The organism is Vibrio sp. DNB22_10_4 (genome assembly GCF_052879755.1).
In genome coordinates this window covers 1-54832 of the sequence record NZ_JBNNXW010000017.1, presented here as the reverse complement: position 1 = coordinate 54832, position 54832 = coordinate 1, and the positions used below count along the sequence as shown (strand labels likewise).

67 protein-coding genes (1 of these 67 cut by a window edge) are annotated in these 54832 nt (G+C 46.7%); 51 read left to right on the top strand and 16 right to left on the bottom strand.

What is annotated here, in order from left to right:
* The 26 genes from rplD to rplQ all read left to right on the top strand — a co-directional run.
* Nucleotides 1-215, top strand: the 3' end of a protein-coding gene (gene rplD, locus ACVA6Q_RS22345) for a 50S ribosomal protein L4 (RefSeq protein WP_042478663.1). The gene continues 388 nt to the left of window position 1, outside the view; the window shows 215 of its 603 coding nt (coding positions 389-603); its start codon lies beyond the left edge, outside the window; its stop codon occupies nt 213-215.
* Nucleotides 212-514: a 50S ribosomal protein L23 gene (gene rplW, locus ACVA6Q_RS22340; RefSeq protein WP_353497268.1), complete on the top strand. Its 303-nt coding sequence runs from the start codon at nt 212-214 to the stop codon at nt 512-514. Before rplD ends, rplW begins: the two co-directional genes overlap by 4 nt.
* Nucleotides 515-529: 15 nt before the next feature.
* Complete coding sequence (gene rplB / locus ACVA6Q_RS22335; protein WP_042478666.1) at nt 530-1354, top strand: 50S ribosomal protein L2; 825 nt, start codon at nt 530-532, stop codon at nt 1352-1354.
* A gap of 19 nt (nt 1355-1373) precedes the next feature.
* Nucleotides 1374-1652, top strand: a complete 279-nt coding sequence (rpsS, locus tag ACVA6Q_RS22330; RefSeq protein WP_031495622.1) for a 30S ribosomal protein S19 — start codon at nt 1374-1376, stop codon at nt 1650-1652.
* A gap of 10 nt (nt 1653-1662) precedes the next feature.
* Nucleotides 1663-1995 carry a 50S ribosomal protein L22 gene (rplV, locus tag ACVA6Q_RS22325; RefSeq protein ID WP_042478670.1) on the top strand — a complete coding sequence of 111 codons (333 nt, stop codon included), beginning with the start codon at nt 1663-1665 and terminating at the stop codon, nt 1993-1995.
* A 16-nt stretch (nt 1996-2011) separates the two neighbouring features.
* Nucleotides 2012-2710: a 30S ribosomal protein S3 gene (rpsC, locus tag ACVA6Q_RS22320; RefSeq protein WP_112481252.1), complete on the top strand. Its 699-nt coding sequence runs from the start codon at nt 2012-2014 to the stop codon at nt 2708-2710.
* Between the two features lie 11 nt (nt 2711-2721).
* Nucleotides 2722-3132, top strand: coding sequence for a 50S ribosomal protein L16 (gene rplP / locus ACVA6Q_RS22315; RefSeq protein WP_006075723.1), 411 nt, complete (start codon nt 2722-2724; stop codon nt 3130-3132).
* On the top strand, nt 3132-3323 hold the full coding sequence (gene rpmC, locus ACVA6Q_RS22310) for a 50S ribosomal protein L29 (protein WP_004736737.1): 192 nt from the start codon (nt 3132-3134) through the stop codon (nt 3321-3323). Before rplP ends, rpmC begins: the two co-directional genes overlap by 1 nt.
* Nucleotides 3323-3577: a 30S ribosomal protein S17 gene (gene rpsQ / locus ACVA6Q_RS22305; RefSeq protein WP_042478674.1), complete on the top strand. Its 255-nt coding sequence runs from the start codon at nt 3323-3325 to the stop codon at nt 3575-3577. The genes rpmC and rpsQ overlap by 1 nt, the downstream gene beginning before the upstream one ends.
* Nucleotides 3578-3737: 160 nt before the next feature.
* The gene (gene rplN / locus ACVA6Q_RS22300; RefSeq protein WP_006075569.1) at nt 3738-4109 is read left to right on the top strand and encodes a 50S ribosomal protein L14; all 372 of its coding nucleotides are present in this window, start codon (nt 3738-3740) and stop codon (nt 4107-4109) included.
* Nucleotides 4110-4120: 11 nt separating this feature from the next.
* Nucleotides 4121-4438: a 50S ribosomal protein L24 gene (rplX, locus tag ACVA6Q_RS22295; protein ID WP_042478676.1), complete on the top strand. Its 318-nt coding sequence runs from the start codon at nt 4121-4123 to the stop codon at nt 4436-4438.
* Nucleotides 4439-4462: 24 nt separating this feature from the next.
* A complete protein-coding gene (gene rplE / locus ACVA6Q_RS22290) occupies nt 4463-5002 on the top strand; it encodes a 50S ribosomal protein L5 (RefSeq protein ID WP_006075572.1) in 540 nt (179 codons plus the stop codon).
* Nucleotides 5003-5019: 17 nt separating this feature from the next.
* On the top strand, nt 5020-5325 hold the full coding sequence (gene rpsN, locus ACVA6Q_RS22285) for a 30S ribosomal protein S14 (protein ID WP_042502755.1): 306 nt from the start codon (nt 5020-5022) through the stop codon (nt 5323-5325).
* Nucleotides 5326-5354: 29 nt separating this feature from the next.
* On the top strand, nt 5355-5747 hold the full coding sequence (gene rpsH / locus ACVA6Q_RS22280; RefSeq protein WP_042502757.1) for a 30S ribosomal protein S8: 393 nt from the start codon (nt 5355-5357) through the stop codon (nt 5745-5747).
* Nucleotides 5748-5759: 12 nt separating this feature from the next.
* Entirely contained in the window at nt 5760-6293 is a 534-nt protein-coding gene (gene rplF / locus ACVA6Q_RS22275) for a 50S ribosomal protein L6 (protein ID WP_042502759.1), read from the top strand.
* A gap of 9 nt (nt 6294-6302) precedes the next feature.
* Nucleotides 6303-6656, top strand: coding sequence for a 50S ribosomal protein L18 (rplR, locus tag ACVA6Q_RS22270; protein ID WP_038228845.1), 354 nt, complete (start codon nt 6303-6305; stop codon nt 6654-6656).
* A gap of 14 nt (nt 6657-6670) precedes the next feature.
* Nucleotides 6671-7171: a 30S ribosomal protein S5 gene (rpsE, locus tag ACVA6Q_RS22265; protein WP_042478682.1), complete on the top strand. Its 501-nt coding sequence runs from the start codon at nt 6671-6673 to the stop codon at nt 7169-7171.
* A 7-nt stretch (nt 7172-7178) separates the two neighbouring features.
* Nucleotides 7179-7355 carry a 50S ribosomal protein L30 gene (gene rpmD, locus ACVA6Q_RS22260; protein WP_053438826.1) on the top strand — a complete coding sequence of 59 codons (177 nt, stop codon included), beginning with the start codon at nt 7179-7181 and terminating at the stop codon, nt 7353-7355.
* A gap of 5 nt (nt 7356-7360) precedes the next feature.
* Nucleotides 7361-7795, top strand: a complete 435-nt coding sequence (gene rplO, locus ACVA6Q_RS22255) for a 50S ribosomal protein L15 (protein ID WP_112460405.1) — start codon at nt 7361-7363, stop codon at nt 7793-7795.
* A 20-nt stretch (nt 7796-7815) separates the two neighbouring features.
* Nucleotides 7816-9150 carry a preprotein translocase subunit SecY gene (secY, locus tag ACVA6Q_RS22250; protein WP_338163374.1) on the top strand — a complete coding sequence of 445 codons (1335 nt, stop codon included), beginning with the start codon at nt 7816-7818 and terminating at the stop codon, nt 9148-9150.
* A gap of 39 nt (nt 9151-9189) precedes the next feature.
* The gene (rpmJ, locus tag ACVA6Q_RS22245; protein WP_042478686.1) at nt 9190-9306 is read left to right on the top strand and encodes a 50S ribosomal protein L36; all 117 of its coding nucleotides are present in this window, start codon (nt 9190-9192) and stop codon (nt 9304-9306) included.
* Between the two features lie 148 nt (nt 9307-9454).
* Nucleotides 9455-9811: a 30S ribosomal protein S13 gene (rpsM, locus tag ACVA6Q_RS22240; RefSeq protein WP_005450559.1), complete on the top strand. Its 357-nt coding sequence runs from the start codon at nt 9455-9457 to the stop codon at nt 9809-9811.
* Nucleotides 9812-9829: 18 nt separating this feature from the next.
* Nucleotides 9830-10219: a 30S ribosomal protein S11 gene (gene rpsK, locus ACVA6Q_RS22235; RefSeq protein WP_001118870.1), complete on the top strand. Its 390-nt coding sequence runs from the start codon at nt 9830-9832 to the stop codon at nt 10217-10219.
* A gap of 27 nt (nt 10220-10246) precedes the next feature.
* Complete coding sequence (gene rpsD / locus ACVA6Q_RS22230) at nt 10247-10867, top strand: 30S ribosomal protein S4 (RefSeq protein ID WP_042478689.1); 621 nt, start codon at nt 10247-10249, stop codon at nt 10865-10867.
* A gap of 24 nt (nt 10868-10891) precedes the next feature.
* Nucleotides 10892-11884, top strand: a complete 993-nt coding sequence (locus ACVA6Q_RS22225) for a DNA-directed RNA polymerase subunit alpha (protein WP_042478691.1) — start codon at nt 10892-10894, stop codon at nt 11882-11884.
* A 26-nt stretch (nt 11885-11910) separates the two neighbouring features.
* On the top strand, nt 11911-12297 hold the full coding sequence (gene rplQ / locus ACVA6Q_RS22220; protein ID WP_031493230.1) for a 50S ribosomal protein L17: 387 nt from the start codon (nt 11911-11913) through the stop codon (nt 12295-12297).
* Nucleotides 12298-12398: 101 nt separating this feature from the next.
* On the opposite strand, the gene ACVA6Q_RS22215 is transcribed toward rplQ, so the two are convergent.
* Nucleotides 12399-12866 carry a DUF2780 domain-containing protein gene (locus ACVA6Q_RS22215; protein ID WP_446648963.1) on the bottom strand — a complete coding sequence of 156 codons (468 nt, stop codon included), beginning with the start codon at nt 12864-12866 and terminating at the stop codon, nt 12399-12401.
* 95 nt (nt 12867-12961) lie between these two features.
* On the bottom strand, nt 12962-13585 hold the full coding sequence (locus tag ACVA6Q_RS22210) for an FKBP-type peptidyl-prolyl cis-trans isomerase (RefSeq protein ID WP_042502775.1): 624 nt from the start codon (nt 13583-13585) through the stop codon (nt 12962-12964).
* A gap of 211 nt (nt 13586-13796) precedes the next feature.
* Here ACVA6Q_RS22210 and ACVA6Q_RS22205 point away from each other — a divergent pair, with 211 nt between their 5' ends.
* Entirely contained in the window at nt 13797-14393 is a 597-nt protein-coding gene (locus ACVA6Q_RS22205) for a LysM-like peptidoglycan-binding domain-containing protein (protein ID WP_353498737.1), read from the top strand.
* 64 nt (nt 14394-14457) lie between these two features.
* Here the strand turns inward: ACVA6Q_RS22205 and ACVA6Q_RS22200 are convergent, their stop codons facing one another.
* Both ACVA6Q_RS22200 and cpdB read right to left on the bottom strand, forming a co-directional pair.
* On the bottom strand, nt 14458-14910 hold the full coding sequence (locus ACVA6Q_RS22200) for a GNAT family N-acetyltransferase (RefSeq protein ID WP_353497266.1): 453 nt from the start codon (nt 14908-14910) through the stop codon (nt 14458-14460).
* 120 nt (nt 14911-15030) lie between these two features.
* Complete coding sequence (cpdB, locus tag ACVA6Q_RS22195; protein ID WP_446648962.1) at nt 15031-16992, bottom strand: 2',3'-cyclic-nucleotide 2'-phosphodiesterase; 1962 nt, start codon at nt 16990-16992, stop codon at nt 15031-15033.
* A 319-nt stretch (nt 16993-17311) separates the two neighbouring features.
* On the opposite strand from cpdB, the gene cobA reads away from it, so the two are divergent.
* The 5 genes from cobA to cysC all read left to right on the top strand — a co-directional run bounded on the left by cobA (nt 17312) and on the right by cysC (nt 23078).
* Nucleotides 17312-18187 carry a uroporphyrinogen-III C-methyltransferase gene (gene cobA, locus ACVA6Q_RS22190; protein ID WP_446648961.1) on the top strand — a complete coding sequence of 292 codons (876 nt, stop codon included), beginning with the start codon at nt 17312-17314 and terminating at the stop codon, nt 18185-18187.
* Nucleotides 18188-18271: 84 nt separating this feature from the next.
* The gene (gene cysD / locus ACVA6Q_RS22185) at nt 18272-19180 is read left to right on the top strand and encodes a sulfate adenylyltransferase subunit CysD (protein WP_042502781.1); all 909 of its coding nucleotides are present in this window, start codon (nt 18272-18274) and stop codon (nt 19178-19180) included.
* Nucleotides 19181-19198: 18 nt separating this feature from the next.
* Nucleotides 19199-20611, top strand: coding sequence for a sulfate adenylyltransferase subunit CysN (cysN, locus tag ACVA6Q_RS22180; RefSeq protein WP_446648960.1), 1413 nt, complete (start codon nt 19199-19201; stop codon nt 20609-20611).
* A gap of 87 nt (nt 20612-20698) precedes the next feature.
* On the top strand, nt 20699-22423 hold the full coding sequence (locus ACVA6Q_RS22175; RefSeq protein WP_446648967.1) for an SLC13 family permease: 1725 nt from the start codon (nt 20699-20701) through the stop codon (nt 22421-22423).
* 22 nt (nt 22424-22445) lie between these two features.
* Nucleotides 22446-23078: an adenylyl-sulfate kinase gene (gene cysC / locus ACVA6Q_RS22170; RefSeq protein ID WP_353497262.1), complete on the top strand. Its 633-nt coding sequence runs from the start codon at nt 22446-22448 to the stop codon at nt 23076-23078.
* Nucleotides 23079-23090: 12 nt separating this feature from the next.
* Here the strand turns inward: cysC and ACVA6Q_RS22165 are convergent, their stop codons facing one another.
* Nucleotides 23091-23993, bottom strand: coding sequence for a TIGR03899 family protein (locus tag ACVA6Q_RS22165; protein WP_353497261.1), 903 nt, complete (start codon nt 23991-23993; stop codon nt 23091-23093).
* 198 nt (nt 23994-24191) lie between these two features.
* Here ACVA6Q_RS22165 and ACVA6Q_RS22160 point away from each other — a divergent pair, with 198 nt between their 5' ends.
* Entirely contained in the window at nt 24192-24326 is a 135-nt protein-coding gene (locus tag ACVA6Q_RS22160) for a hypothetical protein (RefSeq protein ID WP_353497260.1), read from the top strand.
* A gap of 43 nt (nt 24327-24369) precedes the next feature.
* On the opposite strand, the gene ACVA6Q_RS22155 is transcribed toward ACVA6Q_RS22160, so the two are convergent.
* From ACVA6Q_RS22155 to ACVA6Q_RS22135, 5 genes are all read right to left on the bottom strand, one after another.
* A complete protein-coding gene (locus ACVA6Q_RS22155; RefSeq protein WP_418642300.1) occupies nt 24370-24831 on the bottom strand; it encodes a DUF3299 domain-containing protein in 462 nt (153 codons plus the stop codon).
* Nucleotides 24832-24910: 79 nt separating this feature from the next.
* Nucleotides 24911-26170 (bottom strand): ABC transporter permease, encoded by a 1260-nt coding sequence (locus tag ACVA6Q_RS22150; RefSeq protein ID WP_446648959.1) that lies wholly within the window; start codon nt 26168-26170, stop codon nt 24911-24913.
* Nucleotides 26167-26856: an ABC transporter ATP-binding protein gene (locus ACVA6Q_RS22145; protein ID WP_446648958.1), complete on the bottom strand. Its 690-nt coding sequence runs from the start codon at nt 26854-26856 to the stop codon at nt 26167-26169. Before ACVA6Q_RS22145 ends, ACVA6Q_RS22150 begins: the two co-directional genes overlap by 4 nt.
* Before the next feature lie 55 nt (nt 26857-26911).
* Nucleotides 26912-27637 (bottom strand): zinc uptake protein ZrgA, encoded by a 726-nt coding sequence (zrgA, locus tag ACVA6Q_RS22140; RefSeq protein ID WP_446648957.1) that lies wholly within the window; start codon nt 27635-27637, stop codon nt 26912-26914.
* A 243-nt stretch (nt 27638-27880) separates the two neighbouring features.
* Nucleotides 27881-28432 (bottom strand): YtfJ family protein, encoded by a 552-nt coding sequence (locus ACVA6Q_RS22135; protein WP_353497256.1) that lies wholly within the window; start codon nt 28430-28432, stop codon nt 27881-27883.
* Nucleotides 28433-28711: 279 nt separating this feature from the next.
* Between ACVA6Q_RS22135 and ACVA6Q_RS22130 the strand changes: the two genes are divergently transcribed.
* Nucleotides 28712-28912, top strand: a complete 201-nt coding sequence (locus tag ACVA6Q_RS22130) for a DUF1107 domain-containing protein (protein WP_112460392.1) — start codon at nt 28712-28714, stop codon at nt 28910-28912.
* Between the two features lie 59 nt (nt 28913-28971).
* Here ACVA6Q_RS22130 and msrA read toward each other — a convergent pair whose 3' ends face one another.
* A complete protein-coding gene (gene msrA, locus ACVA6Q_RS22125) occupies nt 28972-29595 on the bottom strand; it encodes a peptide-methionine (S)-S-oxide reductase MsrA (protein WP_446648956.1) in 624 nt (207 codons plus the stop codon).
* A gap of 164 nt (nt 29596-29759) precedes the next feature.
* Between msrA and tamA the strand changes: the two genes are divergently transcribed.
* From tamA to ACVA6Q_RS22105, 4 genes are read left to right on the top strand one after another with little or no spacing between them, the layout of a single operon-like run.
* Nucleotides 29760-31475: an autotransporter assembly complex protein TamA gene (tamA, locus tag ACVA6Q_RS22120; RefSeq protein WP_446648955.1), complete on the top strand. Its 1716-nt coding sequence runs from the start codon at nt 29760-29762 to the stop codon at nt 31473-31475.
* Nucleotides 31472-35239, top strand: a complete 3768-nt coding sequence (gene tamB, locus ACVA6Q_RS22115; protein ID WP_446648954.1) for an autotransporter assembly complex protein TamB — start codon at nt 31472-31474, stop codon at nt 35237-35239. Before tamA ends, tamB begins: the two co-directional genes overlap by 4 nt.
* A 58-nt stretch (nt 35240-35297) precedes the next feature.
* The gene (locus ACVA6Q_RS22110; protein ID WP_446648953.1) at nt 35298-35651 is read left to right on the top strand and encodes a DUF2799 domain-containing protein; all 354 of its coding nucleotides are present in this window, start codon (nt 35298-35300) and stop codon (nt 35649-35651) included.
* A 48-nt stretch (nt 35652-35699) separates the two neighbouring features.
* The gene (locus ACVA6Q_RS22105) at nt 35700-36053 is read left to right on the top strand and encodes a DUF2799 domain-containing protein (protein WP_446648952.1); all 354 of its coding nucleotides are present in this window, start codon (nt 35700-35702) and stop codon (nt 36051-36053) included.
* A gap of 114 nt (nt 36054-36167) precedes the next feature.
* On the opposite strand, the gene ppa is transcribed toward ACVA6Q_RS22105, so the two are convergent.
* Together ppa and fbp are read right to left on the bottom strand one after the other, a co-directional pair.
* Nucleotides 36168-36698: an inorganic diphosphatase gene (gene ppa / locus ACVA6Q_RS22100; protein WP_353497250.1), complete on the bottom strand. Its 531-nt coding sequence runs from the start codon at nt 36696-36698 to the stop codon at nt 36168-36170.
* A 136-nt stretch (nt 36699-36834) separates the two neighbouring features.
* Nucleotides 36835-37845, bottom strand: a complete 1011-nt coding sequence (fbp, locus tag ACVA6Q_RS22095; RefSeq protein WP_446648951.1) for a class 1 fructose-bisphosphatase — start codon at nt 37843-37845, stop codon at nt 36835-36837.
* Between the two features lie 282 nt (nt 37846-38127).
* Here fbp and mpl point away from each other — a divergent pair, with 282 nt between their 5' ends.
* From mpl to thiQ, 5 genes are all read left to right on the top strand, one after another.
* Entirely contained in the window at nt 38128-39477 is a 1350-nt protein-coding gene (gene mpl, locus ACVA6Q_RS22090; protein WP_418641778.1) for a UDP-N-acetylmuramate:L-alanyl-gamma-D-glutamyl-meso-diaminopimelate ligase, read from the top strand.
* The gene (locus tag ACVA6Q_RS22085) at nt 39477-40097 is read left to right on the top strand and encodes a flavin prenyltransferase UbiX (RefSeq protein ID WP_353497247.1); all 621 of its coding nucleotides are present in this window, start codon (nt 39477-39479) and stop codon (nt 40095-40097) included. The genes mpl and ACVA6Q_RS22085 overlap by 1 nt, the downstream gene beginning before the upstream one ends.
* Before the next feature lie 310 nt (nt 40098-40407).
* Nucleotides 40408-41391 carry a thiamine ABC transporter substrate binding subunit gene (thiB, locus tag ACVA6Q_RS22080; RefSeq protein WP_446648966.1) on the top strand — a complete coding sequence of 328 codons (984 nt, stop codon included), beginning with the start codon at nt 40408-40410 and terminating at the stop codon, nt 41389-41391.
* A gap of 79 nt (nt 41392-41470) precedes the next feature.
* Entirely contained in the window at nt 41471-43102 is a 1632-nt protein-coding gene (thiP, locus tag ACVA6Q_RS22075; protein ID WP_446648950.1) for a thiamine/thiamine pyrophosphate ABC transporter permease, read from the top strand.
* Entirely contained in the window at nt 43086-43790 is a 705-nt protein-coding gene (gene thiQ / locus ACVA6Q_RS22070; protein WP_446648949.1) for a thiamine ABC transporter ATP-binding protein, read from the top strand. Before thiP ends, thiQ begins: the two co-directional genes overlap by 17 nt.
* A gap of 65 nt (nt 43791-43855) precedes the next feature.
* On the opposite strand, the gene yjgA is transcribed toward thiQ, so the two are convergent.
* On the bottom strand, nt 43856-44383 hold the full coding sequence (yjgA, locus tag ACVA6Q_RS22065; RefSeq protein ID WP_353497244.1) for a ribosome biogenesis factor YjgA: 528 nt from the start codon (nt 44381-44383) through the stop codon (nt 43856-43858).
* Nucleotides 44384-44500: 117 nt separating this feature from the next.
* On the opposite strand from yjgA, the gene pmbA reads away from it, so the two are divergent.
* On the top strand, nt 44501-45844 hold the full coding sequence (gene pmbA, locus ACVA6Q_RS22060; RefSeq protein WP_353497243.1) for a metalloprotease PmbA: 1344 nt from the start codon (nt 44501-44503) through the stop codon (nt 45842-45844).
* A gap of 75 nt (nt 45845-45919) precedes the next feature.
* Here the strand turns inward: pmbA and ACVA6Q_RS22055 are convergent, their stop codons facing one another.
* Both ACVA6Q_RS22055 and zur read right to left on the bottom strand, forming a co-directional pair.
* A complete protein-coding gene (locus ACVA6Q_RS22055; RefSeq protein ID WP_112481216.1) occupies nt 45920-46381 on the bottom strand; it encodes a chemotaxis protein CheX in 462 nt (153 codons plus the stop codon).
* An 8-nt stretch (nt 46382-46389) separates the two neighbouring features.
* Nucleotides 46390-46842, bottom strand: coding sequence for a zinc uptake transcriptional repressor Zur (gene zur, locus ACVA6Q_RS22050; RefSeq protein ID WP_112460381.1), 453 nt, complete (start codon nt 46840-46842; stop codon nt 46390-46392).
* Nucleotides 46843-47422: 580 nt separating this feature from the next.
* On the opposite strand from zur, the gene ACVA6Q_RS22045 reads away from it, so the two are divergent.
* From ACVA6Q_RS22045 to ACVA6Q_RS22015, 7 genes are all read left to right on the top strand, one after another.
* Nucleotides 47423-47866, top strand: a complete 444-nt coding sequence (locus tag ACVA6Q_RS22045) for a hypothetical protein (protein ID WP_446648948.1) — start codon at nt 47423-47425, stop codon at nt 47864-47866.
* Nucleotides 47867-48118: 252 nt separating this feature from the next.
* Nucleotides 48119-49120 (top strand): tRNA dihydrouridine(20/20a) synthase DusA, encoded by a 1002-nt coding sequence (gene dusA, locus ACVA6Q_RS22040; protein WP_446648947.1) that lies wholly within the window; start codon nt 48119-48121, stop codon nt 49118-49120.
* Between the two features lie 169 nt (nt 49121-49289).
* Nucleotides 49290-49499 (top strand): envelope stress response protein PspG, encoded by a 210-nt coding sequence (locus ACVA6Q_RS22035; protein WP_353497219.1) that lies wholly within the window; start codon nt 49290-49292, stop codon nt 49497-49499.
* A gap of 98 nt (nt 49500-49597) precedes the next feature.
* Nucleotides 49598-49828 carry a hypothetical protein gene (locus tag ACVA6Q_RS22030; protein WP_042478735.1) on the top strand — a complete coding sequence of 77 codons (231 nt, stop codon included), beginning with the start codon at nt 49598-49600 and terminating at the stop codon, nt 49826-49828.
* 98 nt (nt 49829-49926) lie between these two features.
* On the top strand, nt 49927-51801 hold the full coding sequence (locus ACVA6Q_RS22025) for an assimilatory sulfite reductase (NADPH) flavoprotein subunit (RefSeq protein WP_446648946.1): 1875 nt from the start codon (nt 49927-49929) through the stop codon (nt 51799-51801).
* Nucleotides 51801-53534, top strand: a complete 1734-nt coding sequence (gene cysI, locus ACVA6Q_RS22020) for an assimilatory sulfite reductase (NADPH) hemoprotein subunit (RefSeq protein ID WP_353497217.1) — start codon at nt 51801-51803, stop codon at nt 53532-53534. The genes ACVA6Q_RS22025 and cysI overlap by 1 nt, the downstream gene beginning before the upstream one ends.
* A 49-nt stretch (nt 53535-53583) precedes the next feature.
* Nucleotides 53584-54360 (top strand): phosphoadenylyl-sulfate reductase, encoded by a 777-nt coding sequence (locus ACVA6Q_RS22015; RefSeq protein ID WP_446648965.1) that lies wholly within the window; start codon nt 53584-53586, stop codon nt 54358-54360.
* Nucleotides 54361-54832: the final 472 nt, after the last annotated feature.

Here is a 54832-nt window from a genome sequence, read left to right as displayed (position 1 = left end):
CGAAAGAGCTTGTAGCTAAGCTTAAAGAGCTTGAGCTTACAGATGCGCTAATCGTGACTAGCGAAGTAGATGAGAATCTATTCCTAGCTGCTCGTAACCTATACAAAGTTGACGCACGTGACGTTGCTGGTATCGATCCAGTATCTCTAATCGCGTTCGACAAAGTTGTTATTACTGCAGCTGCAGTTAAACAAGTTGAGGAGATGCTAGCATGATCACTGAAGAGCGTATCCTAAAAGTTCTACGTGCTCCGCACATCTCTGAAAAAGCAACTATGGCAGCTGAGAAAGCGAACACTATCGTTTTCAAAGTAGCTAAAGATGCAACTAAGAAAGAGATCCAAGCAGCTGTAGAAAAGCTATTTGAAGTTGAAGTTAAGTCTGTAAATACTCTTGTTCTTAAGGGTAAGACTAAACGCCAAGGTCTACGCCAAGGTCGCCGCAGCGACGTTAAGAAAGCGTATGTGACTCTGGCGGAAGGTCAAGATCTTGACTTCGTTGGCGGTGCGGAATAACAGGAGAGTTAAACAATGGCTATTGTTAAATGTAAGCCGACTTCCCCTGGTCGTCGTCACGTAGTTAAAGTTGTTAACGCTGACCTTCACAAAGGTAAGCCTTACGCTCCACTTCTAGAGAAAAACTCTAAGAACGGTGGTCGTAACAACAACGGTCGTATCACAGTACGTCACATCGGTGGTGGTCACAAGCATCACTATCGTTTGGTTGATTTCAAGCGTACTAAAGATGGCATCCCAGCGAAAGTTGAGCGCCTAGAATACGATCCAAACCGTAGTGCAAACATCGCTCTAGTTCTATACGCAGACGGTGAGCGTCGCTACATCATTGCACCAAAAGGCATCCAAGCGGGTGACTCTATCCAGTCTGGTGTTGATGCGCCTATCAAAGCAGGTAACACTCTGCCGATGCGCAACATCCCAGTAGGTTCTACAGTACACTGTGTTGAACTTAAGCCTGGTAAAGGTGCACAAATTGCTCGTTCTGCAGGTGCATACGCACAAATCATCGCTCGCGATGGTGCATATGTAACTCTACGCCTACGTTCTGGCGAAATGCGCAAAGTACTATCAGAAGGCCGTGCAACAATCGGTGAAGTTGGTAATGCTGAGCACATGCTACGTGAACTAGGTAAAGCTGGTGCTAGCCGCTGGCGCGGTGTTCGTCCAACCGTTCGCGGTGTGGTAATGAACCCGGTAGACCACCCACACGGTGGTGGTGAAGGCCGTACTTCTGGTGGTCGTCACCCAGTATCTCCTTGGGGTCAGCCAACTAAAGGCTTTAAGACTCGTAAGAACAAGCGCACTGACAAGTACATCGTACGTCGTCGTAATAAGTAATCTATAAAGAGGAATCGCCATGCCACGTTCTCTCAAGAAAGGTCCTTTTATTGACCTACACTTGCTGAAGAAGGTAGAGAAAGCGGTGGAAAGCGGAGACAAAAAGCCTGTTAAGACTTGGTCCCGTCGTTCAATGATCATCCCATCAATGATTGGTTTGACCATCGCTGTCCATAATGGTCGTCAGCACGTACCAGTTTTCGTTACCGAAGAAATGATCGGTCACAAACTGGGTGAATTTGCACCAACTCGCACTTACCGCGGCCACGCTGCGGATAAGAAAGCTAAGAAGAAATAAGGAGTAGATGATGGAAGCTATCGCTAAACATAACTTTGCTCGTATTTCTCCTCAGAAAGCTCGCTTAGTTGCAGACCAAATCCGCGGTAAAAGCGTGGATCAAGCTCTTGAACTACTAACTTTCAGCAACAAAAAAGCTGCTGAACTAGTTAAGAAAGTTCTTGAATCAGCAATCGCGAATGCGGAACACAACGAAGGTGCAGATATCGACGATCTTTCAGTCGCAAAAATCTTCGTAGATGAAGGTCCTATCATGAAGCGTATTATGCCTCGTGCTAAAGGCCGTGCCGACCGTATCTTGAAGCGTTCTTGCCACATCACTGTTGTTGTTGCAGACGCTTAAGACTAGGAGATAAGCAATGGGTCAGAAAGTACATCCTAATGGTATTCGTCTTGGCATCGTTAAGCCTTGGAATGCTACATGGTTTGCTAACACCAAAGATTTCGCTGACAACCTAGACGGCGACTTCAAGGTACGTCAGTTCCTTACTAAGGAACTAGCAAAAGCGTCTCTTTCACGTATCGTTATCGAGCGTCCAGCTAAGAGCATCCGTGTGACTATTCACACTGCTCGTCCTGGCGTTGTTATCGGTAAGAAAGGTGAAGACGTTGAGAAGCTACGCGCAGCTGTAGCTAAAATCGCAGGTGTACCAGCGCAAATTAACATCGCTGAAGTACGTAAGCCTGAGCTAGACGGCCAACTTGTGGCTGATAGCATCGCGTCTCAACTTGAGCGTCGTGTTATGTTCCGTCGTGCTATGAAGCGTGCGGTACAAAATGCTATGCGTCTTGGCGCTAAAGGTATCAAAGTGGAAGTAAGTGGTCGTCTAGGCGGCGCTGAAATCGCACGTTCTGAGTGGTACCGTGAAGGCCGTGTGCCTCTACACACTCTACGTGCTGACATTGATTACGCAACTTCTTCGGCTCACACCCAATACGGTGTGATCGGCATTAAAGTTTGGATCTTCAAAGGTGAGATTCTAGGCGGTATGCCAGCAGCTAACGCTGTAGAGCCAAAAGGCGACAAGCCTAAGAAGCAGCGCAAAGGCCGTAAGTAAGGAGTCGACAGATGCTACAACCTAAACGTACTAAGTTCCGTAAGGTTCAGACTGGTCGCAACCGTGGTCTAGCTAAAGGTACAGACGTAAGCTTCGGCACATTCGGTCTTAAGGCTGTTGGTCGTGGTCGTCTTACTGCTCGTCAGATCGAAGCGGCACGTCGTGCAATGACGCGTCACGTTAAGCGTCAAGGTAAAATCTGGATTCGTGTATTCCCAGACAAGCCTATCACAGAAAAACCACTAGAAGTTCGTCAAGGTAAGGGTAAAGGTAACGTTGAGTACTGGGTAGCCCAAATCCAACCTGGTAAGGTTATGTACGAAATGGACGGTGTACCTGAAGAGTTGGCACGTGAAGCGTTCCGCCTAGCGGCTCGCAAACTGCCGTTCAAAACTACATTTGTAACTAAGCAGGTGATGTGATGAAAGCACAAGATCTACGCGAAAAAAACGTTGAAGAGCTTAACGCTGAGCTTTTGAATTTGCTACGTGAACAGTTCAACTTGCGCATGCAAGCTGCAACTGGTCAGCTTCAGCAAACTCATACTCTAAAAGCTGTACGCCGTGATATCGCACGTGTGAAAACTGTTTTGACTGAGAAGGCAGGCGCATAATGAGCGAACAAATCCGTACTCAACTAGGTCGTGTAATTAGCAACAAAGGCGATAAGTCTATTGTTGTTGCAATCGAACGCATGGTTAAACACCCAATTTACGGTAAATTCGTAAAGCGTACGACTAAACTACACGCACATGACGAAAACAACGAGTGTGGCATTGGCGACACTGTTGAAGTTCGTGAGTGCCGTCCACTGTCTAAGACTAAGTCTTGGACTTTGGTAAGCATCGTAGAAAAAGCGAAAATTTAATCGTTTTTCTCTAGCGAAATCAAGCGGCTCCAAATTATTTTTGGGGCCGCTTATTTTTTGTCTACCCAATCACAAAAAAGGGTGGTACAATTCGCGTCCCTTTAAAGAGGCAGCCCGACCCGAGAGGGTCTAGTTTTTAATATTTAGCGGAGCACTAACAATGATCCAAATGCAAAGTACACTTGACGCAGCAGATAACTCTGGCGCGCGCAAGGTAATGTGTATTAAGGTTCTGGGTGGCTCACACCGTCGTTACGCACACATCGGCGACATCATCAAAGTTACTGTGAAAGAAGCAATTCCTCGCGGTAAAGTAAAAAAAGGTGATGTTCTGAAGGCGGTAGTAGTTCGCACCCGTAAAGGCGTACGTCGTCCAGACGGTTCTGTCATTCGCTTCGACCGTAATGCTTGTGTATTGTTGAACGACACTACTGAGCAACCAGTCGGCACACGTATCTTTGGTCCAGTGACTCGTGAACTTCGTAATGCGAAATTCATGAAAATTGTTTCACTAGCACCTGAAGTACTGTAAGGAGCTACATAATGGCAGCTAAAATCCGTCGTAATGACGAAGTAATCGTTCTTGCTGGTAAAGATAAAGGCAAGAAAGGTAAAGTAACTAAGGTTCTAGCAACTGGTAAAGTTATCGTTGAAGGTATCAACCTTGTTAAGAAGCACCAAAAGCCTCAACCGGCTCTAGGTCAACAAGGTGGCATCGTTGAGCAAGAAGCAGCAATTGACGCTTCTAACGTTGCAATCTTTAACGCGGCTACTGGTAAAGCTGACCGCATCGGTTTCCGTATCGAAGATGGCAAGAAAGTTCGTTTCTTCAAGTCTAACGGCGAAACTGTTTCTAACTAATAGAAAGTAATTTGGAGTTCTACTATGGCGAAACTGCATGATTACTACAAGTCGTCTGTAGTTGCTGAATTGACCAAACAATTCAACTACTCAAGCGTCATGCAAGTCCCTAGGATTGAGAAAATCACCCTAAACATGGGCGTTGGTGAAGCAATCAACGATAAGAAACTGCTAGAAAACGCAGCAGCTGATATGGCAACGATCTCTGGTCAAAAGCCTCTTATCACTAAAGCGCGTAAATCTGTTGCAGGTTTCAAAATTCGTGAAGGCTACCCAATTGGTTGTAAAGTAACCTTGCGTGGCGAACGTATGTGGGAATTTTTAGAGCGTTTAATCTCTATCGCACTTCCACGTGTACGTGACTTCCGTGGCGTTAGCGCTAAGTCTTTTGACGGACGCGGTAACTACAGCATGGGCGTTCGCGAGCAAATCATCTTCCCGGAAATCGACTACGATAAAGTAGACCGTGTTCGTGGCCTAGACATCACTATTACGACGTCTGCTGCAAACGATGAGGAAGGCCGAGCTCTGCTGGCTGCCTTTAACTTCCCATTCCGTAAGTAAGGTGAAGGGTTACTGTTATGGCTAAACAATCAATGAAAGCGCGCGAAACTAAACGCGCGAAGCTAGTAGCTAAGTTTGCTGAAAAGCGCTCAGCTCTAAAAGCTATCATCAGCGATGTAAACGCATCTGAAGAAGATCGTTGGAACGCAGTACTTAAACTGCAAGCTCTTCCACGTGATTCAAGTGCTTCACGTCAGCGCAACCGTTGCAACCAAACTGGTCGTCCACACGGTTACCTACGTAAGTTCGGTCTAAGCCGTATCAAAGTTCGCGAAGCTTGCATGAAAGGCGAGATTCCTGGACTTCGTAAGGCTAGCTGGTAATTGCCACTTAATCATTTGGAGTAAATCTTATGAGCATGCAAGATCCGATTTCGGATATGCTGACCCGCGTTCGTAACGGTCAGGCAGCAAACAAAGTTGCTGTAAAAATGCCTTCTTCAAAGCTTAAAGTTGCAATCGCTGCACTACTGAAAGCTGAAGGTTACATCGTTGACTTCGCTGTTGAAGGCGAAGCAAAACCAGTGCTAGAAGTTACACTTAAGTACTTCCAAGCAAAACCAGTAATTGAGCAAATCAAACGTGTTTCACGTCCTGGTCTGCGTGTCTACAAAAATAAAGACTCGCTACCAACTGTGATGGGCGGTTTGGGTATTGCTGTTGTTTCCACTTCCAAGGGTCTGATGTCAGACCGCGCTGCACGTAAAGCAGGTCTTGGCGGTGAAATCATCTGTTACGTAGCTTAATAGGAGTAGATTATGTCTCGTGTTGCTAAAGCACCTGTCGCTATTCCAGCTGGCGTAGAGGTGAAACTAAACGGCCAAGAAGTTACTGTTAAAGGCGCTAAAGGTGAACTTACTCGCGTTCTAAACAACGCAGTAGTTATCGCTCAAGAAGAGAGCAACCTTACATTCGGTCCTCGCGACGGTGTTGCTAACGCATGGGCACAAGCAGGTACTGCTCGTGCACTAGTTAACAACATGGTTGTTGGTGTTACTGAAGGCTTTACTAAGAAGCTAACTCTTAAAGGTGTTGGTTACCGTGCTGCTATCAAAGGCAACGCTGTAGGCCTAACACTTGGCTTCTCTCACCCAGTTGAGCACGAGTTGCCAGCGGGTATTAAAGCTGAGTGTCCTAGCCAAACTGAGATCATCATTACTGGTTGTGATAAGCAACTAGTTGGTCAAGTTGCAGCTGACATTCGTTCTTACCGTGAGCCTGAGCCTTATAAAGGTAAAGGTGTTCGTTACGCAGATGAAAATGTGCGTACTAAAGAAGCTAAGAAGAAGTAAGGTAACACTATGGATAAGAAAGCATCTCGCATCCGTCGTGCTACACGTGCACGTCGTAAGATTGCAGAACTGGGTGCAACTCGCCTAGTAGTACACCGTACTCCTCGTCACGTTTACGCTCAAGTAATCGCAGCGAACGGCTCTGAAGTTATCGCAGCCGCTTCAACTGTTGAAAAAGCGATTCGTGAAGAAGTTAAGAGTACTGGTAACATCGATGCAGCTAAAGCAGTTGGTAAAGCTGTTGCTGAGCGCGCTCTTGAAAAAGGCGTATCTGCTGTTGCATTCGATCGTTCTGGTTTCCAATACCACGGTCGAGTAGCGGCGCTAGCAGAATCTGCTCGCGAAGCTGGTCTGAAATTCTAAGGTAGGGTTGGAAGATGGCTAAAGAACAACAACAAGCTAGTGATTTGCAAGAAAAGCTAATCGCCGTTAACCGTGTTTCTAAGACGGTTAAAGGTGGTCGAATCATGAGCTTCACTGCACTAACAGTAGTTGGTGACGGTAACGGTCGCGTAGGTTTCGGTTACGGCAAAGCTCGTGAAGTACCTGCTGCGATTCAAAAAGCAATGGAAAAAGCACGTCGTAACATGACTACGATCGCGCTTAACGAAGGCACTCTTCACCACCCGGTGAAAGGTCGCCACTCTGGCTCTAAAGTTTACATGCAGCCAGCAGCAGAAGGTACGGGTGTTATCGCAGGTGGTGCGATGCGTGCAGTACTAGAAGTTGCAGGTGTACACAACGTACTATCTAAAGCATACGGTTCTACGAACCCTATCAACATCGTTCGTGCTACGATCGATGCTCTAGGTAGCATGAAGTCACCAGAAATGGTTGCTGCTAAACGTGGTCTAACTGTTGAATCTATTTCGGAGTAAGAACACCATGGCAACTATCAAAGTAACTCAAACTAAGAGCTCAATTGGTCGCCTACCTAAGCACAAAGCGTGTCTTAAAGGTCTTGGCCTTCGTAAAATCAACCACACAGTAGAACTTGAAGATACACCGTGCATTCGCGGTATGATCAACAAGGTTTACTACATGGTTAAAGTTGAGGAGTAATCAGAATGCGTTTGAATACTCTATCACCGGCTGCGGGTTCTAAGCCTTCTAAGAAGCGCGTAGGCCGTGGTATCGGTTCTGGCCTAGGTAAAACTGGTGGCCGTGGTCACAAAGGTCAAAAATCACGTTCTGGCGGCAGTGTTCGTCCAGGTTTTGAAGGCGGTCAAATGCCTTTGAAACAGCGTCTACCAAAATTCGGTTTCACTTCTCGTAAGAGCCTAGTGTCTGCTGAAGTTCGTCTAGCTGAGCTAGCGAAAGTAACTGGTGACGTTGTAGATCTAAACAGCCTTAAAGCAGCTAACGTTATCACTAAGAACATCGAATTTGTTAAAGTTGTTCTTTCAGGTGAAATCGACAAAGCTGTGACTGTTAAAGGTCTACGCGTGACTAAAGGCGCTAAAGCTGCAATCGAAGCTGCAGGCGGTAAAATCGAGGAATAATCTCGAGGGATGAGGTACAGATGGCTAAGAAACCAGGACAAGATTTTAGTAGTGCAAAGAATGGCTTAAACGAACTTAAGTCTAGACTTTTATTCGTGATAGGCGCACTTTTAGTGTTCCGTGCCGGCTCTTTTGTGCCGATCCCTGGTATTGACGCAGCTGTACTTGCCGATTTGTTCGAACAGCAAAAAGGTACCATCGTAGAAATGTTTAACATGTTCTCCGGTGGTGCATTAGAGCGTGCATCTATTTTAGCACTGGGCATCATGCCGTATATTTCGGCGTCGATTGTTGTCCAGTTGCTAACGGTAGTTCATCCAGCGTTAGCCGAACTCAAGAAAGAGGGTGAGGCAGGGCGTCGTAAGATTAGCCAATATACGCGTTATGGTACGCTTGTACTTGCAACATTCCAGGCAATAGGTATCGCAACTGGCCTTCCAAACATGGTCAATAATCTGGTTGTTATCAACCAAACCATGTTTACGCTAATTGCAACCGTAAGTTTAGTAACTGGTACCATGTTCCTAATGTGGTTAGGTGAACAAATTACAGAGCGTGGAATTGGTAATGGTATTTCCATTCTAATTTTTGCAGGTATTGTTGCTGGATTGCCTTCTGCAATCGGTCAAACAATCGAGCAAGCGCGTCAAGGTGAACTGCACGTACTTCTTCTGTTGTTGATTGCTGTACTCGCTTTCGCAGTGATTTACTTTGTTGTGTTTATGGAACGTGGTCAACGTCGTATCGTCGTTAACTACGCTAAACGTCAACAAGGCCGTAAGGTTTTCGCTGCACAAAGCACACACCTACCGTTGAAAATCAACATGGCAGGTGTTATTCCAGCAATCTTTGCTTCAAGCATTATCCTGTTCCCAGGAACACTGGCTCAGTGGTTTGGTCAGAATGGTGAGAGCAGCGCGTTCGGTTGGTTAACTGACGTGTCATTGGCTCTTAGCCCAGGTCAACCGCTGTATGTAATGCTTTATGCAGCAGCGATTATTTTCTTCTGTTTCTTCTACACGGCTCTTGTTTTCAATCCGCGTGAAACAGCAGATAACTTGAAGAAGTCAGGTGCATTCGTACCCGGCATCCGCCCAGGTGAGCAGACAGCGAAATACATTGATAAAGTAATGACTAGACTTACCCTTGCAGGTGCTCTATATATTACCTTTATCTGTCTGATTCCCGAGTTCATGATGGTCGCGTGGAACGTACGTTTCTACTTCGGCGGTACTTCACTACTTATCGTAGTGGTAGTTATTATGGACTTTATGGCACAGGTACAGACTCATCTGATGTCACAACAGTATGATTCTGTGTTGAAGAAAGCAAATCTGAAAGGCGTTGGCCGTTAATTCGGCGATTGTCTCAGATTTCATCTACGGAGTTTAGCAATGAAAGTTCGTGCTTCCGTTAAAAAAATCTGCCGTAACTGTAAAGTTATCAAGCGCAACGGTGTTGTGCGTGTTATCTGTAGCAGTGAGCCAAAGCACAAACAGCGCCAAGGCTAATTAAGCAGAAATTTTTACTTGAAATATAAGGTATGGTCGAGTATATTCCTCGGCCTACCTTTTGCGTGCAAAAGAAGTAGCACTCCGCAGCGTATCCATAACGGGCTTTGCTGCGGCTATTCTTTTTAAGAAACACTAGGAGTGAATAATGGCCCGTATAGCAGGCATTAACATTCCTGATCAAAAACACGCTGTAATCGCACTAACTGCGATCTACGGCATCGGTAAAACTCGCTCTCAAGCTATTCTAGCTGAAGTGGGTATTGCTGAAGATGTTAAGATCAGTGAACTAACTGAAGAGCAGATCGATCAACTGCGTGATGGTGTAGCTAAATACACTGTAGAAGGTGATCTACGTCGTGAAGTATCAATGAACATCAAGCGTCTTATGGACCTTGGCTGTTACCGTGGTCTTCGTCATCGTCGCAGTCTACCACTACGTGGACAGCGTACTAAAACCAACGCTCGCACCCGTAAGGGTCCGCGTAAGCCGATCAAGAAATAATCGGGAAGGTAGAGTACAATGGCTAAACAACCAACTCGCGCTCGTAAGCGCGTACGCAAGCAAGTTGCAGATGGCGTTGCGCACATCCATGCTTCTTTCAATAACACAATCGTAACCATTACTGACCGTCAAGGTAACGCTCTTGCATGGGCAACTGCAGGTGGTTCAGGTTTCCGTGGTTCTCGTAAGTCTACTCCGTTCGCTGCACAGGTTGCTGCTGAGCGTTGTGCTGAAATGGCTAAAGAATACGGTCTAAAGAACTTGGAAGTTATGGTTAAGGGTCCAGGTCCAGGTCGCGAATCTACGGTTCGTGCACTGAACGCTGCTGGTTTCCGCATCACGAACATCGTTGACGCGACACCAATCCCTCATAACGGTTGTCGTCCACCTAAGAAACGTCGCGTATAACGTTTCTAGGATAATTGGAGAAGAATCATGGCAAGATATTTGGGTCCTAAGCTGAAGCTTAGCCGTCGCGAAGGTACAGACTTATTCCTTAAGTCAGGCGTACGCGCGATCGATACCAAGTGTAAAATCGATAACGCACCAGGTGTACACGGCGCTCGTCGCGGTCGTCTATCTGAATATGGCGTTCAGCTTCGTGAGAAGCAAAAAGTTCGTCGTATCTACGGCGTTCTAGAAAAACAATTCCGTAACTACTACAAAGAAGCAGCTCGCCTTAAAGGCAACACTGGTGAAAACCTACTTCAGCTTCTTGAAGGTCGTCTAGATAACGTAGTTTACCGCATGGGCTTTGGCGCAACTCGCGCAGAAGCACGTCAGCTAGTTAGCCACAAAGCTATCCTAGTTAACGGTAATGTTGTAAACGTTCCTTCATTCAAAATTACGGCTAACGACGTTGTTTCTATCCGCGAGAAAGCTAAACAGCAAGCTCGTATTAAAGCGGCTCTAGAAGTTGCTGAACAACGCGAAAAACCAACTTGGATTGAAGTAGATGCTGGCAAGATGGAAGGTACATTCAAGCGTATGCCTGAGCGTTCAGATCTATCTGCTGACATTAACGAACACTTGATCGTCGAGCTTTACTCTAAGTAAGGTTTAAACTAAAGAGAGGACACAATGCAGGGTTCTGTAACAGAATTTCTTAAGCCACGTCTTGTTGACATCGAACAAGTTAGCACGACACACGCAAAAGTAACTCTTGAGCCATTAGAGCGTGGCTTTGGTCACACTCTAGGTAATGCGCTTCGCCGTATTTTGCTTTCGTCAATGCCAGGTTGTGCAGTGACTGAAGTTGAAATCGAAGGCGTTCTGCACGAGTACAGCACTAAAGAAGGTGTACAAGAAGATATCCTTGAGATTCTTCTTAACCTGAAAGGTCTAGCTGTTCGCGTTGCTGAGGGCAAAGACGAAGTGTTTATTACGCTTAACAAGTCAGGCTCAGGCCCTGTTGTTGCAGGTGACATCACCCATGATGGTGATGTAGAGATCGCTAACCCAGAACACGTTATTTGTCACCTAACGGATGACAATGCTGAGATTTCTATGCGAATCAAAGTAGAACGTGGTCGTGGTTATGTTCCAGCTTCAGCTCGTATCCATACTGAAGAAGATGAGCGTCCAATCGGTCGTTTGCTAGTTGACGCGACTTACAGCCCAGTAGACAAAATTGCCTACGCTGTAGAAGCGGCACGTGTTGAGCAACGTACTGACCTAGACAAGCTCGTTATCGATATGGAAACGAACGGTACTCTTGAACCAGAGGAAGCAATCCGTCGCGCAGCTACTATCCTAGCTGAGCAATTGGATGCATTCGTAGATCTTCGTGATGTACGTGTTCCTGAGGAGAAGGAAGAGAAGCCGGAGTTCGATCCTATTCTACTGCGTCCTGTAGACGATCTTGAACTAACAGTTCGCTCTGCTAACTGTCTAAAAGCAGAAGCGATTCACTACATCGGTGATCTTGTACAGCGTACTGAGGTTGAGCTACTTAAAACGCCAAACCTTGGTAAAAAATCTCTTACTGAGATTAAAGACGTACTTGCATCACGTGGTCTGTCTCTGGGTATGCGCCTAGAAAACTGGCCACCAGCGTCTATCGCTGAAGATTAATCGATACTAGTTAGAAGGATTAGGTCATGCGCCATCGTAAGAGTGGTCGTCAACTCAACCGCAACAGCAGCCATCGCAAAGCGATGTTCAGCAATATGGCTAGCTCTCTTGTACGTCATGAAGTAATCAAGACTACATTGCCTAAAGCAAAAGAGCTACGTCGCGTAGTTGAGCCTTTGATTACACTAGCTAAGACTGACAGTGTTGCTAACCGTCGTCTAGCATTTGCACGTACTCGTGATAACGAAGTAGTTGCGAAACTATTCAACGAACTAGGTCCACGTTTTGCTGCTCGTCAGGGCGGTTACACTCGTATCCTAAAAGCTGGCTTCCGTGCTGGCGATAAAGCTCCAATGGCTTACATTGAGCTAGTTGATCGCCCAGAAGCATCTGAAGAAGCTGCTGCTGAGTAATCAGTAAAGTTCGTAGAACTAAAAAAGCCGAGCATTTATGCTCGGCTTTTTGCTATCTGCGATCTTAGTCATCGATCGTAAATAGAAGTACCCATCCCCTATCACTGCCAAAGTGATGTCAGCGAATCCATCAACCCTGAACTTGCCCCTTGTGAGCCCAGATACTCCAATACCACAGGCGCGAACTGTGAAATCATTGCAGGGTCTAGACCCACTGATGAGAAAGCACTTTTTACACTGTCCATATCTTGTATTGAAGATAGAAGACCGGAGCTAGTTAACGCGTCCATTCCAGGAATCAGTGAGCTTAGCTCATTTTGCTGATCTGAACCTAGTGAACTCTGCGCAAGAGAGAGAAGCGCGCCTACGCCAGTTGTCGCTTGTTCAGGGGAAACAGAAAGTTTGTCGACTAAGTCATTCACGACTGGCGAGTCTTTTGCGTTCATCATCGAGTTTGCACTAGAAAGTAAACTGTTTGCATCGTCAGCGGATACGCCAGAGAGATTAAGTGCAGCGTGAGTTGGTGCTGAAATTAGTAGTGCCGTAGAAAGGGTTAGAAGAGTTCTCATGATATCGTCCATTTTATTGTCTATCCCATTAAGGTTAGACAATAAAAAAGCAGTGACGAGTCACTGCTTTTAAAAATAGAGTATCAGAGCTGAGATTAAGCGATGATGTCTAGTAGCTCAACTTCGAATACTAGTGCTGCAAACGGAGGAATCGCTGCACCTGCGCCGCGCTCACCGTATGCTAGGTCTTGAGGAATGTACAGTTTCCACTTAGAACCTACAGGCATCAGTTGAAGAGCTTCAACCCAGCCTTTGATTACGCCAGTTACTGGGAACTCAGCTGGTTGACCGCGAGATACAGAGCTGTCGAATACAGTACCGTCTGTTAGCTCACCGTGGTAGTGAACACGTACAGTTTTGTCTGCAGATGGGATTTCGCCAGTACCTTCAGTGATGACTTCGTATTGAAGACCAGACTCAAGAACCGTTACTTCTGAACGAAGTGCGTTATCTTTTAGGAATGCTTCGCCGTCAGCTGCAGCTGCTTTTGCTGCTTCTTGACGTAGTGCTTCTGCGCGAGTGTGTAGCTCTTGCAGTGCGTTGTTGATCTCGTCAATTTCGATCTCTGGCATGTCACCAGTTAGTGCAGTTGCAATACCTTTAGCGATTGCATCTACGTTTAGACCTTCTAGGCCGCTACCTGCTAGTTGTTGGCCCATTTGTAGACCAATACCATAGCTTGCTTTCTGTTCTACAGTTTCTAATTTCACGTCAGACATGACGGTCTCTCTTGCTATTCGAATGAAGACGAAAGCATACCAGTTCTGACTTTAAACCGAAACGCTCTAACCAACTTTTACTAATTAATTCGTTTTGGTTGTTAAACTTGTGACATTAGGCGGTTATAAATTAGCAGACCTGCGATTTTTCTATACTCTGAACGCAGGTTTTCTTAAACTGAGACGGTTGTGTAGTAGGAGACCAATGGGAATGAATCGTCGTCACCGTAAAAAGCAGAAAGTTGACCACGTTCAAGTGCTGAAAGATAAATGGCAAGCGCTGGATTTATCGCGTCTAAAGCAAATCGACTTGTCTCGACTGTCTGCGATACGTGATAAGGCTAAGGCGCTATGGCATCGTTTGCCGCGTCTACACAGAAGGGTTTTGAGCGTTCTCATTCCTGTTGTTATTGTATTGATGCTTCTGCCTGGTCAAAAGGCCGAGGCGCCTCAAGTAACACCTACCAATCAACGAGTCGCGGTCAGCGTCAATACCGCGCCATTGAGTGAGCAGTCGTCGCAGGTTAACGTGGAAGAGCCAGTTGAAACGGATTGGCGTGAGTACACGGTGAAAAAGGGTGACACGCTCGCGCGCGTATTCCGCACTAACCAATTGCCGATGGCAGACTTGAATGCGCTGGCACGCATTGAAGGCAGTGACAAACCACTAAGCCGAATAAAGCAAGGTCAGCTAATTCGATTCAAGTTCAATGAAGAAGGTAGTTTAGATATCTTACAGATTGAGCGTGGAGACCAGTCTATCATGTTCTTCCGTTTGTCTGATGGCGGATTTGGTCGCAGTAAATAAATAGAGACAAGAAGGGGCGCGCAAGCCCCTTTTTTAGTCCAAGTCTTTGTTGTTTAAGTGACCGTTATTTGAGAAGCCTCATGTCAATATGAGGGATATCGTCTTCTAGGTATTCATCTGAGCAGGCACTAAAGCCATGTTTTGAGTAGTAGCCTTGTAAGTGAGATTGCGCACCGATTTGGATGCTCTCATTGGGCCACAGACGCTCACACTCGAGTTTTGCTTGCAGCATTAAGTCATGACCCAAACCGCCCCCTCTATGCGTCTGCTTTGTCGCGACACGGCCAATACTCACTTGATCGTAGGTGGTCCCTTTCGGTAGCAGTCGCGCACAGGCGACGAGTTCACTCCCTTGGTAGCCTAGTAGATGGTGTACGCCTTCAACTTGGTCTTTGTTATCCAGTTCTGGATAAGGGCAGGTTTGTTCAACCACAAAGACGTCGACGCGCAGTTTGATCAACTCATATAGCTCAGTCGTGTTGAGTTCAGTGAACGTTTTTGTCTTCCAGATAATCATGATGTACTTCTCTTTATTGCTATCAACGGCTAATCATTCTTAGACTAAACCGAGGCCAATAAAAAAGCCACGCATTACACGTGGCTAGATTCACTAAGGCAATACTAAATTTAGATCACCTTATTTCTGCAAGTCGATCTGGTAAACGGCGAAGCCAACATCGTCAGTCGCTACCTTTTTCATTGGGTATTGACCTTTGTCGCTGATAAATTGCGCCGCTTTCTCTGATGGAGAGGTTTCAAAACGCACGTCCAGCTTAGCGCTTGTACTAATTGGAGCAAATGACCAGTTGTTGTCCGCACTTGGCGTGACTTCGCCTTTCTCTTTACTTACTTTTGAAATGTAGTTAGCAACGATAGAGCGGTTTTCATCTGGAGAATCAAACGCGATAAACTCGCTACCTGTACCAGGGAACTTGTTGCTGTATGCACGGTAGTTGTTGGTCGCAATGATAAAGGTTTGCTTCATGTCGATTGGTTTACCGTTATAAGTCAGGCCAACGATACGCTCGCTGCCTTCATCCAGTAGTTTACAGTTGCCGTCATAACGGGCTGGTTTAGTGACATCGATTTGATACTCAACACCATCCATCACATCAAAGTTGTAGGTGCGGAAACCGTCCCAATCGATCAATGATTGTGGCTTGTTAGAGTTCGCATCGATTTGTTTAAACTGACCCGCAGAACACTCCAACCATTCCTTCACTTCTTTACCCGATACTTTCAATGCTACGAGCGTATTTGGGTATAGGTATAGGTCGGCTGCGTTACGGAATGTAAGTTGACCCGATTCTACTTCGGTAAAGTTAGCAGGATCGTTCTTGCGGCCGCCGGCTTTAAATGGCGCAGCGGCTGATAGCACTGGTAGGCCATCAAGATCAGGATCGCCTTCGATCATGGTTTCAACATAATCTTTTTGCGCAAGGTTAACGATCTGTACCGTAGGATCATCTTGAACCAGCGCTAAGAAGCTGTACATCACGTCATTCGCTTTACCAATCGGTTGGTTAACGAAATCACGTGTCGCACTGTGGTCGCCTTTAACCGCGTTGACAATACCTTGATCTGCTTCAGCAATTGGCTTTTTGTTAGCTGCATCGAAGATTGGACGAGCTTCTGTTTGTGCGTCAGCTACTTTCCAGCTGTCACCGTCTTGCTCAAGCACAAGATCCATGACACCAACGTGGCTACCCCAGCGTCCTGGCATCACGGCTGCAACACCATTGATGGTGCCTTTTTTATTATCGACGCCTTGGATATTGTCAAAACCTTTGCCAGGGAAGACCGCATGAGAGTGACCAAACGCAATCGCATCGATGCCTTCTACTTCAGAAAGGTAGTACGTCGAGTTCTCTGCGCCCGCTTTATACGGATCGCTTGAAACACCTGAGTGCGGGATTGCAACGATAATGTCCGCACCTTCTTTCTTCATCTGTGGCACAAGCTTTTCAGCTGAAGCTTTGATGTCTTCAGCAAACACTTTGCCTTCGAGGTTTTTCTTATCCCAAACCATGATTTGTGGTGGTACAAAGCCGATATAACCTACTTTAACTTCATGTGCATTGCCATCGATGTCTTTGAACGTATGAGTTTTGATCAGGTACGGCTTGAAGTAGTGGTCACCGGTTTTTTTGTCAAATACGTTAGCGCTGATGTAAGGGAAGTTAGCGCCTTCCAATGAGGTTTTAAGGAACTCAAGGCCGTAGTTAAACTCGTGGTTACCAATGTTACCTACATCGTAATCAAGCTGGTTCATCGCTTTATAAACAGGGTGGATTTCACCTGGCTTGATACCTTTCGATGCCATGTAGTCACCCATCGGGCTACCTTGAAGTAGGTCACCGTTGTCCACCAATACGCTGTTCGTTACCTCACCTCGAGCTTCTTTCACCAAAGTAGCAGCACGAGCCAAGCCGATTTTCTGGGACGGCTTATCCTTGTAGTAGTCATAATCCATGACATTGGTGTGAATGTCCGTCGTTTCGATAATTCTTAACTTGATCTCGTCAGCCATTGCTGGGCCTGCCATTGCTAGCATACCGCCTAGCACAGCGATAGAAATGGGGTTCACTGCCACTTTCATCTTCATATCCTTCTAATTCGAGGGTGATTCAAAAACGCGTTAAGTGTATCAATTTGTGATGTAATAAATGTTTCTATGACTATAAAAGTGTGATCTGTATTTGTTACTTGCTGGGGTTATGATACCGATCTCTCACCTTTATCAGTAAGACTACAACTGATAGAGGTTCAATGCGGCGAGTTAGCTCGAAATCTGTACATATTTTCAGGCTAAATAGCTTCTTTAGTGGCTTTTGGAATAAAAAATGAAATTTTAGAATTTCCAGTAATATAGGCGAGTGGTCATAATGCCATCATTCGATATGCGAAGGATTGCCATTATGAACCCAACTTTTACTAACCAGCCGGGCAAGGGAACCACACCCACTTTGGTTAGCAGCCACGATAAGCCTAGGCTGGCTAAATCACAGCTCAATAAAGGCGAGGTGGCTTTAATCGGAGCCGGTCCTGGTGATCCTGAACTACTGACCATAAAAGCATTAAACCTGCTGCAACAAGCTGACGTTGTCCTCTATGACTATCTTGTTTCTGAAGAAATTATGGCGCTGGTACCAGATAGTACTATTTTAGTTTGTGTGGGTAAAAGAGCCGGTCATCACAGCGTTCCTCAAGAAAAAACCAATCAACTGTTGGTCGAGTTTGCCCAGAGCGGTCATAAAGTCGTTCGTATTAAAGGTGGCGATCCGTTCGTATTTGGTCGTGGTGGTGAAGAGCTGCAAGTTCTTGCTACAGCCGGCATTCGATTCCAAGTCGTACCGGGCATTACCGCAGCCGCTGGTGCGACTGCTTATGCGGGTATCCCTCTGACTCATCGAGACTACGCGCAATCGGCGTTGTTTGTTACTGGGCACCTAAAACCGGATAGCGATGACATGGATTGGTCCACGTTGGCGCGTGGCAATCAGACTCTCGTTATCTATATGGGGCTAATGAAATCTGACTATATCCAGTCGCAACTTATTGAACATGGCCGTAGCTCTAGCGTACCTGTTGCGATTATTGAGCGCGGGACACAGGTAACCCAAAAGGTCTTACGTGGCACTTTGGCGACTCTACCGGAGATGGCCAAAGATGCGCAGTCGCCATCACTGATTGTTGTCGGCGAAGTGGTCTCGTTGGCCGATGAACTCTCTTGGTTTGGTGAAGATAGTGTGCAGCCAAGCCAAATCGAAACACTACAAAGTATTAGAGCTTAATCCCTAAGAGGATAGCTCACTCATATTCTAAATCAGTCGTGTGTTGGCCAAGTCACGTCAACATGAACAAAGGAAGCACAACTCATGGACCAAGAAAGACTCACACACCTTAAACAGTTGGAAGCGGAAAGTATTCACATCATCCGCGAAGTCGCGGCGGAATTTGATAATCCCGTCATGATGTACTCGATCGGTAAAGACTCGTCGGTGATGCTGCATTTAGCGCGTAAGGCATTTTACCCAGGTAAGATCCCATTCCCATTACTGCACGTTGATACCGATTGGAAGTTCAAAGAGATGATTGAATTTCGCGACCGTACAGCAAAGAACTACGGATTCGAGCTTTTGGTGCACAAGAACCCAGAAGGTCTAGCCATGGGCTGTAGCCCGTTTGTGCATGGCTCATCTAAGCATACCGATATTATGAAAACGCAAGGTCTGAAACAGGCGCTCAACAAGTACGGTTTTGATGCAGCATTCGGTGGTGCACGCCGTGATGAAGAGAAATCTCGTGCCAAAGAGCGTGTTTACTCATTCCGCGACAAGAACCATACGTGGGATCCGAAGAACCAGCGTCCAGAGTTGTGGAAAACCTACAACGGCCAAATCAACAAAGGTGAGAGCATCCGTGTGTTCCCACTCTCTAACTGGACTGAGCTCGATATCTGGCAATACATCTTGCTAGAAGGCATTGAAATCGTGCCTCTGTATCTTGCAGCACCGCGTCCAGTGGTAGAGCGCGATGGCATGTTGATCATGGTGGATGATGACCGCATGGAGATCGGTCCGGATGAAACGGTTGAACACAAGAGTGTGCGCTTTAGAACGCTCGGTTGTTACCCATTGACTGGTGCTATCGAGTCGGAAGCGACCACGCTCACAGGGATTATTGAAGAGATGCTTGTCGCAACGTCCAGTGAGAGACAAGGACGAGCGATCGACCACGATCAGTCAGGATCGATGGAGCTTAAGAAACGTCAAGGATACTTTTAAGGATCGAAGGAACAGATTATGAACAGCGCAGTAGAAGCACAACTTGCCGAGCTCGGTATTGAAGGTTACCTGAGTCAGCACCAGTACAAATCGTTACTTCGATTCCTAACCTGTGGCTCAGTTGATGATGGTAAAAGTACCTTAATTGGTCGCTTGCTCCACGACTCGAAACAAATTTATGAAGATCAACTGGCGGCCGTTCACTCAGACAGCCAACGTGTTGGTACGACCGGTGAAAAGCCAGACTTAGCCTTGCTTGTCGATGGCTTGCAGGCAGAGCGTGAACAAGGGATCACGATTGATGTGGCATACCGCTACTTCTCGACCCAAAAACGTAAATTCATTATTGCTGATACTCCAGGACATGAGCAGTACACGCGAAACATGGCAACAGGCGCATCGACGTGTGATCTTGCGGTGATCTTGATTGATGCACGTAAAGGCGTGCTCGATCAAACTCGTCGTCACTCGTTTATCTCCAGTCTACTTGGTTTAAAGCACTTTATTGTTGCGGTGAACAAGATGGATTTGGTCGATTACTCCCAGCAGCGCTATGAAGAGATCCGCGATGAGTATCTGACTTTCTCTGAAAATCTAGGCAAAGACATCGACATTCAGATGATCCCGATCTCTGCCCTAGAGGGTGATAATGTCGTGGATCTGAGTGACAAGATGGGCTGGTATCAAGGTGAGTCTTTGCTTGATCTACTTGAGAAAGTAGACATCGACCAAGGCAAACAGCAAGGCGAGTTCCGCTTCCCAGTTCAGTACGTTAACCGACCAAACCTCGATTTCCGCGGTTTTTCCGGCACCATTGGCTCCGGTGAAATCCGCGTTGGCGATGAAATTAAAGCATTGCCGTCCGGTAAGACTTCTAAAGTTGAGCGTATTGTGACCTTCGATGGTGATTTGCCAAGCGCATTTGCTGGTCAAGCGGTGACGTTAACGCTGACCGACGAAATTGATATCAGCCGTGGTGACTTGATTGTTAAGCAAGACGCACGTGTTGCGTCATCAAATCGTCTACTGGCGGATATGGTATGGATGACGGATGAACCACTAGCAGCAGGTCGCAGCTACGACATCAAGATTGCGGGTAAGCAAACGCAGGGTCAGTTAGATGCGATTCGCCATCAGTACGACATCAACTCGCTGAAATCGTTTAAGGCAGACTCATTGCCGTTAAACGGCATTGGTTTGTGTGAGTGGTCACTGACGGAGGCTGTAGCCATTGATAGCTACGATTCGGTTCAAGATACCGGTGGTTTTATTGTTATTGATCGCCTCACTAACGTGACAGTGGGTGCCGGCCTAGTTCGTGAAGCTTTGGCGGAAGAGCAGCGTTCACCGCAAGAGCGTATGGGTGCCTTTGAGAAAGAGCTTAAAGCTCTGATCATGAAGCACTTCCCTGAGTGGGACGCAAAAATATAATCGCCGCAATACAACCGTAACCATGGGCTTTAACTATCGCTAGAGCCCATAATAACAACGCAGTGACTTTACTTAAGGAATAGGATGATGTGGGAACAAGGAGTGGTGCTAGCTTTACTGATGTCCATCATCACTTGCTTGATAGCAACCCAGATCAAACCGAGCCTTATTTTTGCAGGCGCTGCGTTTTTGGCGTTTATTGCTGGCATGATAGATATCAATGCGGTTGCGAGCAATTTCACCAACTCATCACTGCTGACACTTGTGTTGCTGATTTTATCCTCAGCAGCGCTAGAGAAAACACGCTTAATTAGCTGGGTTAGCCGCTCTATTGCGACTGGGCGTTTAGGGGCAGTTGTCGCTAAACTGGGTATCTCGACCGCACTGCTTTCCTCGTTCACTAACAACACGGCGGTGGTTGTCTCGTTAATTGGTGCTATCAAGCGCAATCAACGCCACGCACCATCCAAGTTACTTATCCCGCTATCTTATGCCGCCATTCTCGGTGGCACACTGACGCTGATTGGTACCTCAACCAACCTCATTATCAATAGCTTTGTTGAGGATGTAGGCTTACCGAGTTTAGGTTTTTTCGAGCCAACTTGGATTGGTTTGAGTGTATTGCTCGGTGGCGTGCTGGTGCTCATACCGCTTAGCTATTTCTTACCGAACTACGATGACACTAACCAAGATGATCTACCGTATTTCTTAGAAGCACGAGTGGAACCTGGTTCACCATTGGTGGGACGTAGTATCGCCGAAAATAACCTTAGAGCACTGCGAAAGCTGTTCCTTGCCGAAGTGGTTCGAGATGGCCAAACATTGGCATCGGTTGGTCCTGACTTTGTATTAGAAGCCAAAGACCGTTTGCTGTTTTGCGGTGATGTGGAAAGTGTCGCGACGCTACAAGAAATTACCGGCTTAACTTTTTTTGGCCAGCATCATCTTAATGGGCAGAATCTACTGGAAGTGGTGGTGAGTTCGTCGGCGACGTTCTGTAATAACACCCTCAAGTCGAGTCAGTTTCGAGATCGCTTTGATGCGGTGGTCGTGGCGATTCGTCGCGGTCATGAACGCTTGGAAGGTGGACTAGGTAACATCACACTGCAAGCGGGTGATACGTTAGTACTCGCTCCGGGTAAACGCTTTGAGGCACTTCGTCGTCAGCATCGCAAAGAGTTCGTACTGGTCAACGATTTAGATTCCAGTGCCAAGCTTGATCTAGCGAAGTCTAGCTATGTTCTGTTTGGCTTTGTTGCGGTCATAGCGTTAGCACTTACTAACGTGCTGCCTATCATCAAAGGGCTTGCACTGTATCTGATAGCGGTATTGGCGTTTGGTATCGTTAATTTAGGAGAGCTGCGTCGCCGCTTCCCAACTGATATTGTGGTGATTGTCGGCTCAGCACTTTCCATTGCTCAACTGATGATTTCAACCGGCCTTTCTGAGCGTATGGGTGACATGTTCATCGAGATGTTCAATGGCTGGGGAGTATTTGGCGCGTTAGTGGCCACTTACTTAGTAACACTTTTACTGACCGAGTTGATTACTAACAATGCCGCCGCGGCACTGGCTTTTCCGATTGGCTACAGCATGTCGGTCGCCTATGGCGTCGATCCTATGCCGTTTATCATGGCAGTGCTGTTCGGGGCGAGCGCAAGCTTTGTGTCTCCTTACGGCTATCAAACCAACCTATTGGTGTATAGCGTGGGTAATTATCAGCTTAAAGATTACATGCGGATTGGCATTCCCATCTCCATCGTTTACTCGGTGTTGGTGCTCACTCTTATCCCTTACTTTTTTCCTTTTTAACGGCGTTACCTAAGGACGAGTTATGTCGAATACTGTACAAGCCTCTGACACTATCGAAAAAGATGAAAACGTGATTTGGCATCAACATGTAGTGACCAAGTCAGAGCGTGCTGAATTGAAAAAACAGCAGCCTGTAGTGCTGTGGTTTACTGGCTTATCGGGGGCAGGCAAATCCACCGTTGCTGGGGCGCTCGAAACAGAACTAGCAACTCGTGGCTACCATACCTATTTGTTAGACGGTGATAACGTCAGACACGGTCTTTGCCGCGATCTAGGTTTCTCGGAGCAAGACCGACGTGAGAATATTCGCCGTGTTGGTGAGCTGGCTAAGTTAATGGCGGACGCTGGCCTGATTGTCCTCTCTGCATTTATCTCTCCACATCGAGAAGAGCGAGCTTTGGTTCGCGAGTTGCTACCGGACGGCGAGTTTATGGAAGTGTTTGTCGATGCGAGCTTAGCGGTGTGCGAATCACGCGATCCAAAAGGACTGTACAAGAAAGCGCGTGCTGGCGAGATCCCTAACTTTACCGGTATCGACTCTGAGTACGAAGCGCCGCTTAACCCTGAGATCCATCTTAAAGCCGGCGACTATGCCGTCGCCGAGCTGGTGGAGCAATGTTTCGCGATACTCAAGGCTAAGCAAGTCATCAGCTAATCAATAGGGCTGCTATACCGTATGATGAAAAGAGGTTGGCAGCTCACCTTTGACCACAAATTTTCGATTCAGCAGCGCCACCAATTGCTCCTGATATTGAGCGTTGCTGCGATGACCAAGCAATTGACATAGCTCATTGCCGGTCGGCGTAAAGCGGTAGTAGGTCAACGTGATGCCTTTGGTTTTCGCTGCGAGCGTCATTTCTTGGCCTTGATAGGTTAGCTTTAAGGGCGCATCTTTACTGATCTCTCCTGATTCAAGCTCTGTTGCCAGCAATACACCTAACTCGACCAACAGCAGAATGCTAGAATATGGCAATTGATACTCGCCTAAACTCAATTCATCCACACTCTCGCGACGAGAAAAGCTGAATAACCCTGTTTGATGTTTAATGCCCAGCAGCAACTTACGACTGCTATCTGTCCCAAAGCTGCAAGCCAATGAAGAGGCTCTTTGTAGAGTTTGCGCTTCTTTAGGGGTCATGTCCCTAAGCGTTTTAAGTGCCTTCATCGAAGTGGCACCGGGATTGGTGATTTCGCGTTTTAGCACTTGAGCCCAAAGCTTTTGCATCGACGAGTTGTGGATCTCTTTCGCCATATCAAAATAGCGTACTAACCAGTCAAAATCAGGTTCTCCCGCCACTTCGTTCTTGCACGCTGCCATTGCTGCTTTGATGATCTGCTCCAGGTTCTTCTGGCGCTGCTCTTTGCCTTGTTTTTCACGCAGCATGGCTCGTTCAAATAATGATTGGCTTGGCGTTTCCTCACGGATAAGGGCATCGAGGTAATGAGATTCGGCAATCGCACGTAAACGACTGGCGCTGTCTTTCATGTGATGGGCTTTCTTTTGCCCAGAGTCACTGGACGAGGTGGATTCTACTTTAGCAGGCTTGCTCTCAACGGGATGATGACTCATTACTCAGACTCAATATGAAGCGAAAACGAAGCAATAATGTGCAATAAGCCTTCAATTTAGCGGGAATTTCGTGCAAAAACCAGCGTAATTTATGTGAGCTGATGTCCGAAAATGACGGATGTGAGAAGCGGTTGTAAAAACTCTAGGATAAATGCTAAAATTTTGTTAAGTTTATGCTTCATAATAGAGGAGGGCGTTATGAGGCACTCAAGAGACAATCACTCGTTAGAGAGTCATACGCCACAGAGCAAAATGAAAAAGCAGGTCTCGGTTGTCTTGCTGCTGTGTGTCTATATTGGCGTGCTGGGCTATCTTTCTACATTAATAGGCTAACAGCCTAGCACGCGGTTTCGTATGTAACTGCAACGTGGCTCAATTACCACTCGGTTTCGTCATATCCATCATCGTAGTCTTCAATCTCATAACCATCGATTAAGTAGCCAGTTTGCGCTAGCTCTGAGTCGATGGTTTCTGTTTTTAGCGTACCTACTACATAGATTACATCCCATAGACGGTGTACAGGTGCGCCTTCTTTGAACTTCACGTAGATGATTTGGTTTGGCGGCGGTGGTGGAACGTGGATACAGGCACCGAAGTAGGGTACCAATAGAAATTCCGTTACCGCATTTTCATCTCCCTCGAGTGGGATCACGAAACCAGGGATTTTTACCTTACTGCCATTGAGCTCTTGGCGCACGGTACCGACTTTCGATTGTTCCATCACACCACCTGAGTGGTCGACTGAAGGCATCCCCATCGCATCAAACTGATTGCGCTCTTTCTCTGGGATGAGATCAATCCAATCGAGTGTTAATACATCTGAGTCAGTTTCAGCCATCGCCAGTGGCGCAGCCAGCACGCTCAGGGATAGCAATAAGCCACAAAGTAGCGTTTTTAAGGTTTTCATCGAAGTCCCACTAAATACGGATGGTCATGCCATCACTTAATGATTGTCTGTACGCACGCAGCGCAGGGAAGAAGCCAATAATAATGCCTGCTAACTGCACAAACCCAAGTAGCATCCATTCGTGTGAACTGATCCCAGATAAGGCAATATTAATCCCGTAATTTGAGGTAATGATTGGCGCTGCGACCGCAAGCATCGCATACATTCCACCCACACCGCAAATGATACCTATAGTGGTTAAAACCGTGGCTTCACTAATCAGTAAAACGAACACATGGCGCGGCCTTGCCCCCATTGCTCTGAGTATCGCCATTTCGCGGCGACGCTCCTGAAGACTGGTCAATAAGCTTGATAGCATGCCCATAAGACCTGCTACGACCACAAACACCGAGACAATCAACAGCGCTTGCTCTGCTACGCTCATCATTCCCCAAAGTTCATGCAATGCAATACCAGGGAGGATTGCGCTGAGCGGTTCTTGTTTATAGGTGTTGATCTGGCGCTGCAAGGCGAAGGTTTGGATTTTACTTTTCAGTCCAATCATCATCGCCGTGATCTGCTTGGGATGGAAATCCATTTCGAGTAGCTGTTCTTTACTTGGATTGTTGCCAAGGTTTGCACCCGACTCCCAACCGACGTGAATGGCTTCGATGGCTTCCAGTGACACGTGAACTGTTTTATCAACCGGGGTGCCGGTGGGTGCCAAAATGCCCACGACTTTAAATGGCGTATTTTCATGGCGGCTAAAACCCACATCGCTGATGCCATGAGCAATAATGATCTCAGTGCCGATGTCATAGCCAAGCTTCTTAGCCACTTCTGAGCCGATAACCGCTTCAAATAAGCTATCGAACTCTTCCCCTTTGCTTAAAGAGAGATGCTGCTTTTGACCATATTGATAATGCTCAAAGTAGCTGTGATTAGTGCCCATTACTCGAAAGCCGCGATGAGAATCACCGAGAGAGATAGGGATCGCCCATTTTACCGCGCGATGATTGCTAAATTCTTCAAAACTTTTCCAGTCGATGTTGTTGGTTGCGTTACCAATACGAAACACAGAGTAGAGTAATAAGTTCACTTGTCCCGAGCGCCCACCCACAATTAAGTCTGTGCCAGAAATTGTGTTGGCAAAGCTGCTTTTGGCTTGAGTTCGAATTCGCTCCACGCCCATTAGCAAAATAACTGAGATCGCCACTGTCAGAATGGTGAGTAGTGCCGTGGTTTTACGGTTGAGTAGGCTTTTCCACGCCAGCTTTAATGTGATGCTCATAGCGGCCTCACTTGATTAATATCTTGTAGGTTTTCAGTACGCTTGAATAAAGGCTCGAGCGTTGGATCGTGGCTGACGAAAATGAGTGTCGACTCAGCGCGGTTCGCTTGTTCCATGAGCAGCTCGATGAAGGCTTCACGGTTATCGTGATCTAAGGCTGAGGTCGGCTCGTCAGCTATCAGGAATTCGGGCTGGCCGATGAGTGCCCTAGCAGCCGCTACGCGTTGCTGCTGACCAATACTGAGTTCAATAACTGGCTTTTGCAGTAAATTGGATGGCAGACGCAAGTGGTCAAGAAGTCGCTTTGCTTCATCAGCTAGCGAGCCAGATACCTTTTCTTTACGTCTTTGCGAAAAGTGGCAAGGCAGCGTGACATTGTCGATGACTGACAAGTAAGGGATCAAATTAAACTGTTGAAAAATATAGCCGATGTGGTCGGCGCGAAATCTATCGCGTTTTGACGCTGAAAGCGCAGTTAAGCTTTGATCGAGTGCCAAGATATCACCGCTGGTGGCCGTATTTATACCGGTGAGCAAACCGAGTAATGTCGACTTACCACAACCACTTGGGCCTTTGAGAAATAAATGCTCACCTTGTTCGATGATGAGAGAGGGAATATCAAGAGTTGGAGCTTGGTCGGGCTGCCACTTAAATGTGACGTCTTTGAGTTCGATTACGCTAGCCATAGTGTCCTCTAAAAACGACCCTCAAGCCTCGGGCGAGGCCTGAGGGTTGGACGGTTTAGAATTTAATAGTTGTGCTACCTGATGTCAGTTCCGTTGCCGACTGTGCGCTATCCGTTAGCAGGTTCACAGATACTTTCTCAGTTGCAGGGAAGTGTGTAAACCATTGTGTATCAATTTGAGAGACTTTAGCGACGTCTTCACAAGAGAATTGATATTGAATAGAGAATTCACCGTGGCCATCATGATGGTCGTGGTCGTGGTCGTGGTCGTGGTCGTGGTCGTGGTCGTGGTCGTGGTCGTGGTCTTTGTGCTCATCATGATGTTCGTGTTCATCATGTCCTTTATGGTCATCATGGTGGTCATGACCTTCATGATCGTGTCCCTTATGATCGTCGTGACCTTTGTGATCATCATGATCTTTATGCTCGTCATGGTGATCATGCTCGTCGTGATGTTCACCTTTCTCTAGCGTATTTTCTACATGAGCCTCAACCAACTTACAGTTCGCCGCTGCTGGAATGGTAAGGATGCTGTTCACATTGTTCAGTTTTGTTTTAGCATCAGCCATTGCTGCTTTCTCAGCGTCTGTCTTTGGCGCGTGTTCAAAGCCCACCACATCAGCACCTGGAGCGGTGATTTCCACCAAAAGATCTTGACCATCTTGAGCAATGTTAAATTCTACATGGCCATGCACATGGGCATCGTGTTGACGAAATTGATCTTCAGCGACAGCGAACTGCGATACGACAAGACCAGCTAAGAGTGTCATCTTTAGTTTCATGATTAATCCTTAATAGCGAAGTAAAATACGGGGTACCTATGCAGGTGAAAATACTATTGAAAAAGCCGAGTGCAGAGGTCTCCAGTGAGAACGATGCGATCGGTTCTCGTTTAACTGTTGTTTGTTATGTTATAACAAATAAGGATATTTTCCAGAGGAAACAACACTCAGCCTGAGTTTTATGACCGGAAAACAACAAAAAAGGAGCCCAGAAGGCTCCTTTTTAGAATCTTTTACCACAGGTTACATATTGTCTTTAACCAGACCTAATACCTGCTGAATGTCTGCTTCGCTTAACGCGCCTTCTTTGACATACAGGATTTTACCTTGCTTATCCTGAACGATAATCGCTGAGCTTTCTGCGGCTAGTTGCCAAGCATTCGATACTAAGCCGTGCTTATCGAGCACCATTGATGACCAAGGAAACTCTTTTTTACTGTCCTCTGCGGAAGATTTAACGAAAGAGCTGGTGCCCCACATTGCATCGTCTTGGTTGATGACAGTTGTGGTTTGATAGCTCTCTTTTGGAAAATCGGCAGCGGTGATAGCAGCCATCAGTGGCGCGTTCATCTCTTTTGAGCTGCTGCGGCCGGCGATTGCTTGGATGACACGAACTTTACCTAGCATGTCATTAGTGCTCCAAGCTTGGTAGTTAATTGCGTCGTTGTTTAGGATAAGTTCACCGTGATCACTGACCGATACAGAGCGAGCATTTCCACCGACTTGTAGGTTGGTTGCCATAGCAAATGCTGGCACAAGCAGCATTGCAAGAGTTAGGAGAGGCTTTAGTTTCATTGTAATAGTTTCCGTTATTTTTTAGTGGGCGGCTACCTTAGGTGAACTCATGGTGAGCCACAATGTAATGAGTGATGATTTGACCAAGAATTGTCTGTCTCTCAATAAAATCATCTCAAGCATAACAGCAATTTATAGTTTGTTGCAAAGTTGTTAACTTTTGTTTGTGTCCTCAAGAATTTCGAGTATAATTTCAATCGAACGCAAACTATATTGCGAAATGACTCGCAGAAATGTGGTCACGATTAGATGTACTCAAACGGATATTGAGGTTAGGTTATGCTGCGTAAGTTTACGGTTTATCGTCCGCGTCAAATTGCGAAGTTCGTAAAGACGTTGTTTAAAGGTCAGTTCTTTATTGCAGGAATTGGATTGTTTCGTTTTGATAACGGCAAGGTGCTGCTTCCAGAAGTAGAGGACAGGCAAAAACTGGTGGCGTTTAAAGAGATAAACGGAGAGATTGCCGCATTGGCACTCTAAAAAGGCTAAACAAATTAAAATGAAATGCCCTCGCAATTGCGAGGGCATTTTTGTAGGTGTCAGTTTAATTCTGGTGGAAAGCACACTCCGGTGCCGCCAATACCGCAATAGCCATTCGGGTTTTTCGCAAGATATTGCTGGTGGTAGACCTCGGCAAAGTAGTACTCGTCAAGAGGGGCAATTTCAGTGGTGATACCAGTGTCTCCAAGCGCTTGCTGATATTGCTGCTGCGTTTGCTTGGCAATCTCTGCCTGTTCGTCATTTGTGGTGTAAATCGCTGAGCGGTATTGGGTACCGATATCGTTGCCTTGACGCATTCCTTGAGTCGGATCGTGCTTTTCCCAAAATGTGCGCAAAATGGCAGCTAGCGAGGTTTGCGTGGTATCGAATACGATGCGAACCACTTCGGTGTGGCCGGTTAAACCACTGCATACCTCTTCGTAGGTTGGGTTAGGCGTAAACCCGCCAGAGTAGCCAACAGACGTTGAAACCACGCCCGGTAATTGCCAAAACAAGCGCTCTGCACCCCAAAAACAGCCTAACCCAAAAACAATGCTCTCTTGCTTCGCGTTAAGTGGTGCGTAAAGGTCAGATTGATTGATAAAGTGCGGCTCCATATTCGCTATGGCGTTATCTCGACCCGGAAGTGCTTGGTCGGCGGAAATCATTTCTTGTTTACGCATCGTCTGTTCCTTTTTTAGACTAGTATTTCAAATGCAAAGCGTCTGAAAACAAAATGAGTGTAGTCACTTATCTGTTTCACCCTTGTCTGAAGACTTCTTTATCAATCAGAGTTATCATTCTACGTAACAACAAAAATAAACGCATCACAGCCTCACAATAAAGCATGATAAAGAGACTTTTACCACCGCTATTCTTGACCTTATCGCCCGCACTCGTTTTTGCAGAGGGGAGCGTGTCTTTGGATGTTCAGGGGTTAAGTGGCGCACTGCAAGATAACGTTAATGCCTACGTTTCCTCGATCGCGGAGAATGAGTACTCGACGTCGCTGCGATTCCAATCTCGGCTCACCAAAGAAATCAACGAAGCACTCAATGCTTTGGGGTACTACAACGCCAAGCTCGACTTTTCCGTGAATGAGCGTGGCGATGAATTGACGGTCAAAGTTAACCCAGGGTCGCCAACCCGCATTAAGCTGGTGGATGTCCAGCTGACGGGTGAAGCTGAAAAGGATGAGGATTTCATGCGCCTCATTCGTATCTCGCCGCTCAAAGAGGGGGATACGCTCAATCACAATCAATATGACAGTTTGAAATCGGGCATTCGTAATTTAGCGCTGCAAAAAGGCTACTTTGATGGCGCATATACCATGAGCCGTCTCGAAGTGATCCCGGAGCGGAATGAAGCGATTGTGAGACTTCACTATGACAGTGGTATCCGTTACCAGTTTGGTAAGGTAACCATAACGGGCAGTCAAATCGATATTCAGAAAGTGCAGTCATTGCAGCCCTATAAAGTTGGCGATGAATATCAAGTTGCCAAGGTGGGTGAGCACAACCAAAACTTATCCAATACCGAGTGGTTTTCATCGGTATTTGTCGAGCCTGATCTGTCTGAAGTAGGGAAAGGGCGAGAGCTGCCAATGAAAGTGTCATTGGCACCTCAAGTGCGTAACCAGTTTGAAACCGGTCTTGGCTATTCCACAGATGTGGGAGCAAAAGTGAAATTTGGCTGGAAAAAGCCGTGGCTGAACGAGCATGGTCATAGTTTCAAAACCAGCTTGGACTTATCCATTCCTGAACAGCAGGTCACGGCGAGCTATAAAATCCCTCTCGACGATGTGCTTAAAGACTACTACGTCATTCAATACGGTTTGAAAAACGTCAACCGAAGCGACAAAAAGACCTTGGAATCGAACCTAGCGTTTGAGCGTCACTGGGTGCTGGATAGCGGCTGGCATCGAACTGCTTACTTGCGGTACTTGGTTGAGAACTATGAATTTAATTCACAAGGTGAGCTAGGTCAGTTTGTGTTGCCCGGGCTTTCTTATTCTCGCGTCGTCTCACGCGGTGGCGTCTTGCCGATGAGTGGCAACAAACAAACTATTATGTTTGAAGTAGGTGACGAGCGGGCGCTGTCTGAAACCTCGGTGTTTAGGCTTCGCGGTACCTCGACTTGGATATCTAGCATAGGTGAGAATCATCGTGGTTTGTTCAAAGTGGATATTGGTGCCAACATTGCCAGTGACCCTTCCAAACTTTCCCCATCGCTGCGTTTTTATGCAGGTGGTGACAACAGTGTGCGTGGTTACGATTACGAGAGCATTTCCCCTGTCGATGATGCGGGTAATAAAACGGGTGGCCAATATCTCGCGACCAGCAGCCTTGAGTATCAATATCGCCTAACAGGTAACTGGTGGGCGGCTACCTTTGTTGATGTTGGTGATGCCTTTGATGACGATCCCGAATGGAAGCGTGGTGCCGGTTTTGGCATACGTTGGGTCTCTCCAGTCGGCCCGGTTAAATTCGATTATGCGAAAGGACTGGATACTAAACCGCAAGCCGAATGGCGCATTCACTTTAGCTTAGGGCCTGAACTATGATGTCGAAAGTTTGGCGAGTCACCAAATGGTGTTCAATTGGCCTCATTACTCTGATTTTACTGATTCTCGCGACGTTAGCGTTTGCACTGTTTACCAATGCCGGTCTTAACAGCGTATTGTGGGGGGTAAATAAAGCCTTGCCACAATTTGAAGTAGGTGAGACACAAGGGGCGCTGTTTCCCAGATTCACGATTAACGATGTGAGCTTTAAAGATGAAAGCTTGTTTATTGACTTAAATGCGCAATCGCTGACGCTGGCTGTCGATCTCAATTGCCTGTCAGATCCAAGAGTCTGTGTGAATGAACTGGCGATTCAAGGGCTTGATTTTAGTATGCCGGAAGTGGCACCAAGCGAGCCCTCTCCCGAGCCTACAGAGCCATTAACCAAAATAACACTGCCAATTCCAGTGGCGATTGGTCAGGTCAATTTTGACGATATTCATTTGGATATTCTTGGCACTAAGGTGAGTTGGGATAGCTTTTCAACCGCACTGTCGATGACGGGCTCTAAATTAACGGTCGGCGAGACAAAGTTAACCTCTCCTTTGGTTGCGCTGCCACCTGCAACGGAAACTGCACAAACGAGTGAAGAAGCACCGGCGGCATCAAACGAACCTGCGGCGGCGATTGAACTGCCTGAGGTATTAATCCCCCTATTCGTCAATATTACCGGGATTGAGATCCTCGATTTTAAACTCGATCAGTCTGAGCCTGTGATTGTCGATAGGCTCAAGCTCGTAGGTAAGGCGGGTAAGCACGATGTGGATGTGTCAGCGCTAGAGCTGGAAATGCCGTTGGTCGATGCCAGTCTACAAGGCAAGGTGACCCTGAAAGATGGCTATCCACTTGACCTTGATTTAGGCGCACACCTTAAGCAAACCGATTTTGCGGGACAGAAGCTGAAGCTCAATGCTTCGGGTAGTGTGCAAACTCTTCAGCTTGATAGTGAGTTTTCAGGACTCATTTCGGGGTTATTAAAAGGACAAGTTCAACCGCTAGAGCCGACAATTCCATTTGATGCAACCATTACGAGCGCCAAAGCAAATTGGCCATTGAGCGGTGAATCAGATTACCAAGTATCTATCGATACCTTAGGAGCGAAAGGCTCGTTAGAAGGTTATGAAGTTAATCTTGCAGCGTCAGCTTCAGGCAAAGAGATCCCTGACCTTGCTGTGGATTTGGAGGGTGCGGGCGATTTAGAGCATATTGATTTGAGTAAGCTTTCCATTGACACGCTAGGCGGTAATGTTGCGGGTCAAGTGATGGCGAACTGGTCTGCACCTGTGAATTGGCAAGGCGATATTAGCCTCACTAACATTCAGCCGGGTTTGCAGTGGCCAGAAGCCGAGGGCGATATTAGCGGCAAAATAGTGACGTCTGGCTCTCTTACAGATGCAGGGGGCTGGCAAGTGTCAGTGCCGACATTGGATATCGTCGGCATACTTAGAAACTACCCTATTAACATCAAAGGTCAGCTTGATGCGTCCGATCAAACCGGTAAAGGGGAGTTCAAGGTCGATACCCAAGGGCTTTCGGTCGCCCATGGTCCTAACCAGCTTAATGCACGCGGTAAGCTTGATCAAAACTGGAATATGAGCGTCGATATCGATTTCCCCGATCTGGCGAAATCAGTGCCGGATCTCTCTGGTATTCTACGCGGTAAGCTTAACCTCAAGGGTGCCATGAAAGAGCCGGATATTGCCACTGATCTGAGTATCGAAAAGATCCAGTGGAAGGACGAAGCAAGTCTTGAGGCGTTAACTCTATCCGGTACGGCTAAACCTCTGCCAATTGAGAGCGCGCAAGCGGATCTCCGACTCAATGCACGCGGCGTTAACTATCAAGATCAAGTTGTCGATTCCGCTAGTCTGACACTCTCCGGTACTCAAGCAGCACATACGCTAGCTCTAGATGTGGTTTCTAAGATAGCGTCTTTAAATCTAGCGGTCAGCGGCAAGCTCACGGATAAGCCTAACCTAGTTTGGGATGGCGAGTTGGCGAAGGTGCATCTTGAGACTGAGCAAGGCCCTCTTGATTTAACTGAGCCAGTGGCAATCAAAGTCGATATTGATAAGCAAGTGGCCAATGTTGCTGCGCACTGCTGGAAACAGGCCGACTCACGAGTATGTCTAGAAAAAGACATCGAGGCGGGGCAGTCTGGTGAAGCTTTAGTCACAGTGAAAAACTTCGACTTTGAGCAAATTAAGGCTTATATCCCAGAAAACATGCTGGTAGAGGGCAGTGCGAATATTACTGCTTGGGCAAAATGGGCGCCTGAGACATCCCCACAAGTGAAGTTGGATGTGGCACTACCAAAAGGTACCGTGACTCAAAATCTAGAAACGCCATTGGTGGTGGGTTGGGAGTCGGTGAGCGTGAAAGCAAACCTAGCCGATGACAAGCTTGACGCGAGTTGGCTGATTGATGTGACCGACAATGGTGACCTCTCTGGTAAGGTGACTTTGCCAAATGTGCTCGCCGAACAAAAAACGATTGATGGTGAGTTGAATCTTTCAACATTTAATCTCGATTTTTTGCAGCCGTTGGTGGGTGAATTTAACCAGTTGAAGGCGAATTTAGCGGCGGACATTAAGATCAAGGGTGATGCGTTGCATCCAGAGCTTTATGGGCAGTTCTCGGTTGCGGATTTGTCGTTGCAAGGTGATATCTCGCCGATTCAGGTTGAGTCTGGCAAGGTCGATATTGCTTTCAATGGATACAATGCGCTGCTTGATGCAAATATCCAAACCAATGATGGTGAGCTTAAGCTGGAAGGTGATGGTAACTGGCAAGACTTAAAAGCGTGGCGAACCAAGTTAAGAGTGTTTGCTGATGAGCTTAATGTTGACGTACCACCCATGGTGAAAGTGAAGGTGGTGCCAGACATGACGATTGAGGCCAATCCGACATTAGCGAAAATCACCGGTTCTATCGGATTGCCTTGGGGGCGTATTTTAGTAGAGGAGCTACCGCAAAGTGCGGTCGCTGTCTCTAGCGACCAAGTGTTATTGAATCCAGATATGACCCCTGTCAATGAAGAAGCGGCGGTACCATTTAACGTTGAGACTGATGTGTCGATTTCCATTGGTAACGACTTTACTATCTCAGCCTTCGGTCTTAAGGGCGGACTGCGCGGTAAACTGCATGTGTCTCAAAAAGACCAAGGGCCATTTGTACAGGGTGAAATCAATATCATCGATGGTTCATATAGCTCATTTGGTCAGGACTTGTTGATTGAAGAAGGTAAGATCCTCCTGACAGGCCCAGTCGATCAGCCCTACGTTAACATCACGGCAATCCGTAACCCTGATACAACGGCAGATGATGTGAAGGCGGGTGTGAAAGTATCTGGTCTTGCGACTGAGCCGAAAATTGATATTTTCTCGGATCCAACAATGCCGCAGGCGAACGCGCTTTCTTACTTGTTGCGTGGACAAGATATCGATGGTGAAACCGGCGGCAACGCCCTAACGACGACGTTGATCGGTTTGAGTCTAGCGCGAAGCGGTAAAGTGGTTGGTGATATTGGCCAAGCATTTGGTGTGCAAGATCTGCAACTCGATACAGCAGGCTCTGGGGATGACTCTCAGGTCACGGTAAGCGGCTACGTATTGCCAGGGTTACAGGTTAAATATGGCGTGGGTATCTTCAACTCGTTGGGTGAGTTTACGGTGCGTTATCGCATTATTGAAGACTTCTATGTCGAAGCCGTTTCTGGTCTGTATAGCTCTGTCACCTTCCTATACCAATTTGAAGTGGATTGATAAACAGTGATGCCGATGGGGTTGTGGCTCGTACAACCCTAAGTGGCAAGGAGGATCTATGTTTAGAAAAGGGATAATGGTTACGGCATTTGTGCTGTTGTCAGGGTGTGTGCAGCTCAAGCCACCAACCGAAGAAAGCGCTCAAAGCTGGCAAGATTTTGGTTATCAATGGGCGATGAAAGGTTACATCATTGAAAGCCAATCTGATTTGGTAAAAAAAGCCCCTGAGTTGTCCGCTGAGCTATTTGCTCAGTATCAAGCAGGCTATGCAACAGGTAAAGCGGACTATTGTAAGCAGGATCCGTTTATACTTGGCTATGATGGTAAAATTTATTATGGCATTTGCAATGACCTCGACCGCCGCTATAACGAAGAGTACTGGCGAGGCAAGAACGCTCGCAATCGCCGTTGATTAAGCGATTTCTCTAGCAAGCGGCGACGAAGGTAATAAGGAGGAGCAATGAAAATAATTTGGGTTTCATTGTTTGCCGCGACACTGGTGGCGTGCGCTCAAAACAGCGGGCCGAGCAGTAACTCGCAGCAAGATTGGTTTCAATTTGGAGAGCAGCAAGCGCTGGTTGGCTATGAAAAACAGGGTGATGATGAATTGAAGCAGTCATCACATGTCAGTGTTGATAGCGAATTGTATCAAGCGTATTCAGCAGGCTACGAGCAAGGCCGACAGGAGTACTGTCAGCAAGATCCGAAAATACTCGGTAAAAAAGGCGAGTTGTATCGCGGTATTTGCGATGATATCCGACCGACGTTTCGGATTTGGTATAACAACGGCAAAGCGTCTCGAAGTCGCTATTAACGTCCTCTTTCTTACTAAAACCTCCACGATTTATAAAGGGCTCACCAACGTCAAGTTGGTGAGCCCTTTTTGATGTTTGTATTAGTCAGTCGGAGTAAACCGGTTGTCTAAAGCCTACTTGCCTTGAGCGCGCTCATACGATGATTGGATTTCATCACGCGCAGCTTGAACATCTGCCCAGCCATCGACTTTCACCCATTTGCCTGCTTCTAGTTCTTTATAACGCTCAAAGAATTGCGTGATTTGCGCTTTTAGAAGCTCTGGAATATCGTCTACATCTTGGATGTGGTCGTACTCTTTACTCAGTTTGCTGTGTGGAACTGCGAACACTTTAGCATCTTCGCCTGACTCATCGGTCATTTTCAGTACCCCTACTGGGCGGCAGCGAATCACTGAGCCTGGCATCAACGGGTACGGAGTTGGAACCAGCACGTCTACCGGGTCACCATCCAGTGATAGAGTGTGGTTTACATAGCCATAGTTACAAGGGTAGAACATTGGGGCTGACATAAAGCGGTCAACGAATACGGCACCAGAGTCTTTATCGACTTCATACTTGATGGGATCAGCGTTTGCAGGGATTTCAATGACGACATAGATGTCATCTGGGAGTGACTTACCCGCAGGTACATTGTTTAAGCTCATTTTTGACTTTCCTTTTCTTTGTTCGATATTCCTTTAGGCGTAAGGAACTGAGGGCTGAAACACGAATCGTTTACAGTCAGTATACTTGGTTACTTTTAAAACAAAAAGTGCCTCATTGAGAGGCACTTCGAAGTTATTAGTCTTGGTACTCTTCGAGGAAGGACTCGACTTGTTCAACCATGTTCTTTGAACCTACAAAGAATGGTACGCGCTGGTGAAGCTCTGTCGGCTTGATATCCATAATACGCTGGGTACCATCTGACGCGACGCCGCCCGCTTGTTCCATGATGAATGCCATTGGGTTGCACTCATACAGCAAACGCAGTTTACCGCTAGGGTGGCTCTGCGTGCTTGGGTAAAGGTAGATACCACCCTTAAGTAGGTTACGGTGGAAATCAGATACTAGCGAACCAATATAGCGTGAGGTATATGGACGCTTCTCTTCTGGTACGTTTTCTTGGCAGTACTTAATGTACTTCTTCACACCCATAGGGAAGCGGATGTAGTTACCTTCGTTGATTGAGTAGATAGTTCCATCTTTAGGAATCATCATGTTTTCGTGTGAAAGACAGAAGCTACCGATAGACGGGTCGTAAGTGAAGCCGTTTACGCCTTTACCTGTTGTGTATACCAACATGGTTGACGAGCCGTAGACTACATAACCAGCCGCGACTTGTTTATTGCCTGGTTGTAGGAAGTCCTCTTGAGTTGGAGGTGTGCCTACTGGTGAGATACGGCGGTAAATAGAGAAAATAGTACCGACCGAGACATTGACATCGATGTTTGACGAACCATCCAATGGATCCATCAACACAACATATTTTGCGTTCTTGTTGAGCTCTTTATTGAACGCGACTGCCTCATCTTCTTCTTCACTCGCGACACCACAAACTTGGTCACGTGCTTCTAGCGCGGCTTTGAACTTATCATTCGCATAGACATCGAGCTTTTGCTGAGCTTCGCCTTGAACATTGTCTGTACCAACAGCACCTGTGATATCAACAAGGCCAGCTTTGTTGATTTCTCGGTTTACAATTTTTGCAGCAAGTCGAATCGAGGACAAAAGAGAGGAGAGATCACCGCTAGCGTGGGGGAAGTCATGTTGCTTCTCAACAATGAATTCGCCAAGGGTGCGCATATCAGACATGTTATATCCTTAACTTTTTACTTATTTTCTTGGGGGTATGTGTGTGGAATGACGCGAAATCAAACGATTGCGCGAGTTGGGGGTATTCATCAACACACATGGATATTGTAGGGGGCAGAACTTTTTAATGGTAATGAAGTAAGAGTACAGAGTGGTAATTTGTATGATGAATGTCACATTTATTTGTCTAACCACTAACTTTCTCGCTTTTAACACACGCTTTGGGTATATATAGCGACAATGGCGTAAACTAAGACGCAACGGAATTTAAGAGAGCAAGTTATGCATATTCATATCCTTGGCATCTGCGGCACCTTTATGGGTGGCGCTGCTGTACTGGCCCAGCAACTTGGGCATCGAGTCACGGGCAGTGATGCAAACGTCTATCCACCAATGAGCACTCTATTGGAATCGGAAGGAATCGAAATCATCGAAGGTTTTGACCCTGCGCAGCTCAACCCAGCGCCCGATCTCGTAGTGATTGGCAATGCGATGAGTCGAGGTAATCCTTGTGTCGAATATGTCCTTAATCACAACCTTAAGTACACCTCTGGACCTCAATGGCTTCAGGAATTTCTTTTGCATGATCGCTGGGTATTGGCCGTGTCTGGAACGCACGGAAAAACTACGACTTCGAGTATGCTTAGCTGGATTTTAGAAGACTGCGGTTATACACCAGGCTTCTTGGTGGGCGGCGTTTTGGGCAACTTTGGACAATCGGCGAGGCTGGGTGAGTCGATGTTCTTTGTGGTCGAAGCGGATGAATACGACAGTGCCTTTTTCGATAAACGTTCTAAGTTTGTTCACTACCATCCTCGCACTTTGATCATGAATAACCTTGAGTTTGATCATGCGGATATTTTTGATGATCTTGAAGCGATCAAGAGGCAGTTCCATCATCTAGTACGCACGGTTCCGGGTAACGGAAGGATCATGACACCGAAAAGCGACAAAGCGCTCGGAGATGTTTTAGGTAGAGGCTGCTGGAGTGAAGTTGAACATACGGGTGCTGGTGCAGATTGGCACGCTAACAAACTGATTGCCGACGGCTCTCATTTTGAAGTGTTCTTGCATGGTGCGAAAGTGGGCGAGGTGAAATGGGATTTGGTGGGTGACCACAATGTCGATAATGCACTGATGGCGATTGCAGGTGCAAGACACGTAGGTGTTACGCCAGATTTAGCGTGTGAGGCACTGGGTAAGTTTATCAACACCAAGCGACGCCTCGAGTTAAAAGGCGAAGTGAATCAGGTGACGGTCTACGATGACTTTGCCCATCACCCAACGGCAATTGAACTGACGTTAGATGGTCTGCGTAACAAGGTCGGCGATAAACGTATTCTCGCGGTGTTGGAGCCGCGCAGTGCGACTATGAAACGTGGTGTGCACAAAGAGACGCTTGCCCAATCACTCACTAAAGCCGACCAAGTGTTCTTGTTTCAGCCAGACAGTATTGAATGGTCGGTACAAGACATTGCCGATGCGTGCAGCCAGCCCGCTCAAGTTGACAGCGACATTGATGCGTTGGTGGCTAAGATTGCAGCGCAGGCTGAGCCTGGCGATCAGATCTTGGTGATGAGTAACGGTGGCTTTGGTGGTATTCATCAGAAATTATTGGAGGCGTTAGCCTAATGAAATCGGCAGACAAAGCCATTACCCTTGCGTTTACTGGTGCCTCTGGGGCGCCTTACGGTATGCGCCTGCTCGAGTGTTTACTTGCTCAAGATTACACCGTGTATCTATTGATTTCGTCGGCAGCACGCGTGGTGCTTGCCACCGAGCATGATATTAAGCTGCCAAGCGGCCCAGATGCTGCCCACAAAGCTCTGACAGAGCATTTAAACTGCAAGCCAGAAAAGCTGATCGTGTGTGGTAAAGAAGATTGGTTCTCGCCCGTGGCTTCTGGTTCAGCTGCGCCGAAGCAGATGATAGTTTGTCCTTGTTCGGCGGGTAGCGTAGCAGCGATTGCTCACGGCATGTCAGATAACCTAATAGAGCGTGCCGCTGATGTAGTGATCAAAGAGAAAGGGCAACTGCTGTTGGTGGTGCGTGAAACGCCGTTCTCAACCATCCACCTTGAGAACATGCACAAGCTCTCCCAAATGGGGGTCACCATTATGCCTGCAGCGCCTGGCTTTTATCATCAGCCCAAATCTATTGAAGATTTGGTGGACTTTATCGTGGCTAGGGTGCTCGATCATATGGGGCTGGAACAAAACTTGGTGCCGCGTTGGGGCTACGATCAGCGATAGATCGACGTTAGCTAACGAATATTAAGGATAGATTTGGCGAATCTGTGACGAAAAGGTTACAATTCGCCCTCAAAGGTTGTAACTCACGGGGTGCACTAGCAGTGGTGCTGAGAGAAGGTCAAGCCTGATACCCGCGTACGTTAAGTAACAGCCCTGATCCAGATAATGCTGGCGTAGGGATGAGGCTCCTTTGCTATTAATCGGCTAAGTAGACACTCTAGCTCCAATTTATTGGATGCACTCCCACATCGCGCGTTTTCTCTGGGTCTCAAAACAATAACTAAGGACAGAACCAGTGAAAAACCACTCAATCAGCAAAATCGCGTTAGCGACAGCACTTTTTTCAACTCCACTCATGGCATCGGCACAATCGCTGACCGTTTATACCTACAGCTCATTTGCATCCGATTGGGGACCAGGCCCTGCGATTGAAAAAGCATTCGAAGCCCAATGTGGTTGCGATCTCAACTATGTAGCGCTTGATGATGGCGTGTCTATCCTCAACCGACTTCGCTTGGAAGGCAGCAGCACTCAAGCAGATGTCGTGCTTGGTCTTGATAACAACCTAATGAGCGAGGCGAAAAAATCGGGGCTGCTTGCTAACCACGGTGCTGATCTGTCATCGGTAGTATTGCCGAATGGTTGGAGTGATGAGGTATTCGTCCCATTTGATTACGGCTACTTTGCCTTCGTGTACAACAAAGAGAAGGTAAAGAACCCACCTAAAAGCCTTAAAGAGTTGGTTGAACAGCGTGATGACCTTAAAGTGATTTACCAAGACCCACGCACGTCGACACCAGGCCAAGGCTTACTGCTGTGGATGAAGTCTGTGTATGGGGATGATTCAAGCGCTGCATGGCAGCAACTGTCGAAGAAAACCGTCACTGTGACTAAGGGGTGGTCTGAAGCGTATTCGATGTTCTTAGAAGGGGAGTCGGATCTCGTGCTGTCTTACACGACATCTCCGGCTTACCACATTATTGCAGAGCAAGACCAACGTTTCGCAGCGGCTGATTTTGCAGAAGGTCACTACACTCAAGTAGAAGTTGCTGCCAAGGTGGCAGGAAGCAGCAACCAGAAACTTGCCGATGAGTTTATGCAGTTTATTGTCTCTGATAGCTTTCAATCCAACATACCTACGGGTAACTGGATGTACCCAGTGGTGGATAGCAACTTACCCGCTGGGTTTGAGAGCCTAACCATTCCCGCCAAGGCGTTGTCTTTCTCTCCTGACGAAGTGGCGAATAATCGCAAGGCGTGGATCCGTGAATGGCAATCTGCGTTGATTAAGTAACGCTGTCTATTCGGCGGTACGTTATTCTTACTAGAGAATAACGTACCGTTGGAAATCTTGTTCTTCCCTAGAGGTCACTGTGATTCGAATTCCCAAAGCCGGCTTAGTGGTTGCGCTGCTCATTGGCCTATATGTCGTTGCGTCCTTGTGGACACTGCTTTCCTATTCTTCCATTGATGATATTAGTCTGCTGTTTAGAGATCCTTATTATCAGCACGTGGCCAAATTCAGTTTCTGGCAAGCTAGCCTCTCGACGCTGTTAAGTGTTGGACTTGCTGTCCCCGTGGCTCATGCGCTTTCGCGTCGCCATTTCTGGGGGCGAGAGTGGCTACTCAAGCTGTTTGCCACAACCTTGGTCATGCCTGTGCTTGTTGGCGTGTTTGGCATTGTGGCTATCTATGGTAACCAAGGAGTGATTGCCAAATGGTTCGCTGGTGGCTCTGCGCTTTTTTCCATCTATGGGCTCAATGGTATTTTGCTCGCTCACGTGTTCTTCAATCTGCCTTTTGCTACTCGGCTATTGTTGGTAACGATAGAGGGCGTGCCAGAGGAGCAGCGAAAGTTGGCACTTCATCTTGGCATGAACAGTTGGCAATGCTTTCGGTTAGTGGAATGGCCAAGGCTAAAGTCGCATCTTCCTCACGTTATTGGTTTGGTGTTTATGCTTTGCTTTACTAGCTTTGCAACTGTCATGGCACTTGGGGGCGGACCACAAGCGACCACCATCGAGCTGGCTATCTATCAAGCGATTAAGTTCGACTTTGATTTGCCCACTGGCGCGGTGCTAGCACTTTGGCAAATGGTAATCTGTGCCGTTTTGGTGATGTTTGTTGGACGATTTAGTAAACCCGTTTCCGGTAAGAGTAATTTTCACGCGACGTCTAGCTTGCAACCCAAAGATACGGTGTTTAAAAAGGGCTGGGATAGCATTTGGATCATGGCAACCCTAATGCTCGTGATACCTCCGATTCTGGCTATTTTGCTCAGTGGTTTGAACTCGAAATTGTTTGACGTATTTACCGATTCGCGCTTTTGGAGTGCTATGGGTACTTCGCTGCAAGTGGCGGCATTAGCAGGGAGTATTGCTCTGCTGGTGGGCGTTGTCTTGCTATCAACAACGCGGGTTTTTAGGCTTAAGTCCCAAGCTCGACGAGCGGACAGCCTTGAGCTTGTGGGAACCGTTATTCTGGTGACACCAGCGTTAGTCCTTAGTACTGCTACTTTCTTGATGCTGCGAGGCATGACAAATGTGTTCAGCCTAGCGTTTGGCATTGTCGTGTTGGTCAATGCCCTAATGGCGCTGCCCTATGTGATTAAGACCTTGAATCAGCCGATGCAGCGCCTTGCTAGTCAATACTATCCGCTATGGCAAAGTCTCGGAATGCACGGACTGCGCCGATTTTGGTTGATGGAATGGCGCGCTATTCGAGCACCGATACTGCATGCATTTTCGATAAGCTTCATTTTGTCTATGGGTGACCTTACCGTGATTGCCCTATTCGGTAGTCAAGATTTTAATACCCTGCCACTGTATCTTTATCAGCTTATGGGCAGCTATCAGCTCGAATCGGCTGCCGTAGTATCCTTGGTGCTGTTTGCATTGAGTATCGGTATTTTTTCACTGACCGATACACTGAATAGAACGTCTAGAAAAGCTAGCTCAACCAAAAAACACTTTCAGGAAGGCTCTCGTCATGTTGCACCTAAATAACGTCGCCTATCGCTACCATAGTGATTGGTTCCACTTTGAACTTGAAGTAAGCCAAGGCGACATCGTCTCGTTGATTGGTCCAAGTGGTGCGGGAAAATCGACATTGTTGGCACTAGTATCTGGCTTTTGTCAGCCTGAATCCGGGGCAATTCAAGTAGAGGGGAAGGACATCGATAGGCTTGAGCCTCATCAAAGGCCGTTGTCGATGCTATTTCAGGAGCACAATCTTTTTGATCACCTATCAGTGTTTGACAACATTGGCTTAGGACTAAGTCCCGCTCTTAAACTCAATGAAGCTGACAGAAAGACAGTGCGTAATGCAGCAGACAAAGTCGGGCTCGGAGAGATGTTAACGCGACTCCCTTCAGAGCTATCAGGTGGTCAAAAACAGCGGGTGGCGCTTGCGCGTTGCTTTGTACAGCCTCATCCTATATGGCTACTTGATGAGCCTTTTTCTGCCCTTGATCCTATTCTTCGTAAAGAAATGCTGAGTGTGGTGAAACAGCTAGCGAGCGAGAAACAAGTCACCGTGATCATGGTAACGCACCACTTAAGTGATGCACGCGCCATAGCGAATCGCTTTGCCTATTTGGCGAATGGCTGCATTGAAGCGCAAGGGGACATTGGTGAGCTGACGGATGTGCATCCGAATGCGGCATTGGCTGAGTTTGTCCAGGCGGCGCACTAGCGCCCATAAATAAAAAGGCAACTGACTGCTCAGTTGCCTTTCGTGATACTCAGTCGAGAATAGTCTTAAAACTCTTGCTCTTCTTCGTGCTTAAGCATTTGGAAGATTTCACGGAATGCTTTTGCAGGCTTCCCGGCTTGCTTCTCTTTGTTTGCTTGGCGAGCAAGCTGGCGCAGGCGCTGACGATCTAGCTCAGGATAAAGTGCTATTGCTGCTGCAATCGCCTCATCACCTTCAGCAATGATACGGTCGCGCAATTGCTCAAGCTTATGTAGAGCTGCAGTAGATTGTGAATGCTTGTTGCGTACACGATCGAGCGCCGCTTGAATCGGCTCAGGATCTTCGGTACGCATCAGCTTACCAATGTATTGCAACTGACGACGCCTAGCTTCATTTTTAAAGCGCTGCGCATCTGCGATCGCTTCTCTCAGATCTTCGCTAAGTGGGAATTTATCCAACACAGCAGGTTTTAGCTCAACGAGCTCTTCACCGAGCTTTTGCAACTCTTCCATGTCGTTCTTCATTTCGGTTCTACTTACCCAAATGATCTCTTCTTCCTCTTCCCAAGGCGCTTTCTGATTTTTGCGTGCCATGATGTCTGCCTATATCACTATCTCATTACGAATATCCGCTATTTTAGCAAGAAATCTGGGGAGAATGCGAAAACCTTGTTATTCTAGACTCAGTTATTAGCAAAGAATTAGATAAATATGGACGTAAGAGAGCAAGTTGCTCAGCAAAAAGCTGAGCTAGAAGCGGCAGTTGCGAAAGCATTGGACATGGCTTCGGTAAGTGCAGATGCGGCCGAGGTTGCGATCACCAAAAGCACGGGGCTTAGCGTATCGACGCGTATGTGCGAGGTGGAAAACGTTGAGTTCAATAGTGACGGTGCTTTAGGTATTACAGTTTACCGTGGACAGAAAAAAGGCAGCGCCTCAACTTCTGACCTGAGCGAAAAAGCGATTGCTCAAACGGTAGCAGCTGCGCTGGATATTGCTCAATACACGTCAGAAGATCCATACGCAGGTCCTGCGCCAAAAGAGCTTATGGTGACTGATATTCCAGACCTTGATCTCTTCCACCCTGATGAGCCAAACCCCGATATGGCGGCGCAAAAAGCCATTGCTGCTGAAAAGGCAGCGCTGGAGTACAGTGACAAAATCAAACAAAGTGATGGCGCGAGCTACGATAGTCATTATGGCGTAAAGGTTTATGGTAACTCTCACGGCCTGCTAGCGGGTTACGCATCAAGCCGCCACAGTATTAGCTGCAGCGTGATCGGCCAAGGCCAAAACGGTGACATGGAGCGAGACTATAGCTATACACTCGCTCGCCATCGTGACGATCTTTGGACACCAGAGTCTGTAGGTGAGCAAGCAGCGAAGAAAACGATTGAGCGTCTTGACGCACGAAAGATCAAAACTGGTCAATACCCAGTGCTGTTTGCCAACGATGTTGCGACTGGATTGATAGGTCACCTCGTGATGGGTATCAGTGGTGGTAACCTGTATCGCAAGTCTTCATTCCTATTGGACAAACTGGGCGAGCAAATCTTGCCAGATTGGTTCTCGATACAAGAAAAGCCTCACGTGCTACGCGGACTGGCATCAAGCCCGTTTGACAATGAAGGTGTTGTTACGCGCGACATGGACATCATCACCGACGGTAAACTGGCGACCTACCTTCTAACCAGCTATGCGGCGCGTAAAATGAACATGACGCCAACTGGTCATGCTGGCGGCATCCACAACTGGTACGTAAAATCGACAGGCCAAGACTTTGACGCCATGCTCAAGCAGCTTGGAACTGGTCTATTGGTGACTGAAGTGATGGGGCAGGGCGTGAATATCGTAACTGGCGACTACTCGCGCGGCGCAGCAGGTTTTTGGGTTGAGAACGGTGAAATCCAATTCCCTGTATCTGAAATTACGGTTGCAGGCAATTTGGCACAAATGTTCCAACAAATTGTTGCTGTAGGTAATGATGTAGAGACACGTTCACAAATCCAAACTGGCTCGATTTTGCTGGAGTCGATGAAGGTGGCGGGGGAATAACCCTCAAGGCATTACCAAAGATAGTAAAAGGGCGTCATAATCATGACGCCCTTTTTGCATTTTAGCGATATGTGTTTATTCAAAACAAATTTCAATAAACGCATTACCCCAGTCTGAGGTAAATGGCATGATGATGATCGCGCCATCGCATTTGTGTCGGATGGTGTGGCCTTTACCTGATACCACAACCGGTGTTGCCATATCAAAATCAAAGCCGTTTTCTGCCAAGATACGTTTCGCTCCGCCCGTCACCATGTTGGTGATCTCACCCACCATATCGGTCACTTCTTCATTCAACCCATGTGGTTTTTCACCCAGCATGTTCTGCATGATTTCAAGGGCAAGCCCTTCCTCAAACGTAATCGACATTGAACCACGGGTTTGTGTGCCTACCATACCGATGAGGCCAGACACATCGCCTCGAGCGATCTCGTCTTTTTTAATTCTTGGCTTAAGTGGCTTGATCTCCATTGAAGCCATCGTTTTTAGCACATTCATCAATGAGGCTAAAAACGGATTTACAAATTCAGCGCGCATAACTTCTTCTATTTGTTCGATTCTTCCAATGATGAACACGTCTGACATGTGCCATGAGTTTCTATGACGTGATTTGAAAACTGGAAGCCATGTTTTTCAACGTTGCTATTAAGCAAGGCTATCAGAATATCATCTTGTAGTTCAACGACATTACCGCACTTGTCACAAATCAGCAGATGCGAGTAGTGCTTATGCTCACCAAATGAACAACAAGAGACAAAACTGTTAGTCGATTCAACGCGATGGATAAATCCTTGCTCTAAAAGAAAGTCCAGTGCTCGGTATACCGTTGGTGGCTTTGCCTGCGGTTCAGTGACCTTGAGTTGGTCAAGGAGTTCATAGGCACTTGAGGCCTTATTACTGTCACAAATCAGCTCATACACACGCTTACGCTGAGGCGTTAAACGAACCCCTCGCGCCGAGCACGTTTCTTCTAGTTGTTTGATTAGCTTCTGATCCACATGTCCACCTATGTTTGCGAATTCTGTTCATTTTATACTAATTCCTTCGGTAGGTCGTTAGTCTCGATTATAGAATTGTTGGCAGCGTATCTAGTTGTATGTTGCAAAGCCGAGTTGACGACATAAGAGCAGCCACAGTTCACAATTCTAGAGTGTGGTTTGAGTGAGATTTTTACGACCGGCTTCAACTTAAATCAGTCTTTTTTCGGTGCGATGACCAGCATAATAATATGGCACTGGAAAAAGGAGGCGGTATGTTGAGAGTGGGATATTGTGAAGTTAATGACCTGCAACTTAGTCCATCAAGCAAAACGGCAGTATCACAAGTTCACGATATTATTAATCGGGGGGGAATGTTGGGCTTTGCGATTGCTTCAACACCGCTCTATCAGATTTTTTAGTCCAAGTGTGACAGGGAAGCCGGTTGAAACCATGATTACAATTCGTGAATACGATTGGGAGATCTTTGGCGAGGCGATGTCGAGTGTTTCTAAAATTTCAAAAGACAGGGTTTTGCAAATAGCAGAACCTCTTACATGGACAACAAGTGGGTCGGAACAAAAGTTTTGGAGGTGTATAAGTGAAGCTGCACTTTAGTAGGATTCTGCTTCTTCTACCACTCTCGGCGTGCGCCGCTGAAACAACTTCAGACCGCTTTGATTTATTGGTCGAGTGGAACAATAGACACTCGGAGTGCTTTGACATCCGAAGCCGCAATGCTGAAACGTTTCCAATAACACCTTGGTTTGAATCTTTGACTAAAGATGATAAGAAACGAGTCGTTTTGTATTTGTCTGAGCTCAAGATGTACCAATGTACATTAGGGGAGACAAGTAAGATAAAGCAGAGATACTCGGAACAAGACGTTCAAGAGTTGAAAAAGATGTTTGGTTCTGCGCTTAGGCTTGATGAACCCGACAAAAACGACATTGAAGATTTGGACTACCGACAAATTGAGCTAATCAGCGAGCAGATCTCTGTCTTCAGTGTTTTGGTTGTCGCTGAACAATTGAATGTCTTATAGAGTCCGATACGTCAGTTAACAATAGAGAGCAGTGCTTTTTTTCTGAATGTTTTCGAATCTCTGTGTATAATCTCCGACCTATTTTTGAAGACGACGTCTACAATGAAGCGTTTTGACGCTTTTTAGTATACGTTGCACTGCTGAATGATGTCATTTGTCTTGCTTCTTCCACATGATTATGGAGGGGACATTTGGGGGCAATTCTAGCAAGTTCATGTATATATACAGCATCAAGATTTCGAGTAACACCATATGAAGCCTGAAGAAACTAGTAAATACACTGCGAACCGCTTATCTGTTGCACCGATGCTCGATTGGACAGACAGACATTGCCGTTATTTCCATCGTCTACTGTCATCACAAACTTTGCTGTACACCGAGATGGTAACAACTGGTGCGATCATTCACGGTAAAGGTGATTTTCTAGCGTACAACGAAGCAGAGCACCCTGTGGCACTGCAGCTAGGTGGTTCAAATCCTGCTGATTTGGCAACCTGTGCAAAGCTTGCAGCTGAGCGTGGCTATGATGAAGTAAACCTAAACGTGGGATGCCCATCAGATCGCGTACAGAATGGCCGCTTTGGTGCATGCTTGATGGCTGAACCAGATTTAGTGGCTGAGTGCGTGGCAGCGATGCGTGAAGTGGTTGATATTCCAGTGACGGTAAAAACCCGTATTGGTATCGACGATCACGACTCGTATGAGTTTTTGACTAAGTTTGTATCTACGGTTTCTGAGAAAGGCGGCGTGGATCAGTTTACCATTCACGCACGTAAAGCTTGGCTTAGTGGCTTAAGCCCTAAAGAGAACCGAGAGATCCCACCATTGGATTACCCTCGCGCATACCAAATTAAGAAAGACTTTCCACACTTGAATGTGGCAGTGAACGGCGGCGTAAAAACTCTAGAAGAATCTCTAGAGCACCTGCAGCATCTTGATGGCGTGATGATCGGTCGTGAGGCGTATCAGAACCCATACATCCTTGCGCAGGTTGACCAGCTTATCTTTGGCTTGGACACTCCAGTGAAAAAGCGTAAGCAAGTCGTTGAAGAGATGTACCCGTACATTGAGCGTCAGCTTTCTAACGGCTCGTACCTTGGTCATATCTCGCGTCATATGATTGGCTTGTTCCAAGCAATGCCAGGCGCTCGCCAGTGGCGTCGTTACATCAGTGAAAATGCACATAAGAAAGGTGCAGGCATTGAAGTGCTTGAAACAGCACTAGCAAAAATCCCATCTGAATTGGATGTGTAATTTACCAATCATTTGGCGATAAATACCAACTCCGACTATGCGAAAGCGTGTCGGAGTTTTTGTTTTTGGCTATGTCTATGATTTTTAAGGTTTATGAAAGTTGGAACGTTTCCTGCAATCCATTTAAGTAATTCAAAAGACTTAAACTAGCAACGAAATGGGAGAGGTTATGTTTGAACTAATTTTCGTTTTGGTATTCCTTGCAACTCTAGTAATGACTGGCGTTACGTTTGTCACTGTGACAATGGCGATTGTGGTGTCGTTTGCGGTAATGTTTCTATTGGGCATGGTCGGGGTTGTGTTCAATCTCTTGCCTTACATTATCGCGTTCCTTATAGCGATTTGGATCTATAAAAAGGTAATGGCGCCCACAAATTAACAAACTGATCACAAATAACCCTACAGGGATAAGCACAATTGCTATAGTTATCTATATGACCAAGGGCGTCGGTCATTATAGGATTTCTGGAGGGAGCCATGACAATTACGGAATTGAAGTATTTATTCCATCAAGATTTACTGGCAGAAGCGATCATTGAACCCGCCGAATCTGAAGGCGGTTGGATCGTTGAGTTTCGCCACAAACAAGGCGGTTTCGTTATGTTGACGGATATTCATGGCGCAGAGTGTCAGTACAATGATCTCGACAAGGCGTCTAAGTCAGCGCTGGCCGTCGGCTTCACTGAGGTTCGTATTGAGGCTAAATAGTCTCCCTTCCAAACGAACCTCTTCTTCCAAAAAGTTATAAAACATTCATATCTATTCTTTCTTGTTATTAAGGTGGTTGGTTAATCTATCGTCACGCAATGATTAGGGATGTCGTGACAATGTCTTCAAACGTAAAACAGTCGCCGAATGGTAATAACAATTCTCAAGAATTACCAAGCCTAGCTGCTCCACTTAACGATCTGCAGCTATCACAACTACAACAAGCATCAACGAACCTATCTTCAAACCAGCTTGCATGGGTAAGCGGGTATTTTTGGGGATTGAGTCAGGCGGGTGCACCTTCAACGCTGACTCCAGTTGCTAGCGCAGTGAATACAGCTGCGGCTGCTGTACCTGCAGGTAAGCTGACCATTATCTTTGCCTCTCAAACGGGCAACGCCAAAGGGGTTGCTGAGGAACTAAAAGAAGAAGCTTCTGCGCTTGGTATCGATGTTGAGCTATTTGATGCCAGTGACTACAAAGGTAAAAACCTAGCGAAAGAGACACACGTCATCGTTGTTGCCTCTACAAACGGAGAAGGCGAAGCGCCTGATAACGCGATAGAACTACATGAGTTCCTTCAATCTAAGAAAGCGCCAAAACTTCCGAACCTTAAGTATGGTGTTATTGGCTTAGGCGACTCTAGCTATGAGTTCTTCTGCCAAACGGGTAAAGATTTTGATGAATACTTAGACAAGTTAGGTGCCACCTCATTTATTGATCGTATCGACTGCGACGTTGATTACGACGCGCCAGCGGGTGAGTGGCGAGCGAAAGCGCTAGAGGTCATCAAAGAGGATCTTGCCTCTCAACCGGCAGATGTTGTGACACTGCCTGTTGCAACTGCAGCCGCTACGGTTAACTACACCAAGAAAAATCCATATACCGCCACATTACTGACTAGCCAAAAGATCACGGGTCGTGATTCTGGCAAAGATGTTCGTCATATCGAGATTGATCTTGAAGGCTCAGGCATCACTTACAAGCCGGGCGACGCGCTGGGTGTGTGGTTCGAGAACAGCAGTGAGTTGGTGGATGTACTTCTTGCTCAAGTCGGTTTATCAGGCATTGAAAGTGTGGATGTGGATGGGGAGAGCTTATCTTTGCGCTCTGCGCTGATTAAGCACTATGAGATCACTTCGGCAAATCCTCAGCAAGTCGCGCAATACGCGGAGATTTCAGGCAGCAAGAAGCTTGAGAAGCTAGCGGCTGATAAAGACAGACTTCGCGAGTATGCTTCGAATACTCAAGTGATTGATGTCTTTAAAGAGAAGAAAGCAAAACTAGAGGCCGAGCAATTACTGGGTCTACTACGCCGTTTAACCCCACGTCTCTATTCCATTGCATCAAGCCAAGAAGAAGTGGATGAAGAAGTTCATCTGACGGTTGGGCTTGTTGAGTATCAAGCAGGTGAAGAAAGCCGATTTGGCGGCGCGTCTTACTTCCTATCGCGTGGATTGGAAGAAGGTGGTGAAGTCAAAGTATTCGTTGAGCACAACAATAACTTCAAGCTACCAGAAAATGGTGACACGCCAGTGATTATGGTGGGACCTGGTACGGGTATTGCGCCATTTAGAAGCTTCATACAAGAGCGTGACAACCAAGGTGACAGCGGTAAGAACTGGTTGTTCTTTGGTGACCGCACTTTCACTCAAGATTTCCTATATCAAGTGGAATGGCAAAAGTATCTGAAGTCAGGTGTGCTAAACCGATTGGATGTGGCCTTTAGCCGTGACCAGCACGAAAAAGTATATGTTCAGCATCGATTGCTAGAACAAGGTGAGCAGGTATGGCAATGGCTACAGGAAGGTGCCCACATTTATGTATGTGGCGACGCCAACCATATGGCTAAAGATGTTCACAATGCCCTGATTGAGATCGTTAAGGTGCATGGTGGAAAAGAAGCTGACCAGGCAGAAGAATTTGTCAACGAACTAAGAAAAGCAAAACGTTATCAGAAGGATGTGTACTAATGAGCAAGCAATCAGCCACTATTCAAGAAGTGTTGGGTGAAGAGTTGGGGCCGTTGTCTGATAACGAGCGTCTAAAAGGGCAGAGTAACCTACTGCGCGGAACCATTGAGAACGATCTACAAGATCGCATCACCGGTGGATTTACCGCTGACAACTTCCAGCTTATTCGTTTCCACGGTATGTATCAGCAAGATGACCGTGATATTCGTAACGAGCGAGCTAAGCAAAAGCTAGAACCTCTGCATAACGTGATGCTTCGCGCACGTATGCCGGGCGGTATTATCACGCCTAAGCAATGGTTAGCTATCGACAAGTTTGCGACTGACCATTCTCTTTATGGAAGTATTCGTTTAACGACTCGTCAAACATTTCAGTTTCACGGTGTGCTTAAGCCAAACATCAAGCTAATGCACCAAACGCTGAACTCTATCGGTATTGATTCTATTGCGACAGCCGGTGACGTGAACCGTAACGTGCTATGTACGACCAACCCTGTGGAATCCGAGCTACATCAAGAAGCCTATGAGTGGGCGAAAAAGATCAGTGAGCATTTGCTGCCGAAAACCAAAGCGTATGCAGAGATTTGGCTTGATGGTGAGAAAGTAGAAAGCACAGACGAAGACGAACCTATTCTGGGTAAAAACTACTTACCACGTAAGTTCAAAACGACAGTCGTGATCCCACCACAAAATGATGTGGACGTGCACGCCAATGATCTGAACTTCGTCGCTATTGCTGATAACGGCAAGCTGGTGGGCTTCAACGTTCTTGTTGGTGGTGGTCTTGCCATGACTCACGGTGACACCTCGACATATCCAAGACGTGCCGATGACTTTGGTTTTGTTCCTCTAGAAAAAACGCTTGATGTAGCTGCAGCGGTTGTAACGACTCAGCGTGACTGGGGTAACCGTTCAAATCGTAAGAACGCCAAAACTAAGTACACACTTGACCGTGTTGGTATTGATGTATTTAAAGCAGAAGTTGAAAAACGTGCAGGGATTAGCTTCGAGCAAAGCCGCCCATACGAGTTTACTGAGCGTGGCGACAGAATTGGTTGGGTTGAGGGTATCGATGGTAAATACCATTTAGCACTATTCATTGAGAATGGCCGACTGCTCGATTTCCCAGGTAAGCCTCTTAAAACTGGTGTAGCTGAGATCGCTAAGATTCACAAAGGCGACTTTAGGATGACGGCGAACCAAAATCTGATTGTCGCTAAGGTATCTAAGTCAAACAAAGCCAAGATTGAGAAGATCGCTCGTGAACATGGTCTGATGGACGATGCGGTATCTGAGCAGCGCAAAAACTCTATGGCGTGTGTGGCTTTCCCAACTTGTCCTCTTGCCATGGCAGAAGCGGAACGTTTCCTACCAAGCTTTGTTACTGATGTAGAGAGCATTCTGGATAAACACCAGATCCCAAGTGATGAGAGCATCATCTTGAGGATCACCGGTTGTCCAAATGGTTGTGGTCGAGCGATGCTGGCTGAAATTGGTTTAGTTGGTAAAGCGCCTGGTCGATACAACCTGCACTTAGGTGGCAACAAAGCAGGTACTCGTGTACCTAAGATGTATAAAGAGAACATTACGGATGCGCAAATCCTAGAAGAGATTGATGCTTTGGTAGGTCAATGGGCGGAGCAACGTAATGAAGGTGAAGCATTTGGTGATTTCGTTATCCGCGCTGGGATTATAGAAGAAGTCAAAGTATCGAAAAGGGACTTCTATGCCTAGAGACGTTATTTCCCAGAAAAAAGCAGTTAAACAAGGCTCAGTTAGCGAAATCGTGCAAGGCCAGTCAAAAGCGCTAGAGCTTCAGGAGCTGTTGTCACTGACTAAAACCGAGCAGATTCTAAAGTTAGCTGAGCTAAACGGTCAGCTTGAGCTATTGACTGCGAAGCAGAGAGTTGAGTGGGCACTAGAGAATTTGCCTAGTGGCTATATCCTAAGCTCAAGCTTTGGCGTTCAAGCGGCGGTTATGCTTCACCTAGTAACAAGCGTAAAAGCGGACGTTCCGGTAGTGCTCACGGATACTGGTTATCTATTTCCAGAGACCTATCAGTTTATAGATCAGCTTCAGAAGCAATTAGATCTGAATCTACACATCTATAAAGCGAACATCTCACCAGCTTGGCAAGAGGCTCGCTACGGTAAGTTGTGGGAAAATGGGCTTGATGGACTTAAGCAATATAATCAGCTTAATAAAGTAGAACCAATGAAAAGGGCACTCGAAGAGTTGGATGTTCGCACTTGGTTTTCTGGCTTGAGACGTGAGCAGTCAGAGAGTCGAGCCAACTTACCAGTACTTGCGATTCAAAATGGCCGCTTTAAGTTCTTACCGATAATCGATTGGAGTAACGAGCAAGTAGATAGCTATATAGAAGAGCATGGCTTGAGTTACCACCCCCTTAAAGAAGCCGGGTACCTATCTTTGGGTGACACTCACTCTACAGTGAAGTGGGAACCAGGTATGAAAGAAGAGGAAACACGCTTTAACGGTTTAAAACGAGAGTGTGGTTTGCATGAAGACGACGGTGAGACAGACGGTTCTGGTATTTAACCTTTGCTCACATTATTAAAAAAGGAGGGCTGAGCCCTCCTTTTTTAATAACTCTGTGGATAAGTTGTGCTCACAAGTAGGATAAAGTTGAATAAATACGCCTTTGGATGAAAAAGACACGGTTAAGCGTTATTTTTGTATTTTTTCTAAAAAAAGGCTTGCTAATGTGATGAGGCTCTCTATAATGCGATTCCACTGACACGGCAGAGCCCACAAGGGTTCGAGGCGATAGTCAGTAAGGCATTCAGCTTACAAGATGGTCTTCTAGTTAGATTTGAAAAAATCAAAAAAATTAGAAAAAAGTGTTTGACACTGAGAATCATCTCGTTAGAATAGCCGCCTCTTCAAACGGAAAGCGAAACGCAGAGTTTTGAAGAGAATGTTCTTTAAAAATTTAAACCTATCAATCTGTGTGGGCACTCGTTGATGATAATCAAATTAGATACCTCGGTATCAAATTAGGTTTTCAATG

Excerpts from the sequence above, each read along its gene's own strand:
- rplW (WP_353497268.1), top strand. The coding sequence starts at position 212 with ATGATCACTGAAGAGCGTATCCTAAAAGTTCTACGTGCTCCGCACATC.
- rplB (WP_042478666.1), top strand. The coding sequence starts at position 530 with ATGGCTATTGTTAAATGTAAGCCGACTTCCCCTGGTCGTCGTCACGTA.
- rpsS (WP_031495622.1), top strand. The coding sequence starts at position 1,374 with ATGCCACGTTCTCTCAAGAAAGGTCCTTTTATTGACCTACACTTGCTG.
- rplV (WP_042478670.1), top strand. The coding sequence starts at position 1,663 with ATGGAAGCTATCGCTAAACATAACTTTGCTCGTATTTCTCCTCAGAAA.
- rpsC (WP_112481252.1), top strand. The coding sequence starts at position 2,012 with ATGGGTCAGAAAGTACATCCTAATGGTATTCGTCTTGGCATCGTTAAG.
- rplP (WP_006075723.1), top strand. The coding sequence starts at position 2,722 with ATGCTACAACCTAAACGTACTAAGTTCCGTAAGGTTCAGACTGGTCGC.
- rpmC (WP_004736737.1), top strand. The coding sequence starts at position 3,132 with ATGAAAGCACAAGATCTACGCGAAAAAAACGTTGAAGAGCTTAACGCT.
- rpsQ (WP_042478674.1), top strand. The coding sequence starts at position 3,323 with ATGAGCGAACAAATCCGTACTCAACTAGGTCGTGTAATTAGCAACAAA.
- rplN (WP_006075569.1), top strand. The coding sequence starts at position 3,738 with ATGATCCAAATGCAAAGTACACTTGACGCAGCAGATAACTCTGGCGCG.
- rplX (WP_042478676.1), top strand. The coding sequence starts at position 4,121 with ATGGCAGCTAAAATCCGTCGTAATGACGAAGTAATCGTTCTTGCTGGT.
- rplE (WP_006075572.1), top strand. The coding sequence starts at position 4,463 with ATGGCGAAACTGCATGATTACTACAAGTCGTCTGTAGTTGCTGAATTG.
- rpsN (WP_042502755.1), top strand. The coding sequence starts at position 5,020 with ATGGCTAAACAATCAATGAAAGCGCGCGAAACTAAACGCGCGAAGCTA.
- rpsH (WP_042502757.1), top strand. The coding sequence starts at position 5,355 with ATGAGCATGCAAGATCCGATTTCGGATATGCTGACCCGCGTTCGTAAC.
- rplF (WP_042502759.1), top strand. The coding sequence starts at position 5,760 with ATGTCTCGTGTTGCTAAAGCACCTGTCGCTATTCCAGCTGGCGTAGAG.
- rplR (WP_038228845.1), top strand. The coding sequence starts at position 6,303 with ATGGATAAGAAAGCATCTCGCATCCGTCGTGCTACACGTGCACGTCGT.
- rpsE (WP_042478682.1), top strand. The coding sequence starts at position 6,671 with ATGGCTAAAGAACAACAACAAGCTAGTGATTTGCAAGAAAAGCTAATC.
- rpmD (WP_053438826.1), top strand. The coding sequence starts at position 7,179 with ATGGCAACTATCAAAGTAACTCAAACTAAGAGCTCAATTGGTCGCCTA.
- rplO (WP_112460405.1), top strand. The coding sequence starts at position 7,361 with ATGCGTTTGAATACTCTATCACCGGCTGCGGGTTCTAAGCCTTCTAAG.
- secY (WP_338163374.1), top strand. The coding sequence starts at position 7,816 with ATGGCTAAGAAACCAGGACAAGATTTTAGTAGTGCAAAGAATGGCTTA.
- rpmJ (WP_042478686.1), top strand. The coding sequence starts at position 9,190 with ATGAAAGTTCGTGCTTCCGTTAAAAAAATCTGCCGTAACTGTAAAGTT.
- rpsM (WP_005450559.1), top strand. The coding sequence starts at position 9,455 with ATGGCCCGTATAGCAGGCATTAACATTCCTGATCAAAAACACGCTGTA.
- rpsK (WP_001118870.1), top strand. The coding sequence starts at position 9,830 with ATGGCTAAACAACCAACTCGCGCTCGTAAGCGCGTACGCAAGCAAGTT.
- rpsD (WP_042478689.1), top strand. The coding sequence starts at position 10,247 with ATGGCAAGATATTTGGGTCCTAAGCTGAAGCTTAGCCGTCGCGAAGGT.
- ACVA6Q_RS22225 (WP_042478691.1), top strand. The coding sequence starts at position 10,892 with ATGCAGGGTTCTGTAACAGAATTTCTTAAGCCACGTCTTGTTGACATC.
- rplQ (WP_031493230.1), top strand. The coding sequence starts at position 11,911 with ATGCGCCATCGTAAGAGTGGTCGTCAACTCAACCGCAACAGCAGCCAT.
- ACVA6Q_RS22215 (WP_446648963.1), bottom strand. The coding sequence starts at position 12,866 with ATGAGAACTCTTCTAACCCTTTCTACGGCACTACTAATTTCAGCACCA.
- ACVA6Q_RS22210 (WP_042502775.1), bottom strand. The coding sequence starts at position 13,585 with ATGTCTGACGTGAAATTAGAAACTGTAGAACAGAAAGCAAGCTATGGT.
- ACVA6Q_RS22205 (WP_353498737.1), top strand. The coding sequence starts at position 13,797 with ATGAATCGTCGTCACCGTAAAAAGCAGAAAGTTGACCACGTTCAAGTG.
- ACVA6Q_RS22200 (WP_353497266.1), bottom strand. The coding sequence starts at position 14,910 with ATGATTATCTGGAAGACAAAAACGTTCACTGAACTCAACACGACTGAG.
- cpdB (WP_446648962.1), bottom strand. The coding sequence starts at position 16,992 with ATGAAAGTGGCAGTGAACCCCATTTCTATCGCTGTGCTAGGCGGTATG.
- cobA (WP_446648961.1), top strand. The coding sequence starts at position 17,312 with ATGAACCCAACTTTTACTAACCAGCCGGGCAAGGGAACCACACCCACT.
- cysD (WP_042502781.1), top strand. The coding sequence starts at position 18,272 with ATGGACCAAGAAAGACTCACACACCTTAAACAGTTGGAAGCGGAAAGT.
- cysN (WP_446648960.1), top strand. The coding sequence starts at position 19,199 with ATGAACAGCGCAGTAGAAGCACAACTTGCCGAGCTCGGTATTGAAGGT.
- ACVA6Q_RS22175 (WP_446648967.1), top strand. The coding sequence starts at position 20,699 with ATGTGGGAACAAGGAGTGGTGCTAGCTTTACTGATGTCCATCATCACT.
- cysC (WP_353497262.1), top strand. The coding sequence starts at position 22,446 with ATGTCGAATACTGTACAAGCCTCTGACACTATCGAAAAAGATGAAAAC.
- ACVA6Q_RS22165 (WP_353497261.1), bottom strand. The coding sequence starts at position 23,993 with ATGAGTCATCATCCCGTTGAGAGCAAGCCTGCTAAAGTAGAATCCACC.
- ACVA6Q_RS22160 (WP_353497260.1), top strand. The coding sequence starts at position 24,192 with ATGAGGCACTCAAGAGACAATCACTCGTTAGAGAGTCATACGCCACAG.
- ACVA6Q_RS22155 (WP_418642300.1), bottom strand. The coding sequence starts at position 24,831 with ATGGCTGAAACTGACTCAGATGTATTAACACTCGATTGGATTGATCTC.
- ACVA6Q_RS22150 (WP_446648959.1), bottom strand. The coding sequence starts at position 26,170 with ATGAGCATCACATTAAAGCTGGCGTGGAAAAGCCTACTCAACCGTAAA.
- ACVA6Q_RS22145 (WP_446648958.1), bottom strand. The coding sequence starts at position 26,856 with ATGGCTAGCGTAATCGAACTCAAAGACGTCACATTTAAGTGGCAGCCC.
- zrgA (WP_446648957.1), bottom strand. The coding sequence starts at position 27,637 with ATGAAACTAAAGATGACACTCTTAGCTGGTCTTGTCGTATCGCAGTTC.
- ACVA6Q_RS22135 (WP_353497256.1), bottom strand. The coding sequence starts at position 28,432 with ATGAAACTAAAGCCTCTCCTAACTCTTGCAATGCTGCTTGTGCCAGCA.
- ACVA6Q_RS22130 (WP_112460392.1), top strand. The coding sequence starts at position 28,712 with ATGCTGCGTAAGTTTACGGTTTATCGTCCGCGTCAAATTGCGAAGTTC.
- msrA (WP_446648956.1), bottom strand. The coding sequence starts at position 29,595 with ATGCGTAAACAAGAAATGATTTCCGCCGACCAAGCACTTCCGGGTCGA.
- tamA (WP_446648955.1), top strand. The coding sequence starts at position 29,760 with ATGATAAAGAGACTTTTACCACCGCTATTCTTGACCTTATCGCCCGCA.
- tamB (WP_446648954.1), top strand. The coding sequence starts at position 31,472 with ATGATGTCGAAAGTTTGGCGAGTCACCAAATGGTGTTCAATTGGCCTC.
- ACVA6Q_RS22110 (WP_446648953.1), top strand. The coding sequence starts at position 35,298 with ATGTTTAGAAAAGGGATAATGGTTACGGCATTTGTGCTGTTGTCAGGG.
- ACVA6Q_RS22105 (WP_446648952.1), top strand. The coding sequence starts at position 35,700 with ATGAAAATAATTTGGGTTTCATTGTTTGCCGCGACACTGGTGGCGTGC.
- ppa (WP_353497250.1), bottom strand. The coding sequence starts at position 36,698 with ATGAGCTTAAACAATGTACCTGCGGGTAAGTCACTCCCAGATGACATC.
- fbp (WP_446648951.1), bottom strand. The coding sequence starts at position 37,845 with ATGTCTGATATGCGCACCCTTGGCGAATTCATTGTTGAGAAGCAACAT.
- mpl (WP_418641778.1), top strand. The coding sequence starts at position 38,128 with ATGCATATTCATATCCTTGGCATCTGCGGCACCTTTATGGGTGGCGCT.
- ACVA6Q_RS22085 (WP_353497247.1), top strand. The coding sequence starts at position 39,477 with ATGAAATCGGCAGACAAAGCCATTACCCTTGCGTTTACTGGTGCCTCT.
- thiQ (WP_446648949.1), top strand. The coding sequence starts at position 43,086 with ATGTTGCACCTAAATAACGTCGCCTATCGCTACCATAGTGATTGGTTC.
- yjgA (WP_353497244.1), bottom strand. The coding sequence starts at position 44,383 with ATGGCACGCAAAAATCAGAAAGCGCCTTGGGAAGAGGAAGAAGAGATC.
- pmbA (WP_353497243.1), top strand. The coding sequence starts at position 44,501 with ATGGACGTAAGAGAGCAAGTTGCTCAGCAAAAAGCTGAGCTAGAAGCG.
- ACVA6Q_RS22055 (WP_112481216.1), bottom strand. The coding sequence starts at position 46,381 with ATGCGCGCTGAATTTGTAAATCCGTTTTTAGCCTCATTGATGAATGTG.
- dusA (WP_446648947.1), top strand. The coding sequence starts at position 48,119 with ATGAAGCCTGAAGAAACTAGTAAATACACTGCGAACCGCTTATCTGTT.
- ACVA6Q_RS22035 (WP_353497219.1), top strand. The coding sequence starts at position 49,290 with ATGTTTGAACTAATTTTCGTTTTGGTATTCCTTGCAACTCTAGTAATG.
- ACVA6Q_RS22030 (WP_042478735.1), top strand. The coding sequence starts at position 49,598 with ATGACAATTACGGAATTGAAGTATTTATTCCATCAAGATTTACTGGCA.
- ACVA6Q_RS22025 (WP_446648946.1), top strand. The coding sequence starts at position 49,927 with ATGATTAGGGATGTCGTGACAATGTCTTCAAACGTAAAACAGTCGCCG.
- cysI (WP_353497217.1), top strand. The coding sequence starts at position 51,801 with ATGAGCAAGCAATCAGCCACTATTCAAGAAGTGTTGGGTGAAGAGTTG.